The following is a 57671-nucleotide window of genomic DNA, read 5'->3' as shown; positions in this document are numbered from 1 at the left end:
AGTGTTGCCGAATGTTCTGCCGGTGATCGTTATCACCATGTCAACGACTGCTGGCTGGATGATCCTTGAAACAGCGGGTTTGAGTTTTCTGGGTCTTGGCGCACAGCCGCCGCAGGCCGATCTCGGCTCCATGCTTGGCGAGGGCCGCGCGCAGATGTTCACCGCGCCGCACGTCTCTATCGTGCCGGGCCTGATGATTTTCCTGATTGTCATCAGCCTCAATGTGCTGGGCGATGGTATCCGCGATGTGCTTGATCCCCGTTTGCGCTCCGGCGCTCTGGCCCGTCCCGGTTCTGTAACGGCGATTGCCAAAAACAGAACCGCACCCAAAACAAAAATGCCGGATGCGGCATTGGCTGTTGAGAAACTCGAAACAGGCTTCATCAACAATGGCGGCTACACGCCTGCAGTCAGTAACGTCTCACTGCATCTCAATCGTGGCGAATGCCTTGGCCTGATCGGTGAAAGCGGCTCGGGCAAAAGCGTCACTGCACTGTCCATTATGGGTCTGGTCGCCTCCCCTCCCGGATTGATCCGTAACGGTGCCATCTATCTTGACGGTAAAGATGTGCTCGACATGACTGAAACCGAACTGACTGCCACGCGCGGCAGCAAAGTCGCTTATGTGTTTCAGGACCCGCTGACGACGCTGCACCCGATGTACTCGATCGGCAAACAGGTCGAGGAAGCCATTGCAGCGCATAAAACTGTCAGTGCATCGGAGCGCCGGGCAGAAGCCGTTGCATTGCTGGAAAAGGTCGGGATACCGGACGCAAAAGAGCGTGCGGATCACTATCCGCATCAGCTTTCCGGTGGTCAGCGCCAGCGTGTCGGCATTGCCATGGCACTTGCAAACGATCCCGATATCATCATTGCGGATGAGCCGACCACTGCACTCGATGTCACCGTGCAGGCGCGCATTCTCGAATTGCTGCGCGATCTGCAGCGCGAACGCGGCATGGCGTTGCTGTTCATCACCCATGACTTTGGCGTGGTCTCCGAAATCTGTGATCGCGTTGCCGTCATGAAAGACGGGATGATCGTTGAGACAGGAACGGCAACAGCCGTGCTCGCCAACCCACAGCACAGCTATACCAGGCGGCTGATTGCCTGCGTGCCGGAACTCGGTCAGGGCAAGACCTTCTATGAACGCGTGTCAAAGCTGTTCAGTCACAATGAGACGGAGGCGGCAACATGAGCGAAGCGGCAATCAGCGTGCGTAACCTGAGCAAAACCTTCGGCGGCGGGCGCACGCTTTTCGGCAAACAGCGCCACACCGTCGAAGCGGTAAAATCAGTTTCACTCAACCTCGCTCGCGGGGAAACACTGGCCATCGTTGGCGAAAGCGGCTCCGGCAAAAGCACGTTGGCGCGAATGCTGGTCGGTCTGACAGAGCCAAGTGATGGTACGATGGAAATTGCCGGTCAGGATGCGAGCGCACTTCGCCGCTCTGGCCCCCGCGCTTTTGGCAAAATGATCCAATATGTGTTTCAGGACCCTGTGGCCTCGCTCAATCCGCGCAAGACCATTCGCCAAATATTGGAAACGCCGCTGAAGCTGCTCAGCGAACTTGATCGCAACCAGCGTCAGAAGCGCATGGAAGAACTGCTTGATGCGGTTCAGATGCCAAAGGATACCTTGTTGCGCTATCCGCATGAGTTTTCTGGCGGACAGGCCCAGCGCATCGCCATTGCGCGTACGCTTGCAGCAGATGCCGAAATCATCGTGCTGGATGAGCCGGTGAGCGCGCTTGATGTTTCTGTTCAGGCGCAAGTGCTTCTGCTGCTTGATGAGCTAAAACAGCAGTTCGGCCTCTCTTATCTGTTCATCAGCCATGATCTTGCAGTGGTGGAAGCGATCAGTGACCGTGTCGCAGTCATGTATTATGGGGAAATCGTCGAGGAAGCCACAGCAGAAGCCCTTTTTGCCAACCCGCAACATGCCTATACACGTCAGCTGATAGACAGCGCACCGCGTATGAAAAGAGAGTAACCAGGCATGGCCCGGAACAGCCGCAGCAAACCAGAACGTGCATCGCTGACCAGAGCGAAGCGGCGGCCTGAGGTCATTGCTGACCGCATCAAGGATGTTATTCGGACGGATCATTTGAAGCCCGGTGACCGGCTGCCACAGGAAAAAGACCTGATTGACCAGTTCAAGGCGGCCAAGGGCACCGCGCGCGAGGCGATGAAGGCACTGGAAACCCAGGGCTTGCTGTTCACGCGTACAGGACCCGGTGGTGGTGTCTTCGTAGCCGAACCATCCGCGCAACATGCGATGGAGATGCTGGGTAACTATTTCTTCTTCGACCGGCCGGGTCTTCAGGAAATTTATGCCATCCGCAAGCTGCTTGAACCGGAAGTCGCGGCCTCTCTTGCAGGCAAGCTGAGCCAGGACGATCTGGAAAAGTTAGACAGCACGATGCGGTTTTATGATCGCCCACCGACCAATCTGGATGATCAGTTTGAACAGCGCGTGGCAGAGCTGGACTTTCACACACAGCTTGCACAACTATGCCCGAACCGGCTGCTCGGCTTTATGTCTGGCCTCACGCATAATCTGCTGCGCAACATGCCCGTTGCCCGCTCGATCTATGCCGATCCGACCCCTGCGTCCCGCGAAGAAGGTCTGCTCTTTCAGCATCGGCTTTTGACCGCTTTGATGGAGAATAGAGCCGAAGATGCGCGCAAAATCGCGTTGGAACACATGATTTCCGCCGAAAAATATATGCTTTTCAAGGAAAATGAACTGAAAAAGCCTGCAACCGCATAAAAATCAGAAATTTCGGAACCATCCCGGCGCGCACGCATTAGCAATTATACAGGCCGCCGCCAGAACTCACGCGACGGCCTTGCTTGTTGTGAATGACAATGGAGGTTTCGACCCTTTTTATGTGTGGAATTTGCGGAGAAGTCAGGTTCGATGGCGGTACGCCGTCGGTTACGGCAATCTCGAAAATGGCGGATATTCTTGCCCCCAGAGGGCCAGACGCGTCTGGCATCGTTGTGCGTGGCAATGTCGGCTTCGGACACCGGCGACTGAGAATCCTTGATCTGTCTGAAAAATCCCAGCAGCCCATGATTGATGCAGATCTTGGTATCAGCGTTGTTTTCAACGGCTGCATTTATAATTTCCGCGAATTGCGCGCTGAACTCGAAGCCAAAGGCTACCACTTCTTTTCCGACGGCGACACGGAAGTCATCATCAAGGCGTGGCACGCCTGGGGTGAGGAATGCGTGTCCCGCTTTTACGGCATGTTCGCCTTTGCCATCCACGAGCGCGACACAGGCAGACTGATCTTTGCCCGCGACCGTTTTGGTATCAAGCCACTCTATCTGGCGGAAGTCAGCGGCGCGCTGCGCTTTGCTTCTTCTTTGCCTGCGCTTGTGAAGGCTGGCGGCGTCGATACATCAATCGACCGCGCGGCACTGCATAACTATATGAGCTTTCATGCCGTGGTCCCGCCACCGCGCACCATTTACAATGGCGTGCGCAAACTGCCAGCAGCCACCATTCGTGTTTATCAGGCCAATGGCGAGTTTCGCGACCGCATTTACTGGCAGCCGCCGCATAGCCGACTGGCTGGCGACAGCGCAATGAGCCGCGAAGATTGGCAGGAGCAGCTGCTCGATATGCTGCGTGTTGCCGTAAAACGCCGCATGATTTCCGACGTACCTGTTGGCGTTCTGCTGTCGGGCGGCGTGGATTCAAGCCTCATCGTCGGTCTTTTGGCAGAAGCCGGCCAGACCGGCCTTATGAGTTTTTCGGTCGGCTTTGAAGAAGCCAATGGAGAAAAAGGCGATGAATTCGTCTATTCTGATCTGATTGCCAAGCACTTCGGCACCGACCATCACAAGATCTTTGTGCCATCTTCTGATCTGATGGATGCCCTTCCCGGCACCATTGCCGCCATGTCGGAACCAATGGTTTCCTATGACAATGTCGGCTTTTATCTGCTGTCGAAGGAAGTTTCCAAGCACATCAAGGTCGTGCAATCCGGTCAGGGTGCCGACGAGGTCTTCGCAGGTTACCACTGGTATCCGCCTTTGGTGGATTCCAATGATGTGGTCAGCGATTATGCGAAAGCCTTCTGTGACCGTTCGCATGACGTGCTCGGAACGCAGCTTTCACAAGAGTGGATGCCCGATCGCGATTATAGCCGCGAGCTGCTTGAAGAGCATTTGCTGCGCGATGGTGCGGATACGCCAGTTGATCGCGCGCTGCGTCTCGACAGCAATATCATGCTTGTCGATGACCCGGTCAAACGCGTCGATAACATGACCATGGCCTGGGGACTGGAAGCTCGCGTCCCGTTCCTCGATCATGAGCTGGTCGAACTCGCAGCCCGCATGCCCCCCGAAGAAAAGCTGCGCGATGGTGGCAAGGGCATCCTGAAGGACGTGGCCCGCAAGATTGTGCCAAGTGCTGTGATTGACCGCAAGAAGGGTTACTTCCCGGTGCCGCAGCTTAAGTATATCGCCGGTCCCTATCTCGATATGCTGCGTGATGCACTGTCATCGCAAAAGGCGCGCGAACGTGGATTGTTCCAGCGCGATTACCTTGATCGCCTGTTCGCAAACCCTTCCGATCACATCACGCCTCTGCGCGGTTCAGAACTCTGGCAGGCCGGACTTCTGGAAATGTGGCTTCAGACGCAGGAAGCCTGAGGTGACGAGGCCTAAAATGAAAAAGACAGGTGAGGTTGAAATGACCCGGCAGAAAGCAAGAGGGAGAAACGCTTTCTCGCACAGGCTGACAAGGCTGCGCACACCAGAAAGCGCGGGCTTTTATCAGGAGCAATTGCATGGGGGTAATCAGGAAGAAGGACACTCCGCCAACCGCAATGTGGTTCTCGATTGCGGTTGGGGCCGACTGCTTTTCGCGCAAACCTTTGAAAGCAACGAAGCAATCATCGAAGGCCTGCGTGCTGAGGCGCCAGCCAGCCGTGATATCCTTTTCTATGTCAGCGATCCTCATGTCCTGCTTTCACAAGCGCCACAGGAAATTTTCCTCGATCCATCGCATACTTTTCGGCTCGAACTTTCCAACTATCGAGCCGGTGGCCGCCAAACACGCGGTATCAGCATTCGCCGCGCAGTGTCCGAAATAGACGCAGACGGCATCAATGCCGTCTATGCCGCCTGCGGTATGGTGCAGCTGCGTGCTGATTTCTTTTCCTGCGAGCGTGATAATCGTGCCGTCACTTATTTTGTGGCCCAGGATGATGCAACCGGCGAGATTGTCGGTACCGTTACAGGGATCAACCACCAGCGACTGTTCAACGATCCTGATCAGGGTGGTTCGCTCTGGTGCCTTGCGGTGCACCCCCAGGCGCGGCAGCCGGGTATTGGCGAAAAGCTCGTGCGCAAGCTTGCTGAACATTTCCAGGCACGTGGTCTCAATCATGTTGATCTGTCGGTTCTCTATGACAATGACAATGCGATCCGGCTCTATGAGAAGCTGAAATTTCGCCGCGTTCCGCTTTTTGCAATCAAACGCAAGAACGCTATCAATGAGAAGTTTTTTGCACTTCCCATCAGCTCCGTTGATGCGCTCAACCCCTATGCGCGCATCATCGTCGATGAAGCATTGCGACGTGGTGTGCACGTGGACATTACCGATGCCAAGGGTGGTTTCTTCCGTCTGTCCCATGGCGGGCGTTCAATCCATTGCCGCGAGAGCCTGTCCGAAATGACTTCGGGCGTTGCAATGTCAATTTGCGATGACAAGGCAGTTACGCGACGCACGGTAGCCAAAGCGGGGATAGTCGTGCCTGAGCAAATTCCGGCCGATGGTTCGGATGAGACGCTTGCAGCTTTCCTTGAGAAGCACGGGCGACTGGTCGTAAAACCTTCCCGCGGAGAACAAGGACGCGGCATTTCAGTTGGTATTTCATCCATGAAAGACCTGCGTGCAGCGATCAGGCAGGCCCGCGAGGTCTGCGACATTGTTCTGCTCGAAGCTTGTTTCGAGGGTGAAGATTTGCGCCTGGTCATTATCGACTTCAAGCTGGTTGCGGCCGCTGTGCGACGCCCACCGCGCGTGATTGGCGATGGAAAATCGACCATACGCAAGCTCATCGAAGTTCAGTCCCGCCGCCGCCATGCTGCAACGGGTGGCGAAAGCCGTATTCCGATAGATGCTGAAACCAAGCGTTGTCTTGAACAACAAGGTCTGATACTAGATGACGTACTTGCAGACAGCCGTGAAATCACAGTTCGTAAGGCGGCTAATCTTCATACCGGTGGCACGATCCACGATGTGACGACAACCGTGGACAAGACATTGGTTGATGCTGCGTGTAAAGCAGCACGTGCGATTGACATTCCGGTAGTCGGCATCGATTTCATGGTGAAATCACCCGAAACACCGGAATATGTGTTCATCGAAGCCAACGAGCGGCCTGGCCTTGCAAATCATGAACCGCAGCCGACAGCTGCGCGTTTTATTGAATGTTTGTTTCCGCAATTGGGAACAAATATTCCATCATAAAAGTTCGTTTAGAGCGCATTCCTGAAAGTGTGAGACGGTTTTGGGACCAGGATGTGCGTCACAACAAACTGTTAGAGCACTGAAAATATCATTCACGATCCGGTAGCACAAACGTGACATCGGATTGTCGTGGATTCGGTCTATATTGCGACCTTCGCCCAAGATTCATCATTCGTGGAGCAAAATATATGCTGGCAGAAGCCAAAGTAGAACAGCTGGGTATTACGATCGATGTATATCAGCGAGAAGCACGTCACTGGATTGCATCCGGTGTATTCGATGGAAAACATATTGTTGTAGAAAATGTGACGCAGGGAACTGCAGTCAGCGCGTGGAGAGACTGCGCTCTGGCACTTTTGAACCAGGCCGCCTGAGTATTTTTCTTTAAATTACTGGACTTATTTATTGAGCGGCTTCTGCGATGATCGGTATGGCAGGAGTCTTTTTCTCGAGCGTCATAGTCTTGAGATTGCCTGAAAAAAGAATGCCCGTCACGGGAAGAACTGGCTCTAAGGGCAGTTCTTCCTGGTGAATGCTGTCTTTGGGAACATGTAGCTTATGCTCGGTTCCCTCTTCAGCACCAGACATGATAAGCGACACATTCCCGCGCGCTTCCAGAAGCTTCGTGCCATAAAGAAACTCGAAGCTCAGCATCGATACGAGGAATTTATAAGTTCCATCGCGCACACCACCCTTCATCATGGCGGCGCGGTGGACATCCTCACCAATCGCCACATCAAGCGGTGGAATGCGGGGATCGCAGACATAGCCAACTGCAAGCAGTTGCCCGTTATCAACCTCAAAACGCATCCTGTCTGAACCAAGATCAAGCGCCGAGATAGAGAACCGCCTGTTGCTATACTGCACCGGCACGCGCCCAAGCCGCTTGCAAAGTTGCTCGCCACTCAGCGCGCGCGCATTGGCAAAATGATCCGGATCAATTGCAAAGGGTAGCGCCTTTGGCCGATGCGGAACCGACAAAGCCGGTTCGAGAGCATCAGCAATCAAATTCGCAACGATTGTCGTTGAAACAGGGCGCGCATAATGGCCCTGATCAAGGTAGAAGCCGGGATTGCTGACGACATCACGGCCATATTGCTGCATCAGCATTCGTGATACATCCGCACAGATCGTGCCGTACCATTGCGAGATGTAATTGATACCGGCATCAATCGAGGCAACGGAATTCAGGAACGACCCATTGCGTGCACCAAACACGAGCGTTGCAATCCGCAGATTTGGGTTGCGCTCAAGCGCATATCGAATGATGCCCTCATAAAACCGTGCCCAATGCCTGAACGGTCTGCGCTCATCGCCGTAAACAAAAGCATCGTTAATCGCATATTCGATCAGCAGCAGCTCGCAGTCCTCGAGCTGATCAAACTGTTTGAGCTGATAGAGGCCAAGCGCACTTGTCGTACCCCCCACCGCGAGATCAGCAACGATATCAAGTTCAATGCCACGCCGTGCCATCGTCGACAACAGCGTCGGTAGATAGCCGGGCAACATAACGGTGTTTGAACCGCCAATGATTACAGTCTTGAGTTTCATTTCGTCACCGTTGCAGCGCGGGTTGCAGCTCGGGTTGCGGCTTTACCGGCAGGCGTCAGCGATCCGCAACGCCACACCCCGTAAGTACTTGCATCCCAATCAAAATAATATGCAGCCGCGATCTCGCCGCGATCCATCATCTGACGGAAGCGGTCACGCGCCTTCTCGACCAGCTGTTCGCGATTGTTGTCATTGGCCGGGCAGGCCTTGGACATATTGGCAAAGCCCCATTCTGTGATCCAGCATGGTTTGCCATCCTCACCGCCGCAGAAAGACAGCGCATTGCCTATATGGCTGGCGCGAGCAATTCGTGTGCCATTGCTACCGGGATAGATATGAATGCCGTAGCCATCGGCTGCATCATCCAGACCATACTTCTTGAGAAGATCGGTAAAGACAGCGGGATCGACGCTGTCTATTCCGCGCCGGTCGGCATCAATAAAGGGGATATCCGAAAGGCCAGCCGATACGATTTTTGCCTTGGCACTATGTTTGGTATCAGCCAATAACGCCCGCACAATACGCAAAAGCTCGACGTATTTTTCAGCTCCCTTTTCGACCAGCGGAAGCTCTTCCATTGCACTGAGAGAACGCGCGGTCTTCATCTTTTCTCTGGGTAAAATGGCGAGATCGCCATTATAGGCGCCCCAGTTGATCTCGTTGCCGGGTTCAACAGCCACCAGCGGCACACCCAGTGCATCGATCTTCTGCAAAGCGTCAGCTATTGCCTGCTGAAAACGATCCGGCGCAATATCAGAAAGCCGATACATGTCCCAGATGCGCCCACGGCCTGAACGTGGCTTGGTCCCTTCAGGATAGAAATCCGCATTGTTGAGCGAGATTTCGAGCAGAATGGCGAGGCCCTTTTCATGCGCAAGACGCACGGCATCGATACTTTGATCAATAGGTCTTGTCAGTGACAGCCGAACTGCCACCACGCCGTTTTCCACCATCTGATCGAATATCTGTTCGCGCTCTGCCGGCTTGAGCCAGGCCATATTGACCCGGTTGACGCCAAAGCGCGTATCCGCAAGAGCATCTTTGGGTTGGAATGCCAGCAACAAGGCGCTCATGAGCGTTGTCAGTGCCATTATCCCGCCCCCAATGCTCTTGCGGGTTTTCATCATCGGATACCGATATCCTTCAGTGCACCGTTGAAATTGGCTTCACATTCAGAATAGCGATTGATGGCCGCGGGCACATCAATCCTGGAAAGGAAATCACGCAGGAAAGCCTTTTTCTGCGGCTCACGATTCCAGACGCTGGCATCAATATGCGGAAAGCCGACAAAGCTCAGCATTTCGCGCATACGGTCATCGACGGCGATCATCAATCCGGGAATACCGGACTGCATGCCGATAATCGTGCCATGGAAACGGCGGCTCAGACCAAAATCCTGACTGGAAATCCAGCTGCGCCATTTATGGGTATCGAAAAATACCAACAGCTCGCTTTTGCGCTGCCATTTTTCCATATGTTTGTAATCGACGGGTGCCGTGATGCGGCTTGCGGCCTGATCATAGGCTTCAGAATGGTCTTCGCCCGCCATGTTCATATTGTAGACGATGACTTCGTCCTGAATGACATAGCTCGCGACGCTGTCCTTTTCGAGCAGCGCATGTGCATCGACAATCGTATCAGCAACGCTGCCGAGATAACCGCCGAAGGATATTTTCTGCGCATCTGCAAGAGTTGGATCAGCAAGACGGCTCAGTGAGAGCTTCATCTGGTCCGGTGCATAATAGAGCGACGGACAGCCGGTGGGGCGAACATATTTCATGCCCGCATCCTTCAAAAACTCGGCCGTAAAATGACCCCGTGTGAGGAAAAAACTGTCCTTGCGGCGCAGGATCTCGAGAAAGCGGCGTGTGCCCTCCGGCAGTTCAGCCTTCAGGTTTTCTTTCTTTTGAATGCCAATGCCCATGACCACAATCGGCATGTTCAGCTTTTCAAAAACGAAGGATTCAGTTGTTGCCGCATAGCCGGGGCGCAAAAGGTTCGCCGAAGCAAACAGGCAGAGATCGAAGCTTTCATTCAACGCGGCATAGGTGTCAGGCGAATTGAGACTATTGGCCAGATGCCAGAATGGCACATAGGTCACATCGTGGCCACGAACAGCGTTGGCCGCACCTTCACCAATGAGGTAGTTCCCGGTATTGGCGATTTTCTTAACCTGATCGATCACATCTTTCTTGGTGCGAATGGGCTCGAAATATGGGCGGTGTTTGACACTTGCCCCTGAAACGCTTTCGACTGTCCGCATCAAATATGACGGAATGCCGGTGATCATTATGCGCATGGTGATCCATCTTCGCTGGAGTTATAAAATGACCGTCGAATATGGGAGTTACCCGACGCCAATCTCTGAAAGCACGCTTCGGAAATTGCGTTCGCGTGCCGAATATTTCTCAATCACGTCAGGAATATTCATTGCCGCGATATGATCGCTTACAAAGGCCCGGCGATCATTGGCTGCATTGAGATCACGTGCATCGATTTTCGGCAGACCAGAGAAATTCAGCATTTCACGCATACGATCATCGACAGCGACCATCAGGCTCGGAACCCCTGCCTGCATCGAGATGATATTTCCATGGAAGCGGCGGCCAAATGAGAAATCCATCGTTGAACACCATGCACGCCATTGATTGGTATCGAGGAAGGCATGAACGCCGATCTTTTTCTTAAGATCGCCCGACCCCTTGTAAGCAAGGGGTCCAACGAGTTCCCCCGTTGTGGAGTCATAAGCACGGCCATTTGCGTCGTCTTCGACCTGCATGTCGAAGTGCAGAAGCTCGTCTTGAATGACATAGGCTGAACGCCCGTCGTCTGAGCTCAGCGCATTCATATCGCCAATGGTTTCAAGCTCCGCCCCCATATAGCCGGTGAAAACAGTGCGCCCCTCACCAACCTTGACTTCCGGCAGGCGATGAATGGCCTTGCGCATATTATCAGGACGGAAATAGAGCGATGGACAACCAACCGGCCGAACATATGAAAAGCCCTGATCGCGCAGATACCCGGCCGCATCTTCTCCGCGGGTGAGAAAATAGTGCTCACGGTCTTTGAGCACTTCAAGGAGTTTCTTCGTGCCTGCTGGCAGACCGTCATCAGCTTCGATATCAGGGCGGTTCTGAATACCAATACCGAGCATCACAACCGGCATATTCAGCTTGGACAATACGAGCGCTTCCGCATCTGCAGACAGGCCCTTGCGCAAGAGGTTGGCACAAGTGAAAACGCAGATATCAAACTCCTTGTTGATCTCTTCCATACCGGTGCCGTTGTTGACGCAATTATACAAGTGCCAGAACGGAACATGCTTGGCCGAGGGCAGCAGCGCCGACATTGCGCCCTCTCCGATCAGGTAGTTGCCAGTATTACTGATATTCTTAAGCTCCTGGATAAACTTATCCTTTGGCTCCGAGTTCGGCTGCTTTTCGGAATAGTAAATCTGCGACTTGTCCGCACGCTGGATAAAGCGCGTCAGATAGCTTGGAATACCGGTGACAAGAATGCGTGGGCTCTTGCTCATGAGGCGGCCTTTCTGAATTTCAAACATATGCACTTATGCGACTGCGCGACCTGGGAGGATGGCGACAGCGCGTGCATCATTGGGTGTCTCCGGCTGGGAAGGCCGGGATTGCGGGTAAACCGGACTGATTTCATTCGCCCAGTCAGTGAATTCGGAAAATGCGGAGGACCATGTGCGATGTGCCGCCGAAGCGAGCGCTCCTTCCGCAGTTCGCTTCAGTGCCTCACGATCCTGCGCAAGAATGGTCAGGATGCGGGTCATATCGGCAACGATTTGCGCGTCATTGCCATTGCGTATGAGAATGCCGTCGCGGCCATGATTGATGAGTTCATCAACTGCCCCCACCGCCGTCGCAACGGGAACACAACCGAGTTGCTGAGCTTCGGCAATCATCAGCGGCGCACCTTCCCAGCGCGACGGCATCAACAGAACGTCAGCCCATGCGAGATGGTTCGCGATATCCCTGCCGTCAAAAACCGGCGGCGAAACCTTCACGCCTGCATCTTTAAGACGCGTCATCCATGAAGCACTCGGATCGTCGGAGAGAATTTCGCCGCCAATGGCTTGCGCCTCAAACGGAATACCCTGTTCTTTCAGCTTCACGATCGCGTCGTGCAGCCGGTCGATGCCTTTCTGGCGGTCAAGGCGACCCATATAAAGCATCCGTATTGGTTTGCCCTTGCGCAATTCCTTGCGCGCCGATGTGACTTGCGCGCGCATCTTTGCATCGATGGAAAAGCTCGCGCCATTGGGTACCGAGAACACCTTCTCGAACGGAACACCAAAGCTGTGCAGATAGATTTTGAGCTGGTCCGAACAGGTGAGAAACGCATCATAGGCGTGTTCAAATGCGATAGCTGCATAGGGCTGCCCCGCCTGACGGCGGAACACCGTCTCATCCACCACATGAAGATAGCAGGCGGTGCGTGTTCCCTCTGAGCGCAACTTGCCCATAAGCGGGTGCGCTGCCATGACGTGATTGTTCACGACCAGATCAAAGCCGGAAAGCTGGCCACGCAAGATCCCCCAATCAAGCGGGTGATCATCGGTGATAAAATCCTGCCCCAAAAAGCGATTGGTATCGCCCCAGGCCGGAATGCCATCCTTCCAGAAGTGAAGGTAGTCGAAGGACTGATCAAATTCGTCAAGCACATCCATGCGTTCGTTGCCAAGGACGAACAGATGGGTTTCAAAACCCTGGTTCTTCAGTTCGCGTCCTGCCGCGTAAGCGACTTTCTCAGCACCGCCAAAAGAGGCATTAGGAACAAGAACAGCCGCTGTCTTCTTCCTGGCAGCATTATGGGCAAGCGGCAGCACCGGCCCGCCGCCAAGCTCGTCGCGCAACACCTGATACATTTCAGAAAGGGCTGGCAAACGGCGTGGACGCCACGTCCAGCGCATGGCTGCACTTTGCTTGAGCGGGCTTGTGGCAATCGATGTCACCAGATTGAGCATTGACTGCTCCGGCCGTGAAAGGGCCCGACGTTGACGCACGCGTGGAAAGGGGAACCGCACTTTCATACGCGCGGATGTCGGCCACAACTGCTGCGTACCAAGTGAAGCAAACCAGCTCAGTGCATCGTTCTCAATAATCTCGCGCATGAGGCGCGTTGAAACAAAAATCAGATCGGCAGGTCCCTGCCGCGCACCTGACGGCATGATTTCAGTATCAATCCGCCGCTCGTCTTCAACATTGGTCAGCTCCACGAAAACGACATTGGCCTGTTCGGCGAGCTTCTCCAATCGCGACAGAATATTGGGCAGCAACCGCGAACGCTCCAGAAGCTTCAGCGTCTCCGTATTTGAGGAAGCAAGAAACGGCGGGAAGTGAAAATTATCCGGCTCGGACATACTGCCCCAGAAGGTGCGAATTGCGTCATCAAACTTGAGATCTTTCGTGCCAAGGCTCAGATCGCTGAAAAGACTGACAGTCCCTTCACCTGCGCGGATTACGCCATAGCGCGGACATTCCTCGTGTTCAAAGCCGACCAGAGTCGGACGACGGAACAGCGCTTTGTGGCGTTTGCGCAGGAAGTTGATTGAGCCTGAGCGATCGCGATTGGCTTCCTTGAACCGGCTCTCGGCGCGCAAACGATATTCAAATCCGGTATCGTGACATGGGGCGCCGACAAACCCCGCTTCAATAGCCGATAACCAGAACTCCCAATCCTCAAATCCATTTTGCCGGTCGTCATCGAAGCGTACATCGCTTCTGAAAAGCTCCGCCGAAATCATCGAGCCGGTATCGCAAATATTGTCGGTAATGCAGTGGATCAGCCGCGAATAACTGTCGCCATAATGGGCGCGCCAGTTGACGGAGAAAGTATCGATATTGGTGTAAACCCAACCAGCGCCGCTCGATAGAAGCTTACGGTAAAGCGTTTCAATCGTGTGTGGCTGCACCCGATTGTCAGCATCCACAAAATAGACCGCTTTTACATCCGGCATTTCCTCCAGAATGTATTCGATAGCGCGATTGCGTGCGCCACCCGGCCCCGCATTCTCTCCGAAGATCACATGGATGTTCTGGTGGGCTGCTGCATAAAGAGCGAGGCTATCGAAAACCTCGCGGCGTGGATCACCATCAACTGAAACCACAATCTGAGTACGAAATACGGTTTCCGACGCCAGAAGCGTTTCCAGCGCTTCAAGTGCAAGCGCCGCATGACCGTAGAGTGGCATAGCGACAACGATCAAATCCTGGGATCTATCGTACATTCGCGACCTCTTTGAGTATGGTCTGAACGGGGGTTGCTTCAACATGTTTTACAAGGCGGAAATTAAAGACTTTCAGCCAGGAGAAATCGACCGAATCTCCCGCAGCCTTGCTCAGCACGATCAAGTCCATCGTTCGATCAATCGGCTCTTCAAGCATGAAATTGATATCGATCGGACGGTTGGGTGCTACTTCTGACCAGCCACTGAACAGAACCTGCTGGCGGCGGCGATCGAGACTGGAAATCGCATCGATTTCCTCTTTCACATCGGAAGCAAGGTTGACCAGCAGCAATCCGGCAACGCAGGGTTGGCCTTCCGGATGATCAATGACAGCACGCGCTGAAATGCGGACCGTACCGGGGGCTACGACCCGACGGATCGCTGCGGCGGTAATCCCCTCTTCGAGCGGATGGCAACCAATGGCATCTTCATGCTCCAGAAACCGCACAGTCGGAAAATCCGGGGTAAGCGGTGTAACGGAAACGTTGGCCACGTTGCGCAACAGCTCAATTGGCATCCGGTAATCATCGACCTTGCGGCCATTGATGAGCGATGTCGGCACGATTGCGTTGGGCAATGATGCAGGCCGAACGCCCGGAAGCCCCGTAAAAATACGAAGTGCCAGAGGGCGCATATCAAGATCGCCATGCGGGATGCGGGCGCGTGCCGCGTAGCGTTCATTGGCAATCACATTGCCCAACGAGAGTTCTGGAGGCACACCGCCAGTCGCCGAAATGCGCAGGCGCAGCGTTCTATGGCTGCCATCGCACCCTTTCGGCAAAGAGAAAAAGTTCCATTCCGCATGCAGCGTCGAATAGGGCACCAGCCATTCTGCGATGCCTTCGCCATTTTCGAGATAATCGAGCGTTACAATCAGCTGACCATTGCGATTTGCGGGCAAATCACGAAAATGCAGTGCAAAGCCGGAGACAGCATAACTTGAAACCGGGAAGAGCTGTTCAATTTCCGATTCGCGCAGCAGCTTCGCAAATCCCTCATCCTTGGGATCGACCAAAGGTGCATGAGAGAAAATCTCCGTCGAAGAATCCCAGTTTCGCGCATGGAATGCATCTTCAATGGCCCGATAATTCTCGAACATCGTTTCGCGCTCACGGCGCAGCATGGCAAGCTCTGTATGGACTTTGCTGACATGGCCAACGAGGCGATCCAGGCTGCTCTCGAGCAATTGCGAAACCAGCAAAGGAATGTTTTCAGGTGATGTCTCATCAATCCGCACGACAGGCACCTCTGGAAGGGTGCGCATGCGGTAGAGCTGCTGCAAGACGGAATTCAGTTCTTTCGCGCCTTCATCGGAGGCGGCAACAGCAACAAGTGGAAACGTGTTCGCCATCCGCAAAGGCTTACCGTCACTTTCGACAAAAGCAGTCAATGCGCCAAGAGCAGTCGATTCCAGCGCTTCACGATCACGCATCGAAGCAATGGCATAACGGCGGGCTTTCCGCGCCGAGATCGCAGGAAGTGGTGTGCTCAACATAGCCATCCATTGTGTAAGAGCCAACTTGGGAGGTTTGGCATCTGTGCTCAATCAGAAAATATAGACCATGTATTGTCAACAGTAATATAACGAAGACTATATGATAATATTGATAGTATTTGGAACTTATTTAATTCAAAATTTGAAGTAATCTGGATACGTATTGGACATATGGCACAAACACGCAGAAATACGGGCTTTTATATTATATCATCAGGCCTTGAATGCCCAATTGTCGCCATATAATATTTATTTTCCGCTCAATACTGCATCGATCAAGGTTTTTTGCTGTTGTAAACATTCCGACAACCGAAAGCGTTTTTCGACTGTTCGGCGCGCCGCAGCGCGCATCTGAAGGCATGCATCGGGGTCCCTGAGCACATTCAGAATGGTTTGCGCTAGAACATCTGTATCGTAGAACGGAACAAGCAGACCGTTTTGGCCCGACCTGATGACTTCACGCACCGGCGGAGTATCTGAACCGATAATGAGCGCGCCGCAAGCCATGGCTTCAACCACAGACCATGACAGAACGAATGGATATGTCAGATAAATGTGCGCCGTGGATATCTGATAGAGCTTTCGCAATTGCGCATGGGAAACTGTACCGGGAAACACAATGCGACTGGACTGATCAGGCGATAAATCCATCTTGTTGAGCAGATGTTCCCGCCAGGAACCCCCGCCAGGCGGTGGTGTTCCATAGCTTACGCCATCGCCACCAACGAAGACAAAGATCGCATCATTATTTTGCCGGATAACCTTTGCTGCCGCCTCAAAAGCTTGCGGAAACCCTCTGTAGGGCTCCAGATCACGGGCGACGAATGTGATGACACGCGAAGCACCCGCCTTCAGCGTCCGCCCGTCTGGCAACAGGATCGAGGCGTGCCTGTCGGGATAGAACAGTTTTGTATCGACGCCTTCATGCACAACGGCAATCCGGCTTTGAATGGCTTTGGGATAAAGGCTCTTCTGCCAATGTGTCGGGCTAAAACCACCGTCCATGCCATCAAGGGTCACCAGTTGAGCCATATTTCGAAGACGCAACCGCTTTCGCATTTCTGCGTCAGGCCTGTCATCCGGTGCAAAGCCTACATCGGCACCCTGAGCACGATAGAAGAATTCACAATAGCCCAGTGCGGGCGTTGTGGGCAGTACGTCTTTGACGAACATCATACTGCCCCAACCTATGTGACCGATTACAATGTCGGGCGCCTGTCCATGACGTGCCATGGATTCAAATGTTTCAGCCACCCGATGCCCGATCCTTGTGTGTTGATCGGGCACCTCCAGATATCTGGCCATCACACCTCTGGTGCGAGGAGCAGACTCTACTCGGTGGCGGATGACACGGACCGCTGGGAGGCGACGGTCCACTGTCTCGCAAATCAGGCTGACATCATGCCCACTGGTAGCCAGATGCTCGGCTAACGCAGCAAACTGACCAAAACCGCGCCTGTGCACAAAAGCTATACGCATGTCACAAAAAGTGTCCGGTTATCGGTCGAAAACCTGCCGTTATGCATCAGATGCCATAGCGAGCAGCATTGCCCCACACAAGCTCAAGCCTGTGCAAGGTTTGGTATGCGATCTCAAGATTTCGAAGATCGTCGTCATCACGGGCCAGTACACGACTGTAGGTTCTGCTCGCATTTCGCAAGCTTGTACACAGCCGTTCGCCCTTGTCCGTCAGGCGAATACGGGCCGATCGTTTGTCCCTCTGAGAGGCAACACGATCCACATATCCGCCGTCCGTAAGTTGTTTAAGGTAATAGGAAATGTTGGATCCGACATAGTGTCCGCGATCCAGTAGTTCACCCACAGTGAGCTCGACATCACCGATGGCCATCAGAACCAATGTCTGAGCAGGCCCGACGTCTTCCACGCCCAACTTGGTAAGCTCTGTCTTTAGAAGACTTACAAAGCGGCGGTTCACTCGCTCTATCATCCGTGCCAGTTCGAAATGCGTAATTACGACAGTATGGACCGGATGCCTGCGCTCCTGTTTCTCGGCGGTGACTTCAGGAAAGTCAACGGAAGTAAATCCATCGACTGATGTTTCGACTTCCACTCCCTCGTGCAGAAGTTTTTGCATCTCTTTCTCTCCATTTTTCAATTTTACTTCAAATTTTGAAGAAATTTATAGTTATATTTATTTGGCTCCTTTCACATTTCCCCGCCGAAAAAACTTTTTTCTGTCACATTCTCTGCAGTATTACTTTACTGATCTTGAGAACTAGAACACACTTTTTAGGGATATCCGCCACCTGTGACCATTACAAGGCAGATCGCGCATGAATGATACTCGCGAAAACAATCCGGTTGGCAAGAGCCCAGCGGATAAAAAAAGGCCCGACGATTCTGTCACCACGTCCAAAAGCCTTATTTTCAAGGCTCGACGCGTTTTCTTGTCAGGTCTTCTTTATGCAGTGCTTTTGAGTGCCTGTATCAATTTGCTACAACTCACTGTGCCCCTCTATATGTTGCAGGTTCATGATAGGGTGTTGAACAGTCGAAGCATGGACACGCTGACCATGCTGACGATTCTTGCGGTTGGCGCCATGCTGGTGTTTGGCGTGCTGGAGTACATCCGGTCCCTCTCATTTCAGGCTATGGGCAGCGCTCTTGTTCGCCGGCTAAATCTCGCAGTTCTCACCGCAGCAGTTCAGGCTTCGGTCAATCAAGGACTGCCGAAGGCGACCCAGACACTGCGCGACCTGACAGAACTTCGTAGTTTTCTGACCTCCCCTGCAATCAACGCGCCATTCGATGCGGCATGGTCGCCAATCTTCCTTGGTGTTCTGTTCATGCTGCATCCGATGCTCGGTCTGATTGGCCTCGTTGCAGTGATCATTCTGGTTGCTTGTGGTGTGCTGACCGATCTTTTGACACGCAATCTCATTCAGGAAGCCAATCAGGCCAATGTTGAAGCTATTGCGAAAATTGGCAGCAGCCTGCGTCATGCGGAGGCGATCGAAGCCATGGGGATGCTTCCCGCACTGGCCCGGCGCTGGCGAACGATGCAGGTACAGGCACTTGAGGTCCTTGATCTCGGCGGGACGCGCGCGCGCGCCATGTCCTCCATTGCACGCACCGCACGCTTCATCGTCCAGATCGGCTCACTTGGTGCCGGTACGCTTCTGGCCATGCAGCAGGAAATCACGCCCGGCGCAATGATCGCGACCAGCATCATCATCGGCCGCTTGCTGATGCCCTTCGACCGCATTGTCGAAAACTGGCGCCAGTGGGTCAGTGCGATTGCGAGCTGGAAGCGCGTTCAGTCGCTGCTTTCCGAAAACCTTGCGGTGCGCCAGACCATGCCCACTCCGCGTCCTAATGGTGATCTGGTTGTCGATAAACTGATTTATGCAGCACCCGGCGTCGATGTCCCGATCATCAAGGGAATTTCCTTCGCCATCTCCCCCGGCGAGGTACTGGGGATCGTAGGGCCATCTGCTGCAGGCAAATCCACCCTCGCGCGACTGCTTATCGGCATCGTCAAACCAACCTCGGGCGGCGTCTTCCTGGACGGCAACAATGTCTATCTCTGGGAACGTGGCTCGTTTGGCGAAATTGCAGGTTACCTCCCGCAATCTGTTTCCCTTCTGGATGGGACGATCAAAGACAATATTGCGCGCATGGGCGATAGCGATCCACAACGGGTCCTTGAAGCCGCGCGCCTTGCCGATGTGCATGAAATGATCGGACGAATGCCGCTTGGTTACGATACACCGGTTGGCGATGGGCGGCTGACGCTTTCAGGTGGTCAACGTCAGCGCATCGGATTGGCCCGCTGCCTCTATAACCGGCCGCGCATCATCGTGCTCGACGAGCCAAACTCGAACCTCGATGCAGTCGGTGAACGCGCGCTGATGCGCGCCATCGAACATGCACGGGATGATGGTGCCATTGTCATCATGATCGCACACCGTCCGTCTATCATGCAGGTAGCGGACAAGCTTCTGGTGCTCGACAATGGGCGCATCACGCAGTTCGGCCCGCGAACGGATGTCGTCTCCTCACTCACTCCGGCCAGTAGTGGCCCGCAAATGGGAGCGGCAAGCGCATGATAGGCAAGTCCGTTATTCCGCGTCGTGTATCAAGTCTGCTCGCACCGCGTGCAGAATCGTCCGATCACAAGTCGCTCACACGGTTTGGTTCAGTAAAGCCTGAATGGGCGCTGGACATTGAGCAGGAAGATTCCAAATCACCCTTGCGAGGCCTCATCATTGCAGGGCTTGCCACAATAGGCGTTGCTTTTGGCGGCTTCTTCGCCTGGGCCTACTCGGCAAATCTGGGCAGTGCCGCTGTAGCGATTGGTACTGTCATTGTTGATTCCAAGCGAAAGACCATAAGCCATCTCGAAGGCGGCATTCTTGATCGCTTGCTGGTTCAGGAAGGCGATATTGTCACCGTTGATCAACCGCTTCTCCGGCTTGATGCGACCAAAGCACGTTCAGAACTACAATCGCTGGAAAGCCGTCGCATCGGATTGATTGCCAAGCTTGCGCGTCTTCGTGCTGAACAGTCCGGCACCAAGGAAATCGCCTTTCCGGACAAGTTTTCCGAGGGTGGAGAAAATGCGGAAAACGCAATTCGTGCCGAGAACATCTTCTTTCAAAAGCGCCTTGCTCAGAAGCTGAGTAAAATCGACATTCAGCAGAAAACCATTGAGCAGTACACCGAACAGGAAAAGGCTTCGACCTCGCAGATTACAGCCACAGATCGTCAGATTGAGCTTATCAGCGAACAGCGTCGGGCGATTGCAAGCCTCGTTGAAAAAGGCTTCGCTCAAAAGTCGAAGCTTACCGAAATCGACACACGCCTGAGCCAGCTTGCAGGTGATCGCGGCGAATATGCTGGCGACAAAGCGAAGGCCGGGCAGGCAAAGGCCGGGGCACAATTTGCACTGACTGGCATTGAGAGCGATCTGCAGTCAGAAATCGCGGGCGAGATAACATCAAGTCAGGTCGAGCTTTCCGACGTGCAAGAAAGAATCGTTGCAGCCAGGGATGTCATGCGCCGTGTCGAAGTTCGCTCCCCACAGCAAGGCTTTGTCGCCAACATCCGGCTTCGCACACCGGGTGGCGTTGTGGCACCGGGCGAACCAATCATGGATATCGTGCCTGAAAACGAACCGATGGTCGTCGAGATGAAGATAAGCCCACGGGATATCGACAGTATCTCAGTGGGCGCAAGCGCGCAGATCCGTCTGACCGCCTATAACCAGCGTTCAATGCCACCACTCGATGGCAGACTGACCTATATTGCCGCCGATCAATCGCTCGATGAAAAGACAGATACCGCTTATTTCGTAGCTCGGGCAGAGATCACACCGGAAGCGATGACCGCCAATCCGACGGCAAGGCTTTATCCGGGGATGCCGGCTGAAATCATTATCGTTCACAAAGAACGCCGGGCAATCGACTACCTCGTTTCGCCGATTACCGACAGCCTCAACAGGGCCTTCCGTGAAGACTAGAGCACATACCGAAAAATGGGGACCGATTTTCGGACCAGGATAGGCGTAAAAATGAACAGACAGAGCGGTTCGTTCGGGATTGAATCCCTGGAACCGCACTCACTATTTGTTTGACGCATGATCCAACGCAAAACCGCTACGCACCTTTGCTGGAAATGCTTCACCTCAATCAGGCTGCTGTTCTGAGCTTCAGATCAGTAGCCTGTCGAGAAGAGTATTTCACAATATAGATCATCCATAGGTTGAGATTCTCCGACGCGTTCAGTTAGCGCGAGACGCGATGCGCCTTCTGCCATGCTATTGAAACATATTAACTATTATTCCTATAGGGCTATATTTCAAATTTGAAATTAATTTACCACCAAATACAATGTAAATATAAATTATATTGATTATAAATATACATCATATTTCTTTTTATAAAACTGAAATATAAACTATTCGTAATAATTTGTTACTTATGACCGTCAAATTTATACCAACTAATAATGTTGCAATTGTAATTGATGCGGCGCAGACTACTACAAGCATAATGGTCGGACCATTTTCCGGCCTTTTTGTAAACCCATACAGGAACACAAGGAGAAGCAGATGGCCACTTTAGAAGGCGGCGCCTACGACGACGTGTTGTTCGGTTCCCGCTTTGACGATTTCATCCGCGCTCATGGCGGTGATGATCTCGTTTTCGGAGGTGATGGCAATGACACCATCTTCGGCGATAACGGGAATGACACCCTCTTCGGCGGAAACGGTGATGACCTCCTTTTCGGCGGAAACGGTAATGATGTTCTGTTCGGTGATGCAGGAAACGACGTCCTAAGCGGCGGCAATGGGAACGATGTGCTGTTTGGCGGCGCTGGAGACGATGTTCTCCAGGGCGGCAATGGCTCAGACCTTCTCTTTGGCGGCGACGGGAACGATATCCTGCAAGGTGGAAACGGCAACGACATCCTTGATGGCGGCGCCGGCAATGACATCCTTATCGGCGGTGCCGGTAGCGATGTCTTCTTGTTCAACGGCGGCGGCGGAAACGACGTCATCCTGGACTTCAACCCCGGTGAAGACATCCTCCAGATTCAGCAGGGCATTAACGGCCTTGATGTCAATTCGGCGGATGACCTCGCAGATCGCGTCACTCAGGTTGGTGGCAATGTTGTTGTCGATCTCGGCAATGGCGACACCGTTACCCTCGTGAACACCAGTGCAGACGACGTACAGTCCCATCCCGACCAGTACTTCACTGTTCACTGATTGAACGATTGAGTGCGTGCCCGACATCCTCCCGTCGGGCACGTTCCTTCTTCAACTGCCTTCCGATCTCGATTTCTGGCCTGTCACATCTGGCTTAGTGATGTGTTCGGGTTTGCATCCCCAACAAGAATGAAAGGGCGCTCGCATTGAACCTCGACCATTCGGCGGACACTGAAAGCAAAACTGAGAACCTCTCCATTTGCCGTCTTTGCGCCGATGTGGCTGTCGTCATCTGGGATATTCCCGGCCCGGCTCGCTCAACGACCAAATGTACGCTGGAAATGTCTGTCCAGCCTGTTCCCCTGCTCAGTATCGGCATCCCCCTTGAAAATGGTGGCATGCGTATGTTTTGGGCGATGAGAACTGGAACAGAACCAGTCGAATTATCGCTGTCCGCAGGCTCCATGGGCCCAACGGCACAGACGATCCTTTACCCGGCCAGTGAACTCGCGGCTTTCGATGTGGAATATGTGGTGCATGATCTCACCTTGCCGGGGCATATCAAGCTTCTGACAAATATCCTCACAACCTGGCGCAGCACATTTCGGCTCTCCCGTAATCAGACATTTGCGTCCCTTGTCCGCGATCTGACATTCGCGTTAACGCCAGAACCCCGGGAAGCGCAATATTGCGGCGAACCCGTTCGAGGTCACCATCTTCTGGAGACCGCTGTTGATCCGATGCTCGGCGAAGTGTCAGCTATTTACGGCGTTACACCGGGCAGTGTGATGGTGATCCCTCCGCGGTTTGTCGCAAGCAAGCAAGCGCGCAATGCCTGGCAGCCGTGCCATTTGCTGGTTGAGGCGCCCCAGGATCTGCCATCTTCCCTGTTGCTGATCCTGGCCGGACAAAAAGGCGTCGCCGTCCGCAAACTGGCAGCGCGCTCAGCTGAACAGGCAGACTTCACCATGTGGTGGAGCAAGTGGCAGGGCAATGGTGCTTTGCGCGAATTTCTTGTTCGCCAATTGGGAAAACTGAGTGTAGCCGGTACGGCTGTCGCAATTGATTTACAGACACGCTCCCCGTTACCCGTTCGTCAGATTTCACAATCAGCCACCCATCCGGCAGCCACCCATCCTGCAGCCGAAATCGACCTCGCTTTGGCGCTTGATAGTGGACTGATCGTTGGTGGATGGATGCACGATCCTTCCAGTTTGCTTACTGATATCGAATATCTGCCTGAAAGTGGCAGTGCGGTTTCACTGAAGCCGCATTTCCATAAATTCGCAGGCAAGATCGCGAAACGTGAAGATACGCCACAGCAAGACGTGACAGGTTTCGTTGCCTGGTTGCCTTCGGCCAAAAATCTTGGCCCCTTGTTACAGCCGCGTTTTCAAATGCGTCTTTCTTCCGGCGCAACCGCACCTCTGATACCAGCGCCGCAACCTTTTGAACCGTCAGCACAACGCATGCGGATCTTACGATCTGTTCCACCACAGCAAGCGCGGCCGCATGTGTTTGAACAGATACTGGCTCCTGCCCTGACAGAAGTTGAAAAGAAACTTGGCGCGACGGTACGAATTTCTGAAATCAAAGAATTTGGAGAGACGCCCGCATCTCCGCTCGCTTCCATCGTCATCCCACTTTACCGCAATCTCGATTTTCTGCGGTTTCAGTTCTCATCGATGGCGACTGATCCATGGCTGATGGAGAATGCTGAGTTCATCTTCGTGCTCGATTCTCCTGAAATTCAGGACGATACCGAGCATATGCTGGGTGGCCTGCACATCCTTCATGATATGCCATTCAAACTTGCGATCATGAACCGCAATGGCGGCTATGCCCGTGCCTGCAATGCTGGCGCAAGTCTCGCAACCGGCACGACTATTGTCATGCTGAACTCAGATGTGGTGCCGTCCGAACATGGCTGGTTGCAGCAGCTCATTCAGCCTTTGTTCGATGAACCGAAGCTTGGCGCAATCGGTCCGCGTCTGCTGTTCGAAGATGGCTCTTTGCAACATGCCGGGCTTTATTTCGCCCGCGATCGTCAGGGCATCTGGCTCAATCATCACTATCACAAGGGCATGCCCGGTAATTACGCACCGGCGCGACGTGCGCGCAATGTCCCTGGCGTCACCGGCGCCTGCCTGATCACCCGCAAGGATATATTCGATCTCGTGGGCGGCTTTAGCGAAGATTACGTCATTGGTGACTACGAAGACAGCGATCTGTGCCTGAAGATACGCCAGCTTGGTTTCCAGATTTTCTACGAACCGGGAGTTGCCCTCTACCATTTCGAGCGCCGCTCCATCCGCCGCAGTGCCGATTATATGCGCGGCCTCGCCAGCCAATATAATTCCTGGCTGCATACCCAGCGCTGGGATGAAGAAATCACAGAACTGATGACGCCACCACAAGAGGAGAACCAAATGATGGCTCCCTCGAATGTGATTGTGGCCAAATCTGAAAGGAGCGCCGCTTGACCGAAGTGGTAATGCTGAAACAGCCAGAACCTGAAGCCAAACCAGCAATACCCGAAGAACAGATTGACTGGCTGATACATTCTGTTTTGAAGAACCGCTTTCTGCCTTCGCCCGACCCGAACAGCGTTTTTGTCGGCGATGGAGATTATCGTGCGGTTGGCGCTGAATTTCTCGGCCATTTCATCCGCAAAGGCGGCTTGAAGCCCGATGCACGCGTGCTTGATATTGGTTCGGGAATTGGCCGCATGGCCGTGCCGCTGACGCAATATCTCGATATGGCGAAAGCGCGCTATGCCGGTATCGATCCGGTATCAGGCGGCGTCAACTGGTGCCGACAGAATATCACCGCGCATTACCCGAATTTTGAGTTCCGTCATATCGATATTGCGCATGACCTCTACAATCCGAAAGGTACTGTGAACGGTCTCAGTCTGACGCTTCCCTTTGCTGACGGAAGCTTTGACTTTGTCATCATGACGTCTGTAGTCACGCATCTGCCGTCTGATGAAGTGAAGACCTATCTCGAACAGGTATCACGCGTACTTGCACCAGGCGGAAAGCTCTTCATGACTGCATTCGTCGTTGATGATATCGCCGCTCGCGACCGCTTCGGTAAGCGCGACAAGCGCCTCGCCTTTGAACGTCATGGAGCCGGGCCATGCTGGTTTGTGCCAGAGCTTCCCCCCCTTGCAGCTGTCGGCTTTGAGAACGGATTTCTCGACCGCGCTCTTGCAGGCAGTAAGCTGGAGCTTGCAACGAAATCCTTCGGCCACTGGCGTGGTATTGATGCCGATCATTATCAGGATATCTTTATCGCTTCACGCGGAGGTGCCGCCTGATGGCCCCTCGTGTGCTCATCGCAGCTCATAATCATCCATCGCTTCATCCCGGCGGAACGGAAATTTTCGCCCATGATCTGTTCCGCGCCTATCAGCGTGCAGGATGCGAAGCGATGTTTATGGGGGCCACCAACAAGGTGCATCGTGAAGCACGTCCCGGCACAAGCTTTCAGAGCATCGGCAATGGCGGCGATGAAATTCTACTCTGGTCAGGGCACTTTGATCGCTTCTATATGAGCCAGATCGATCTTTATGGCATTGTACCGGATATCGTCGAACTGCTGCGCGATTTCAGACCTGACGTCGTGCATCTGCATCATCTGTTGCTGCTCGGCGCAGAGTTCCCGCATATCGTGCGCCGCACCCTGCCCGATTGCCGCATCGTTCTGACTTTGCATGACTATTACCCCATCTGCCACCATGATGGGCTGATGGTGCGCACCACAGGCAAAGAGCTGTGTCATGGTGCAAGCCCTGACCGTTGTCATGCCTGCTTCAAAGACATTGCGCTCGATAAGTTCGTATTGCGCGAAAGGCACATCAAATCGCTGCTTAGTGCCGTCGATGTCTTCGTCTCACCGAGCGAATTTCTCAAACAGCGCTATGTGGAATGGGGCCTTGCAGAAGATCGTATCGAGGTCATTCACAATGGTCAGCCGGAGCGGCCAGCAGTGGAATTTCGACAGCAGGAGCGGACAAAGCCAACCTTCGGCTATTTCGGCAATCTCAATCCATGGAAGGGCGCGACAGTCCTGCTTGAGGCCGCCCAACAGCTGATTTCCGAAGGCTTTGATTTCGAGCTGCGCGTTCATGGTGCAGCTCCTTTTCAGAGCGAAAGCTTTGTCGGCGAAATCGACCGGCTTTTTGCGCAAACATGGCCGATCGTGCAACGTCGTGGCGCATATCGCCGCGAAGACATCGCTCAACTTATCCAGTCTGTCGATTGCGCAATCATGCCTTCGATCTGGTGGGAGAATGCGCCGCTCGTCATTCAGGAAGCACAGGGACAAAACCGCCCTGTCATTTGCAGCAATATTGGTGGAATGGCCGAGATGATCACTGATGGCATCAATGGTCTCACCGTTCCGCCCAATGATCCGCTGGCGCTCGCCCAAGCAATGCGCCGCATGGCGGAAAACCCGGACTTGCGCCAATCGCTTGGCGAAAATGCGCGGCACCCGGACACCATCGACACCACCGCAGCCCGCTATCTCGCCATGATCGGGTCATTGCGCGCAGCGCGTGTCGAGGCAGCATGAGAGGTAGATCATGAACATCGCGACCAAAATTCCATCCGATGAGGCACAAAAGCCGGCTGAAGCGCAGAGTGCTTCGCCGACACCTCAAAGGACTGAAGCCATGAAAGGACGCGTTGACGCCATCGAAGAAGGCCGCCTTTACGGCTGGGCGTTCGATCCTTCATACCCGAGCGAACGGCTCATTATTCGCGTTCTGCTGGATGACAAGCCAATTGCTGAAGCGCCTGCCGACAAGGACAGACCCGACCTGAAGCGCAATGGCATCGGCGACGGAATGCATGCGTTCGAAGTGATGTTGCCTCAGTTTGCTGCGGCACGCTCAGGCGAACTGGTTGTGGTTGCCGCCAATGCCGCAGGCGTAGAGCAGAAACTGCGTGTGCCAAAACCCGATGAGCAAGCGGCAGAAGCACTGATCGCAGCGCCAATGACCCGCATTCTCGACAAGCTCGACATGCTGATGGCAGCCCAACGCCAGTTGCAGGTGAACCAGCGCTCGCTGCAACGCGCAGCGCCCACCATCGACAGCACTGGTAATGCTTCACCCACGGATCTGCTCGACATTGCCGGTTCGGTTGACACGCTGCGTACTGATCTCCACCAGCGCATGACCGAGCTTGATGTGCATATCATGCGCATGGACGGCGTCGTTGCTGGTCTTGAACAGCGTATGGAAGACGTGCGCAAAAGGAGTAGCGGAGACATCAAAGTTCTTTTCGTGCTTGCCGCCGTCTTGACCGGCTTTGTCGCTGGCGCGCTCCTCACACTCGCAATCATGCCCTGAGGGTCGCCGCATGACACAGGATGAAAGGCCAAACATTCAATCCGGCGCCAGAAATAGCCGCACGACCGAACGTCCTCCTATGATTATGGAGGGCGAAATGGTGGTGGGGTGCGTGATTGAAGACACGCTCGTCTTAGTGCTCGGCATTGGAAGTGCCACCACCGATCAGGTTACAGCGTTTCTCAATGGCGACCCGGCGATGAGCGTGAAAACAAGTCTCATAACCTGGCCCTTGAAAGAACCATCGCCCGCCGGAACACATGGTTTTGTCGCAATTGTGCCTACGAACGTGTTGCGCCGCGGTATCCTCAAGACCATCATGTTTCAGCATCGGGCGAAGGTCGCGCGCTATAACTTTGCATCGCGATCGGCATCTGTTCCGGATTTCGTTGCAATGATCGGAGATTTATCCGGTCAGAGCCTCTCAGGCGTCATCGATGAACTCGTCGAAGGATTGATATCGGGGCCCATCAGCCGGAAAAAATTGTCTGCAATCACGGTTTTATTGCAGGCAGGTGCGCGCTCGGACGGATGTATTGAACTCATTGGCGGAAGCGACGAAGGCGATATTTTCGTCCAGGGCTGGGCGCAGGATTTGACACCTGCAGTCACGCGGCTTCTGATCAGCGGTAAAAACTCATCACTCGCCGAATGCTCGATCAGTGTTTTTGCGCGCCCCGATCTTGAAGAACAAGCCTCTGGCTTTGCCGGGCTTCTTCTCGCCAATGAGCCGGTGGAAGCCAATGATATCGAGCGCATTTTGTTTCGCGGCCGCCGAGGCTGGCGGTTTACCGAAGTCTATGACCGCAGACTTCTCTCAGGCTCACGCGAAACACCCGCCCATATTCGCGCAATCCTGCCACGCGTGCGCAGTTCAACCGATATTCTTTTGCGTCTGCGTTCCGCCGCCAATCGTTTCGATGGTACAGATACGGTTTCCGCTCTGCCTTTTCCCGTTCGCATGGGCATCGACAATGTCTTTCGGGTTGAAGGCAGTGGCATATTGATTTCAGGCTGGCTGCTTGATCCCGACAGTCACGTTGAAAGCGTGCGGCTTCGGCGACATCGCGGCGACATCCAGATCGACACGACGTGGACACGCATCGACCGCTCCGATGTAACGCGTGAGTTTGATAATCATTCCCCCTTTAACGCAGGTCTTGATCCAAATCGCCACGCCCATGGCTTTGTGGCTTTTGCCCCTGAACTTGCAGGCGACAGCACTTCGCCGTTCTATCTGGAACTGGCAATCAGTGATGGGCGCCGCGCGTTCTTTCCGCTCACCCCCACCCGCGTGACGTCGCGCGATGCCATTGTTCGGCAGCTGCGTGCCACCGATCCCAATGCATGGGCGTTGCGCCACATCGTCGATCAACAGCTTGTACCACTGTTGCGTGGCGTCAATCGTCCAGCACCGGAAGTCTTTGGCGTGGTCGACCTTGGTCCCTTTGAGGACGCAGTCGGCCCGGCTATCATCATTGGTATTGACGAACGCGTCGAAGAAATAGAGCCGCTGCTTGCTCTGCTCGCACTCGATCCTGAAACGCGCATAGCGCCCATTGTGATTGCGGCGGCTACGGAAATCATCGACCGTATCGGGGTGCAGATCAGAAGACTTGCCGACTTTTATCGGCTGCGCATCCGGCTGGTTTCAGCCAATGGTTCGGAAGATCTTTATGATGCGCTTGAAGTGGGTGCACGTACGGTTTCCACCGATCAGGTCATTTTTCTCGCTGGCTCTCTGTTGCCACGACGTTCTGGCTGGCTCAACAAACTCATCAGCGCCTACGAGATGCACAAGGATTGCGTGCTTTCTCCGACACTTGCCTATGAAGATGACTCAATCCGCTGGGCGGGAACATGGGTGGCAGGGCCGCAGTCAGACCGCGCCCTTATCAGCCGCTATGCCGGCTACCCCATTGATGCAATATCCGGCATGCAATTGACGGAGGTAGCGACTGCAACCTTCGAATGCTGCATCATGCCTCGCGAAGCTCTATTTACCGCTGGTGGTTTTACCCGCGGTTATCTCGGCACCCATGAAAAGGGTCTCGACCTCGGCTTGAAACTCAAGCAATCCGGACTGCGTTCCTATTGGCTGCCTTCAGCACAAATGCTCGGGGCAGATGATGTTTCGGTAACAGATAAAGCATCGACCATCGCGCTTATCGAACGTATCGATCGTCAGGTTTTTGATGCACGCTGGTCCGCAATTCTTGCGGGCAAGCGCAAGGTCACGATGGAGGAACCCGCATGAGCGAAAAACTCCGTGTTCTCGTCATTTCCCATGCCCACCCGTCAATCTCACTCGGCGGCGGTGAAATCGCGTCCTACAATCTGCACAAGGGATTGAACGCGACACCGGGCGTGCAATCGGTTTATCTGGCGCGAGCCAGCCATCCTATCCCCCGGCACGGCACCACTGCTCTCATGAGCATGCGGCGCGCCAGTGACGAGATTCTGTTTCACGCCGACGAATATGATCATTTCTATCTGTCGAACAAAAACACCGACGAAATCCGTCGCGATCTCCTGCGGTTCGTACGTGACTTCGATCCGGATATTGTCCACTTTCATCATGTTCTTGGTCTTGGTCTCGAAACGCTTTATGCCATCCGAGAAGCACTGCCGGACCGCGTCATTCTAGTGACGTTCCACGAGTTTCTTTCCATCTGCAACAATGATGGCCAGATGGTGAAAGCGGGTACGTCGAAGCTCTGCAATGAAGCTTCCCCGATTGATTGCCACGCCTGCTTTCCGCACATACCGCCTGCCCGCTTTCTCAAACGCGAACGCTTTGTACGCGGCATGCTGGAACTCGCTGATGCTTTTGTGTCGCCGAGCGAATTTCTGGCAAATCGTTATCGCGAATGGGGGATCAATCCCGACAAGATGGCCGTCATCGAGAATGGTATCGCGATCACACAAACAACGCCACCACGCGAGCTGACCGGACCCGATCCGCGACGCAGTCGTTTCGCATTCTTCGGACAGATCAATCCGTTCAAGGGTATTGATGTGCTTGTTGATGCAGTTTCGCGTGTTCCTGAGCAGGTGTGGGGCGAGGATTCGCGCCTGATGATCTTTGGCGGAAACCTTGAAAAACAACCGTCAGCCTTTCAGGAACGAATGCAAAAACTGATCGAAGAGGCAGGCCCGCGTGTTCGCTTTTACGGCGCTTATCAGAATTCAGAGATGCCGCGCCTCATGCAGTCGGTAGATTGGGTTGTGATGCCGTCGATCTGGTGGGAAAACTCGCCCATCGTCATTCAGGAAGCACTGCATCATCGTCGTCCGGTCATCTGCTCCAACATTGGCGGTATGGCAGAAAAAATCCGCGATGGTGAGGATGGGCTGCATTTCCGTGTCCGCAGCGCGGAAGATCTGGCTGATCGTTTTACCGAAGTGCTGAGCGATCCGCACATCTGGAACCGCCTGCATCAATCCATCCGCAAACCGGTTCACTACGTCGATTGTGCGAGAGCACATCTCGATCTTTACAACCAGCTGCGCGAGGCCAAACCTCGCAGACTGAAACCTGCGGTCACAGAAACCGCACTTTCTCAGGCAAGCTGAGCCTGGCTCGCCTGCATCTGTTTATAAAAGAAGGAATAGCCTATGGCACGCGCCCTCGTCATGATCCCGGCAGGAGAAGTGTACGATCACGACAATGTCCGATGGTATCGTCATACTGACGTGCAGGGCAGCATTAATCACTACCATAACATTGGCGACGCGTTCGTTTTCGAGTCGTCGCTGAAGCTGATGAATTATGAGAAGGCGGCCGAGCTGCCGATCACCAACTTTTCACCCGAAAAGATCGATCAGCTGCGGGAAGAATATGATTATGTCATCCTGCGCGGCTCGAACTACATCAACAAGGACATGAACTGGCGCGATACGATCCCGGTGCTCCAACGATTGAAACTGCCTGTTATTGCGTTTGGCATCGGTGCACAGGCGCCGGTGCGCGGCGAAATCCAGCTTTCTGAAGAAACGAAAGCCGTGTTGCGCATGATCTCCGATTCAACTGTTTCTGTCGGTGTACGGGGCGCTTATACGGCACAGGTCCTCAACGATATTGGCATTCAAAATGTCCGTATCATTGGCTGCCCGACGGCGTTTCGTCGCAACAATCAACATCTTCGCATCAAACTGCCACCGCTCGAAGAGGTCAGGCAGGTGGGTGTCACCGTACGCCGCGAGGTATCGCCAGCTTATGCGCAGGATATTGAACAATATCTGACCCGCCACCGCGATCTCATCCGGTCCATGGCCCAACGTTTCGATATCACGCTGATGGCACAGGGCGAGATTGAAGAGAAGAAGATGGTGTTCGGTACGCCCGAACAAAAAGAAGAGGCGATTGCAGCGCTTAAAGCGCATCGCTGGACAGCTGACTGGTATCTCGATGACGATATCGAAAACCTCTATCGCCATCGTATGTTCTATTCGGACGTTGTAGCAGATTACGAAAATCTCGTACATGAGCAGCAACTTGTCCTTGGCTACCGTCTGCACGGCAACCTGATGGCGCTCGCCAACGGCATTCCGTCTATCTACTTCACTTATGACAGCCGCACGGCAGAGTTTGCCGAAACCTATAAAATTCCGAGCTATGATGTTTTCAGCGAGAAGCAATTTCGCTTGGAAGACTATTGGGACCAGTCGTTGTTCGACAAATATAACCGCGCATGGTTTGAAACCTATGCCGAGATGAAACAGTTTCTCGATGAGAATGGCGTCGATAACAAAATGACCGACACCGGCCTGTCTATCGCGGAGCTGAAGGTCGCCTGATCCCTATTGTGCTGCGGCGGGAGGGGTCGGGGTTGTTTCCGGTTCAGGCTTATGGAGACGAACCTCGAACGGTGCAATAAGCTGTTTGGGTTTGTCACTCGCCATATCCGGTGTGAATGGTGGAAACGCCGCGCCAGCCGTCGGCACTTTCAAAGCCGCTGCGTCAACCAGATCGTCACCCGAGCTTTCGACAAGTTTCACGTCCGACACGGTTCCGTCTGAAGAAAGATAGAAGCTGATTTTCGGCTTAAAGACACCATCGAGTTCCAGAGGCGCAAGCTCACGCGCAAGAAGCTGGCCATAGCGTTGAAGAATACGCACGACTGCATTCTGCCATTCTGCCTGATTGTTGATTGACGGCACTTCAGCAGGTGCGGCGGGTGTAGTCGTGACGCGTGGTCCAGTCTGCGCGACGGACGGCATGGTATATGCCGTCGCAGCCAGTAGAGAACCGAGCATCATGATCAGACGGAAACTGGTAAAATTTTGCACTCTCGTGATCCTCGGGTTCTCTGTCGTTCAATGTTTATGGTCAGTGGCAACCGTGCTGTCCAGCGATGATGCCCTCAATATGCAACTACGAAGCAGCCAACCCGAAAACGGCATCGGCGATGGCCGGCATATCTGCAATCTTTGGGGCTGATGGCGCTTCACTTATATCCTCTGTCAGAAGAACACCCACCTGATCAATGCCAAGATCATCAAGTTGGTCCGGCGTACCAAAGCCATATTCCATATGCCCGCGTCCGATGATACCGAGAACCAGCGCGTCGGGCTTTTCATTGAGATAAGTCGCAATATTACAGGCGAAGGCACGATCCCATGTCTGTTGTGCACGGACGAACCGATCAAACTCCGGTGCATCGGCAGATTTTCCCTGCATCGCGGGTGGCCCGCCATTGGTCAGGCGCAACAGATGTTCGCGATGTGCAAGGCTCGCAGGACGTGCGGGCGTCAGACCGTCACGCTCTTCTTCTAAAATTGCATCCCAGCCTTCCTTGCCAACGCGCGTGACAAGATCGCGGCGGCAGTTCAGCGCCAGCATTTTGACACGAAACTCACGGCAAAAATGAAACAATGGCCAATAGAGGTCGGCCGCAAAGCCCCAGACTTTTCCCCAATCTACACGTTCGAGAAACGTCTCGGCGTCGAGCTTTCCCTCGACCCATTCGTCAAGCACCGGCTGAAGCCGTCGCGGAAACATTTCAAAGCCGACGGCAAGATCGTCACGAAGAGCGAGCAGAGAGGCGCAGATGTGCATCTGCCAGCGGTGAATATCATACCGATCATGCGTCTCGCCCAGCAGAACAACCCGCTTTTGCGCCATATCCTGCATCACCGATTGATGCGTGCGGTGTGCGCCAGATTGCGGATCAATCCACTGCCCGACCCGGTCGTTCAATAACGTGGCATTCATTGGAACGCTTCCTTGTTGCCCGATACGATGAGACCTGTTTCGTCGCCTGCTTCGTTGAGCGCATAGAAGGTTAGATCATCGCCCTTCCTGATCTCACGCCATGAAGCAACGTGCCCTGCCTTAAGATGCAGATGGAAATCAGGCTTCATCACATTGATAAAACCGCGCGATGGCCGCACTTCCGGCATCTCACCGCTCCACTCCTGTTTGAAAGCAGGCAATTCGAGTGCGATGCGTATCTCTGCCTTATTCCGCTGAGCAGCAGCAAACGGCGTAAGACCCGGATCGTCTTCGCCAACTTCCTGCTTTTCCATTGTGCTCTGATCTTTGGCTTTAGGCTCAAGGGTTGCGAACCCGAAGCTATCCAGCGCCTTGTCGAAAGGCTCGGCACCGTCAAAGCCAATGACACTGCCGATAACACTTTCGTCCGAGGCAAGCAGATCTATGCGCGGATAGACTTTTTCCTGCATGATGCTGCTGCGATCAACAATCATCGACGCAATGGCATTGAGATCAATCCGCGAATGGTGCTCGGGACCTGAAAAATGCACCCAACCATCCCGGACCTCAACGCGTTCGACCACGCCGATGCGCTCATGTGTGGCGCCACAGCTTTTGGAATTGATCATCAGCTTGCCCATCGCGGGCAGTGTTTTGAGAACATCAGCCGGAGCGGCCAATAGTTTCGCGCGGATCGGTTGTTCGCTCATAATTTCCTCATGCTGTTTGGAGATCAGACATCTCGGACTGCTTTTGCGTAACGCTAAAAGTTTCAAGGTCGATGACGCTGTCGATGACAAGATTTGCAGGCTCGCGGTGAGCCAGAATGACGATGGTTGAGTTGGGAAGTTCTTTTCGCAAACGCTCCAGCAGCTCGGCCTCGGCGATCTTGTCCAGTGCACTGGTGGCTTCATCGAGAAACAGCCAGTCGGCCTTGATCAGGATCGCGCGTGCAAGAGCCAGCCTTTGCATCTCACCGCCAGAGAGTGTTCCCGGCGCGATATGTTCTCCAGAAAACACATAAGACGACAGCTTCGACAGCCCGACCTTTGCAAGTGCCTCAGCGATCTGGGTCTGGTCAAAGTTCTCTGCCGGAAGCGGATAGGAGACCGCATCGTATAACCCGGCATTTGGCATGTAGGGCTTTTGCGAAAGTACCAGCATTGAAGCATCTGGACGGTGAACCGTTCCGCTTGCTAAATTCCATGCACCTGCAATCAGACGAAGCAATGTCGTCTTTCCAAGCCCGGATCGACCACGCAGCCAGACAGTTTTGCCGGGCTCGATTTCAAGTTCGGGAATGTTCAGAAGGGTCTGCCCATCAGGCGTTTTCAATGAAACGTCGCGCAATTGCAGCGATGGTTGTGTCGCGTCAACAACAGCTTTTTTGTGCGTTGCCCCAACCGAATTGGCTGCGTTCAAGAAATTGGACAAACGCGATATCGCCGATACCAGTTCAGCAAGAACGTGATAGCGGAAAATAAACCAGGACAATGTCGTGGCTACCTGCTGTGAGGCTAAGCCTAATTGCATCAAGCCACCGAAGTTCACCGCGCCTGCAAAATATCCTGGCAGCGCCAGAAATAGGGGAATACGCAAGATGGTAGAGTTATAGGGTCGGGTGAAAACGCCAAGTAATGTCTGCCTGCCGACAAGACGAAACCAATTGGATCGAACACCTGAAAATCGTTCATTCAGAAATTTTCGCTCGGCCTTCTCGCCATTCATAACAGCAATTTCACCCGCATTTTGCCGTACATGCGCCATGCCGTAACGAAAATCGGCCTCCTTTTTCTGTTGTTCGATAAAAGTTGCTTTCAGACGGCGGCCGAACATATGTGTCAGGACTGATGAGAGCGCGACATAAGCAAAGGGCGCCCAAAGCATATATTTCGGTATTTCGACGTTAAATCCTGCAATCGAAAAACTGAGGGAGAATGTGGCAAGGCCTGCAAGCACCACAATGTACGAAAATAAGCCTACAACGCGCGTTATAAGACCTACTCCCTCCTCAAGCGTGTACTTTACAAACAAGGCGCAATCTTCAGAAATCCGCTGATCTGGATTGTCGGGATTTCTTTTGTCTTGCCCGTCTTTCAATCCCAAAAGCCAGTAAGCTTTGTTATCGAACCATGTTGATAACGCCACATTTGTCAGACGCTCTCGCCAACGTATTTCGAGCCATCCATTGGCATAAAAACCAAACAAAAAGATAAGCGTGTTTCCCGTCACGATTAAGCCGAAAATTCCCAATTGAGACAACGTTTCCGTGACATTCTTTTGCTCAACGGCGCCATAGAATGCTGCAGTCCACCCGATTAATTTAACGCCAAGATAAATGCCGATAAAATCGAGAGCGAATATCAAACCTAAAAGCGACCAGCTGAGAGCTTTTCCCTCGCCTGAATTGCAATATTTGAGTAGCTGCCAAAACTGTCTGAGAACAATAAGCATAATCAACCGATACTGACATGAGAAAGCCGAAGCCGCTTTCAAACCGCTCCGGCATGTTGATCATCAATGACGATCAGAAGCGCATCGTTGCACCAATCTTGAAGGTACGGCCCGGTGCCACCTGCATTTCCAGTGGATTGACATTCGCCACAGACGAGGTGTCAGGCATGTTGGCATAGCCCGTCAGCGTGTTGGGGAAATAGCGCTTGTCGAAGATGTTCTCGACGCCGAAATTCACGTCAATATGCTTGGTCGGGGACCACTTGGCATAGGCATCAAACACCGAATAGCTTGAGGGTTTGAAAGCATTTTCATCAGCGCGGCGCTTCACGCCCGATGCGAAAGTGCCGACAAACTCTGTTTCCAGATTCCAATCGGGGATGATGTAACGCAGCCCCAGAACCGTGGTTAGCGGAACTGCACCATCAAACGGCGTCGTTTCAGAACCCGCATCGACACGCTGATCACCGCGCATGTAAGAAAGAGCCGCATTGGCGAAAACGTTGTTATAGACCTCATATTCGCCACCAAACTCAATGCCCCAGACCTTTACGCTCTCGACGTTGTCAGAGGTGTATTTGTCGGCGGTTCCCGGAACCTGTTGCAGCCCACGGATAAAATCTTTGTAATCAGAATAGAAAGCGGAAGCGCTGAAATAGCCGCGATTAAATTCGCCGCGCAAACCGGCTTCATAGCTGCGGACAAATTCAGGCTTCAGGTTCGGATTGGGAATGACTTCAACCATGCTCGTCGCACCGATAGAGGTGGACGAAACAAAGAGCTGTTGCGCGGTCGGCATCTTGAAACCTTCGCCATAGGAGGCGAATACAGAATAAGTATCGTCGAGCTTGTAGATCGCGCCGAGACGCTTGATCAGACGGGCCTTATCCATCTTTTCAGGCTCGAACCCTTCAAGCGGAACGTAGCCATCATCCTGAGTTGGATCGAGAGAGTAAGTAGCAAGGCGCAGACCCGGTGTAAGCGTCAGACGCTCATCCAACAGTTTGATTTCATCCTGAACATAGAAATCAGCACGTATGGTATCAACTTTGGGGAAGTTGAACCCCTGTCGCGGCGTAACCGTCGTAACGCCTGTATTCAGATTGGTGGTGATATTCTCACCGTCATAATTGCTCTTGGTGATATCACCCGCAAAGCCATAAATGAGTTTATGGCTGCTTTGGCCAAGCTCGAATGACGAGGTCAGCTGAACATCAGCCTGCAGAAAGTCTTCGCTATAATTGCGGATCTGGATACGCTTTTCGCGACGCGGTGTGGCAAGAAGCGAATAGTTGCGGATCTGATTGCTCGTCGTATCGCGTCTCTGAGGCGAATAGGAAATGTTCCATTTCACCTCATCCAGCCAAGATGCGCCGACAGTCCAGCGGTGATCAAGGGCAAACCGCGCCCGTTGCATTTTCAGCGAACGATCCCAGCTCTCGTTTTCATAATAAAAGCTGTAATAGGCAGGCATGCTCGCATAGAGCGGATTGGCTGCGCCGGAATCATACTTTTGATCAACATCAGTGTTGCGCTCAAACCATTCACCGGTCAGCTTGAATTCATGATCGGTTGACGGATTCCACTGAAGTTTCAACAGGCTGTTATAGGAATCCGTGTCCATCGGGGACGCTTTATTGCACGGCCAGATCGCTTCACGCGGGCATCCCCAGATGCCTCCATCAGCACGCGCTTTACGCATGTCCGGCTCAGATGCACTCATATGCCCAAAACTGCCCAGGACCTTGAAATCGCCAGCCTCAGCCGCGCCGGTAATCTGTTTACGGAACGATTTGTCAAAACTGTCATAGCTGAATTTGGTTTCAACCGCCCACGGCTTGGTACCGTCCAGCAAATCTTCTGGGTCCAGCGTTCTGAAGAACACGACGCCACCCAGAGCATCCGCGCCCCACAGAACCGAATTCGGACCACGTGTGATTTCTACCGACTTCATATTGAATGGATCAACGAAATCGCGGCTACCATCAGTGATGCGTTCCTGAACACGTGCACCGTCGACAAGGATTTGCACACGGTTACCGCCGACACCACGAATATTGAAGCTATTGAGCTGCCCGAAAGGATTGGTCAACGACGTTTGCCGATCAACGCTTACGCCCGGCTCATATCGCACCATATCCTGAATATCGCGCACCTGATGTCGGTCCAGCGTGTCACGATCAATAACGCTGATCGACATTGGAACATCAAGCAGGTTCTTGGCAGCGCGCTCCGCAGACAGGGTAATTGTCTTAAGCCTGATAGGCTCAATAGTGTCGTCTTCTGTATTCTGGCTTTGCTGAATGGCTTCCGTTTTTGGGGCCGTTTGAGCATGCGCCTGTGAAGCGGCGCAGAGCACCACAGAGGCAGAAAGCATATTCAACCAATGACGATTGACGGATTTTTGGAAGGCAGAAGTCCCCAGCATGATGTCCCCGAAATAAGCATTGCATGATCGCTGGCTTGCCTATCGGGACTTGCTGGCTAAAAGTTGAGTGATTTGCTCAATATATGATTTGGGGCTGTATTCAACGGTTACTAGATGTTGCTAACAGAATTTGGGTATTTTGGAGTGACGGCAGACGCTAAATTGCAACACACTTAAAACAGGCAACGCCAATATATGGCGCAAGCAACGCTGTGTGGAAAAGTGGTTGGTGCGCGCGGCTTTAAGGGGCAGGCAGAGGCGGAAATTATTTCCGCTCAATACGAAAACGCGACACCGCCCGTTGAGTGATGCCGCGTTAGAGATCATGCCAATTAGATGCTAAACCAGTCTGGCTACAACATCGCGTAGTGACGCTTGCCAATGCGGTGCAGACCATTTGAACACCTTCTGGAATTTGGCAGTCAACAGGCGTGAGTTGGCGGGACGTACAGCTTTGGTTGGATAATCAGCTGTTGCAATATCCGTAACTGTCGCCGTCGGTCCGCCAAGCTCGGCACTTTCACTGAATATAGCACGTGCAAAGCCGCTCCAGTTCGTATCGCCCGTACCCGCCAGGTGATAAACACCATAGGCGGAGAAGTCTGGCGTTGCCGCCAGTTGATCCGCTATCTGGATAATCGCATCTGCGATATCGAGCGCACTGGTTGGATTGCCCCATTGGTCAGAAACAACCGAGAGAGTGTCCCGCGTATCAGCCAGCTTCAGCATCGTCTTGACGAAATTCTTGCCGAAGGGACTATAGACCCAAGCCGTCCGCAAGATGATATGCTTTGGATTGGCTTGTGCAACCAGACGCTCGCCTTCAAGCTTCGAGCTCCCATAAATACTACGGGGACCAGTGATATCAGTTTCGACGTATGGGGCATTGGCGTCGCCCGCAAAAACATAGTCCGTCGATATGTGGATAACTGGAACACCGCAAGCCTTTGCCGATTCTGCAACTGCTTGAGCACCAATTGCATTCACCGCAAGAGCTAATTCAGGCTCATCCTCAGCCAGATCGACCGCCGTATAGGCAGCAGCGGAAACGACGAGGTCGGGCTTGATCGCCTCAATGGCACTGCGCGCAGTTTCCGGCTTTGCCAAATCCAGCTCCGGGCGGCCCAGCGTAATCACTTCGATATCCGGTCGTTGCAATGCTTTCTCGAGAAGGCTCTGGACGACCTGTCCTTCCCGCCCGGTCACAACGATCCTCATGCATTGACCTCTTTTACCGCCGCACTGCCCAGCCGTTCACCCGCATAATTGCCACTGCGGATTGGCTCCCACCACCAGCCATTGTCGAGATACCATTGAATGGTCTTTTCAAGTCCTGTCTCGAAAGTTTCCTGCGGCTTCCAGCCTAAATCACGTTCAATCTTCGAGGCATCAATCGCATAACGACGATCATGGCCAGGACGATCCGTTACGAATGTGATCAGATCGGCATAGCTCTTGCCGTTTGCGCGCGGACGCTTCTTATCGAGAATGGCACAAATCGTTTCCACTACATTCAGGTTCGTGCGTTCTGCACTTCCACCGATATTATAGCTTTCACCCAATTTACCCGTCGTCGCGACAAGCGCCAGAGCCCGCGCATGATCCTCGACAAAGAGCCAGTCACGCACGTTCGCACCTGCGCCATAAACGGGCAGCGGCTTCTCATCGAGTGCATTAAGAATGACAAGTGGGATCAGCTTTTCAGGGAAATGGAATGGCCCATAATTGTTCGAGCAATTGGACAACACGACCGGCAGCCCATAGGTCTCGTGCCAGGCACGCACCAGATGATCGGACGAAGCTTTCGAAGCGGAATAAGGCGACGATGGTTGATATGGCGTTTCCTCGGTGAAAATGCCGCTATCGAAAGGCAGATCGCCAAATACCTCATCGGTCGAAATATGATGAAAACGAAAAGCCGATTTGCGTGGCTCCGGTAGCTCGCGCCAGTAAGCCAGAGCAGCATTCAACAGTCGAAATGTACCAATGATATTTGTTTCGATGAATGCTGCGGGTCCATCAATAGAACGGTCGACATGGCTTTCGGCTGCCAAATGCATGACAATGTCGATCTCATTGGCACGCAAGGCTTCCAGAACACCAGTATCGTCGCAGATGTCAGCCTGAAGAAAGCTATAATTTGGATGATTTTCAATCTGTCGCAGTGAGGCCAGGTTACCGGCATAAGTCAATTTATCGAAATTGATAACATTAACCTTCGGATCAACTGCCAAATGGCGGCACACCGCAGAACCAATAAAACCAGCGCCACCCGTAACAAGAATATTCATATTATACCTCAATCAAAAACTTCAGCGTCGGCGAGCAGTGGAGCCTGCTGATCTTTGTCTGAAAGCTGCACACCCGATGAAGGGATTGGCCATTCGATACCAATCGCCGGATCATCAAAACGTATTGAGCGATCGTGCTCGGGAGAGTAATAATTCGTCACCTTATAGACAACTTCGGTGTTCTCAACGAGAGTGATAAAGCCGTGCGCAAAACCTTTCGGAACGAAAATCTGGTTCCACCTTTCGGTTGAGACTTCTTGTGCCAGCCACTTACCAAAAGTTGATGAGCTTTTCCGGATATCAACTACAACATCCAAAATTGCACCACGAATTACGCGCACTAGTTTATCTTGAGCAAACGGTGGCAATTGGTAATGAAGACCACGTAAAACACCCTTAATTGCTGAATGAGAATGGTTGTCTTGAACAAACTGCAGATGAATACCTGCTTTACTCAGTTCTTCAGCTTTGTAGGTTTCAGAAAAGAACCCACGTTCATCACCGAGTTTTCGCGGAGTAAATTCAACAACACCATCTAAACCTAAAGGGCGAACTTGCATCAATCTCTACCCAGTTCATCAACACGTCGGCGCAAATAGGCTGCATATTCTGTCTTGCCAAGTTTAGCTGCTCGTTCCAATACGGCTTCACTGCTTAGCCAATTCTTATCTAAACCGATTTCCTCTGGACAAGCGATTTTGATACCTTGTCGTTTTTCAATAGTCTGAACAAAAGACGATGCTTCGTGAAGGCTATCGTGTGTTCCGGTATCAAGCCAAGCATATCCGCGGCCAAATCGCTGAACGTTTAACTCACCTCGTTCAAGATAGACATTGTTGACGGTGGTAATTTCAAGCTCGCCGCGCGCAGACGGGCTAATCGAACGTGCGATATCGACAACTTGATTATCGTAAAAATAAAGACCAGTGACAGCCCAGTGCGACTTCGGTTTTTCCGGCTTCTCTTCAATCGATATTGCCTGCCCCGTCTTGGTATCAAACTCCACGACGCCGTAACGCTGCGGGTCATCTACGCGATAGGCAAACACAGTTCCGCCCTTCATTGGCTCAGAAGAGAGTTGCGATAGCTTCGAAAGACCGTCGCCGAAGTAAATATTGTCACCAAGGATCATTGCAACGCTGTCATCGCCAATGAACTCCCGACCAATGATAAAAGCTTCGGCCAGACCGTTAGGGTGTTCCTGTTCTGCGTAAGAAAAACTGATACCGAAATCTGAGCCATCGCCAAGCAGTTTTTTGAAAAGAGGGAGATCGTGCGGTGTGGAGATGACAAGGATGTCCCGAATACCTGCCAGCATAAGAACGCTAAGCGGATAATAGATCATCGGCTTATCGTAAATGGGCAGAATCTGCTTCGATACCGCTATTGTTAAAGGGTACAATCTCGTACCACTGCCGCCAGCGAGAATAATCCCCTTCATGCGATTTCACTTCCTATCATTTTACTACTTTCGTTTCGTTCCCATAAACACGTATTATGACTACGATGATAGCTTCGTTTTGACGACAGCCGAAACTTTATAGCGAGCCGAGAATTCGACGAATGACATGTACTACCTCAGTTGCTGATACTCAAAACAATAAGCAGCCATTGCTAACGATTTCAATCGTTACCTTTAACCCTGACTTTGATGAACTCAAAAAAACACTGGATAGTTTGAAAATTGCAGCGCGTCAGTTCGCGCCCTGTTCCTTCTCCATCACAATTGTGGACAACTCCTCCAGCAAAGAAGTCGCGTCTTTTTTGCCGCTTTCATATCCAGACTTGCCAGTTAAACTAATTCAGGGTCAAGGAAACATAGGCTTTGGCCGCGCTCACAACCTCGCTATGCAGCAAATGGGTGAATTTCATCTCATCCTCAATCCTGATATCCAGATCGACCCTGATGTGCTGATAAATGCACTCGCGTTTATGAGAGCTCATGAAAATTGTGGACTAGTAAGTCCTCACGCCGTTTGGCCAAATGGGCAACGACAATATCTATGTAAACGCTATCCGGCTATCTTTGACCTAATAATAAGAGGTTTTGCGCCTAAGATAATTAGCTCACTTTTCTCTAGGCGATTGGAGCGATATGAATTGCAAGCTGAAACGGATGATGTTGTCTTTTGGAACCCACCCATTGTGAGTGGATGTTTCATGTTTTTCAGAAGCTCCGGCTTGAAAGAAACCGGTGGGTTCAGTGATAAGTTCTTCTTGTATTTTGAAGACTTTGATCTTTCACTAAGAGCAGTTAAAAAAATGGATACAGCTTACGTGCCAACCGTACGAGTGGTGCATGCAGGTGGACACGCTTCGAAGAAAGGATTTTGGCATATAAAGGTATTCATAAGGTCAGCTGTAACCTTTTACTTAACTCATGGTCTTAAATTATTCTAACTTTTAATGAATGCGATTAATTCATCTTGATATTATTGAAAATATTTATGATATCCTTCAGTATTGACGCGCCTTCGTGGATACTGTCGAGCGATCTATTTCTTGCCAACTTTCTTCGATTACTCTAATTTCGTCTGTTAAGGTGGCAGAAGGTCACGCTTTAGATTAACGTGATATAACAGAAATTCGGCATTCACACTTTAGATGCCTTTATTTTCTGGTTCATATTGTCATTAGCAACAGCATTACTTGTTGCCGGAACGAACATTGCTCGCATAGTCTCGGTTTGAGAGCGTGGAGTTGCTCTGAAAATAATCAGCGAGCATCTTGTCGGAACTTCGATCGACAAAATTGTAATGCGGTTTACCGTGGGTATCCATAATAAGGATTGAGACATACTCAATGACCAACCCAGTTAAGAAGATGGAAACTCCGCCAAAAAACATGATCGTAATCATCAGTGATGGCCAACCAGTTACAGGTATCAGCGAGGGATCAATCAGTTTGGTGACGATCACAACCGCAGAGAAAAGAAATGCTAAAAAAATAGCCAAACCGCCAATAGCACTCCCGACACGGAGAGCTTTAACCTGTGTCGAAAACAAGAGACGGCGGGCGTGACTGAATAGACTTTTAAGATTGTAGCCGCTCTTTCCCGTAGCAATGTATCTTTCATCCTTCAGGCACATTGTGACATTAGAGATGCGCTGCGTGAACCACGAAAGCGCCATATCAAAGTATGTGCTGTGACCACAAGCATGAGAGGCCTCGCGCGCTATGCTACCACGAATGAGGCGGAAGCTGTTGAACACTGTGATGTCTTGATTTCCGCTTAACCGCACCATCAGGGACTTGAAAGTTTTGGAAGTCCAATCTCGCATGAAACTTTGATGCACGGGCTCTTCAGGGTTCGCATAAACGACATCCGACCCTAGACTAACGGCTTTCAACAGAAGCCCTTCAATTTCTTCGGGTGGGTGTTGCAAGTCTTCATCCATTGTTACAACCCAGTCGCCAGAGCTTCGAACGATACCTGCAACAGTGGCAGCATGCTGCCCATAATTCCGTGACAAATGGAACGGTTTTACCCAATCGAATTCCGACCCCAGATCGTCAATGATCGTGCCAGATGCATCTCTCGCGCCATCTTCCACAAATATTAACTCGGACACCCCAAATGGAGCACCTGCGTTAATAACATTGGAACGCACGCTGTCCACGCGTTCGCAAAGTTCCCGAAGATACGCTTCACCAGAATAAACTGGCACGACAATGGAAATAGAAATCATACTAAGCCCCGAAATTCTCTTGCTCGGTGGCTTAACAACTGCCAGAAGCGGTATCAAATGAAATCTGACGAGCGCACAATGAATGTGATAATGCAGTTTGGGCGATTTGGGGTGGTTGGCGTAATCAACACGTTCATCACACTTCTGGTTATTGCTGTTCTGACTTGGCTAGGCGCAACTCCGTTTGTCGCTAATGCAGTTGGTTATGCTGCGGGGCTTTTGAATAGTTACTTCGGGAATATGAAATGGACGTTCAAATCCGATAGTAGCTGGGGAAGGTCTGCTCGATTCTTTGCGGCATTCTGTATTTGCTACACCGTAAACGTCTTTGTATTGCAGATATCATTGCCTCTGGCTCAGTATCAAATATTAATACCTCAACTGATTGCGATGGGGGCGTATACGGTTTTGTTTTTTTTCTTTTCAAGGGCTTGGGTGTTTAAGATTTGAACAATTTAAAATGGTCGGAATACCTAGCCTTATTTCAACAGTATTCTCATTCATTCACAATACGATTATGATGGATAAGGGGATTAGAAAGTCGATGTTTCTGGGGCATATACAATGACGAATGATGGTAAGAACTTTTACACGCATTTATTTCTTTCGGCTCTTTTTCTAGTATCTGTGATTTGGCTTTTTCTGGGGGTCGCTAGCCCTGATGACATTTCCCAGAATACTCGACCTGCTACAGATTTTTCATCAATTCAAACTCATTGGAATAACTTTCGCTATTTCATTGTATTAATATCTCAACCCTTTCTGAATGCAGCCGTGCACTATAATGAGATGATGCCGTTATGGGTAACTTCGTTAGTTATTGGCATTGTTCTTACATGTTACGCAATCCTGCGTTACTCTGATTTGCCTATTTCGGTTCTACCATATTTTATAGTCTTGGTTACTGTACATGGATATTTCACCAATATATTCTACTATCCGATGTCATACTCAGTTTTCGGGTTTGGTTTTATTTTTATTGCGCTAGCCATTCTGTCGTTAATGAATTCTGGAGTAATTTGGGCATTTATTGCCGCGGTTTTCGTTGCACTGTCTCTAATGTCTTATCAGCCTGCTGCTCTGGTGATTCTGTTCGCAGCATCGCTTTCAGTAATTAATAAGTGGATGAAGGGTACAGCCGACACGCCGAAGTTACTCCAAGATGTCGCTCGAGCCCCAATCGCTTTTGCGATAGGCACACTCCTCTTTCTGCTCTCAATAAAACTGCTTTCTGATGGAAGCGGGCGAGCAATAGCTTCGGGAAACTTGATAACTAATCTTCCTGTTTATTTTTCCGCATTAATTGAAATACTTTTCGGCATCACGGCAATTAACAATATTTACCCTATAACGCAGCGGCTGGTCTTTCTATTATTGAATTTAACAGCTGTTGTGGCTCTTATTCTCAATTTCAGAAAGGCTTCTACAAGCGGAGGAATACTTGCTCTAACGGCGCTAGGATGCGCTTTTCTAATTTTTCCAAGCCCTTTAAACCTCTTTTCAGACCTATTCTGGCCGTCACCGCGAAGTATCTCTGCCTCGGTATTTTTTGAACTAGGCCTATTGTTCATACTTATTAATCGCTTTAAAAGCCAGATTAACAGCAAGTTCGTCATTGTCGCTTTTGGTGTTTTCGTCGCTATATCAGCAGTACATCAGATGAATGTCTTCGCGGGAGCGAAGTCCCAGAACGTTGTTGATCAGTTCGCTGCAAAGCAGATATTATTGGCGATCAACGAAATATCACCAATCACTACCGAAACAAAAATTGCAGTGGTCAGCACGTGGAAAAATGGTGTCATGACAAACTCATTTGTTTCAAGAGATAATGGGTTGTCGGCTTTTGATACGACATGGAGCAACAACGCCATCTTATGGCTAACCAGTGGTATAAAATATAAACAGGTGTCGCCGCCAGCGGGCGCTTGCGCAGCCCATCCAGAACCGCGCTTCTGGGAAATTGAATATAGAGAAGATGTTATCGTAGTTTGCATGAGATAAGGTTTTAGCTGGCTATTAGAGCTTATTCCGAAACGGATGAAATGGCTTTCGACATGCGCTTCAAAACAAATAGCTCGAGCGCTGATCCGATACAATCAGATCGAAGCACGCTCTAAACCAGCCATTATGACAAAAAACGATACTGCTCTGCTCCATCAAAACAGGAGGGAGCTAAGGACTCAGGTCAGGTTTAGAGATGATAAAATATCCACTTTCACTGTGACAGGCCTCATTACTGTACAATAGATGATGCTGAAATGACTGTCCCAAACAATTTAGCGAGCAGATACGTTGTCTCCATTACGAATTGGGGGTGAAACGCACGAAGTCAAGCCGAATCAGCATTCGACTGCGAAAATGGTAGGATAAATTTAGCTGAGAAACCTCTCAAGCGCCAAATCTAGTGCAAGAATATCTTTGTGAGGATTTCCATTTAAATTTACATGCTGCATCGCTTCAGAAAGAGCCTTAGATGTGGAAGCGCTAATCGAGCTAGAATCCATACCTTTTCGTGTAGCGCTCAAAGCAACTATGCCTGAGAAAAAACTCGAGTGATTATCGAAGGCTTTCGGTAGAGAAACTGGCGGCTTTGACAGCGCGGATGGAATAGCACCTTGGCTCCATTCATCATGCGATATTATCGGTATAATCGAAATACTGTCAAACGGGAAGGAAGCATTCTTTAGATCTGGGCCAAAGGCTTTCGACTCTTCGACGGGAAGCCGAACAACTGGTGTTCGTGCTATCAGTGAATCAAGTATTATGGTTGATTGAGTAGTAAGTACTCCATCAACTGCTTTTAAAAGTCGCATCAAAGGCCAGTCCATCGAGGTGAGTAGAATGTCATCGATTAAAATAATATTGTTATATTGTCTCTCAGAGACAAAATCATAAATTGAACTGTCGTCGGGGTGAGGTTTTATGAAAAACAAATGTTCGGGATTATGAGTGATTAAACGTTCGATCCATGAATAAGTTTCATTTGTTCCGTGCTTATGAACCGACCAATGAAGGTTCAACGCAACCAAAAGCTTGCTCCTGAAATCATTAGTCCATTTACCGAACCTGTTAGCGATAGCATCAGAGTGTTGTTCAACAGACGCATCAAAAGCCTTAGGTGAACCAATAACCTCTATATCGTGGGCTGAAGGGTCTGCAACAGCAGCAGCAAATGCGCCTTTTGCGTTGCTGTCCCAAACACCAATTACTTCTGAGGCCGGGGATATTGAGGACGCTATAGTCATCCCATGCTGAAGTGAAAAGGTATGATATCCAGTCTCTCGTGCCATTGCTATGACGGCGGAGTTTAACTGATGAGTAACACTGTGATTTCCTTCAGTCGCCGTCATCCATATCTCGCTCGCGTTAAGAGGTGGAGACATAAGTGAACGAGCATCATTTGACGTATTTAAAGTTTTAAATTCGATGCCCTTCTGGATCAGAAATCCTTTAATAACCCTCTGATAAGACTCGCTGATACAATCTTCTCGCAACGTGACCCGCAATAGATCGGCCGGCCAAGCATCCATTATACTGCGAGCGAAGGCCCAATCTTGGATAAAATGAACACAGTATGTTAGCTTCGGATAAGTACGGTCAAGGGATCGTTTTCTCCATCTGTAAGTAATATCAAGAATATCAGATATTTTCTTTCGAAGATTAGGCAAGGATAAAGGTCTTTTTCTTCCATTATTACGTACTATCAAATAATGCTGATGATTCTTGGCATCTCGGAAAGGATTGATCTTATGCCAATGAGAAACAGATATAATATCAGATCCAGTTCCTACGAAATGCACGTCCCGAACCAGCTCATCAAAATAGTTGTCCGAGTAAATCTCGAAGCCAGCTGTTTGAAAAATTTTCTTCCAAGTTTCTATCGGAATTACTGTCGAATGAAAACTATTTGCTTGTGAACTTGGCCGCGTACTAATAGAGATTACAAGAGCCTTGCCTGTTATGCTTTTAAGATTTAGCATGAAGTCAGCTAGATGCTCGTTGTCTATGTGTTCGGCCACATCTAGGCAGGTGGAAATCCAAGATTTTCCGAGTGCCCCCGAAAGAAAAGTAAAAATTTCCGACGTTTTATCACCGTCATTTCGAGATAAATCGAACTTTTTACAAAAAGCCTCTGGGTTATCGTAATAGTCTAGAGATGCGGCTTTCCCACCGCCCTCGCGCCAGATTTGGGAAAGTTTTCCGTTGCCACCACCGATATCCAGAAGACTAGCGACGCTTAGTTCAGCTGCCAGCTGCCGAAGTAGTCGCGGAAATCGTTCAACGTCATAAGATGTTGAGTCAGATTGATGAGCGTAATAGTTCTGCGCGTAAAGCTTTTCGTAATTAGTGACGCTGGCGGCTTCATGGCGGAAGGAAAATATTGCTTCTGCGCCCGGATCTGAAGGATATTTGCTCACGCCGGAAGCAAGCGAACAGATTCTGTTCAGTATCGTTTTCATTCCCGCGTCCTTCTGGTTCTGAATAAGACTGCATTATCCAATTGTAGACCGAATTACAAATGCTTAACTGCATAATAGGGCGGTTTTCCATGCCGAACGAAATTGGCAGAACTTCATGCTCAATGTATGCAGCATTCTCAAAACCGCAAATAAGAGCCTGTCATGCAAGGAAAACGAAGGTGCGGCCCATACATTTAAACGTCTCATTGATGCTTGAGTAGCGTCTCATACAGTAAAGAAAACACAATAGATGATAATGTCCGAGACGTTAAGGCGCTGTTGATTGAGTACACTGAAGCGCTGAAGTGCAGAGCAGATACGACACTATTGTCGGCAACAACTATAAAAATATGCCAAGTGCAATTACCGTTTGGCGAACTTATTTACTCGCGATCCTCGTTTGAATTCGCTTTAAACGTTCGGCCTCCGGGACTAGACTCTCAGAGATTACTAAAGCTGCTTCCGTCCAAAGATCGTCGCTTGTTTCACCACACTCTAACGCGCCCTTTTTCCTCGATTGGGTTGACTATTTCTCGTTGTCATTGGATCGAATTTTATGCAATTAAGTTGCCACGAGGATATCTCGGCAGTTTGACGCTGCGCTCTGCTGCACGCAAGCTTTTGCCATTTTGGCTAGGCTTACTCAACAATAATGCCTTAAATTCGCTCCGCCGGAGGGTTCATGTCTGAAGAACGCATGCATTTGGAAAGTGATCATTATGATCCATTTTATGCCAGCCAGCATGTTGGACGATATGAGATATTGCGCTCGATTTGCACAGATAAAGTTGTTTTAGACATCGCCTGTGGCGAGGGGTACGGCTCTGCACTCCTTTCCAAGTGGGGTGCCAAAGAGGTGGTTGGCGTCGATGTCTCGGAAGAAGCTATTAACAACGCCATTAAGCTATTCGCTAGCGATACGGTCAACTTTCATCAATATGATGCGCACCAAGCCGACAAGCTTCTTAAGCGAAAGAAGTTTGACTTGGTCGCATGCTTCGAAACAATAGAACACCTTCAAGAGCCAGTGACGTTTCTAAAAGCAATCAAGAAACTCCTTAACAAAGGGGCAATCATTGCAATAAGCTGCCCCAATGAAAAGAACGATTTCTCTATTCAAAACGACAACCCTTTCCACCTTGGCGTGTACACGCTTGACGAATTTAAATCGCTGACAGAAGGCGTCCTTGGAAAGGCTAGCGGGTGGCTTTTCGGAACCCCCACACAGGGAATGATCAACGTTCCCGTGAATGATAAGTTATCGCTGAAAGAGAATGCGCGGCTGTTAGATATTCTCGACGCATCTGAAGTATCCTCTGCTTCAGTTATTCCTCCTGCCTCTCACGTCGCTCCTTCTGAAACGAATTGTTTTTACTTTGTAGGATTATGGGGTGTCGACGCTAAAACAACATCAGTAATTTCCACGCTTTCATATCCGTCGTTCATATCCCCTTGGAAGAAGATTGAATTTCTTGAACAGTCACTAGCTTCTAAATTTGAAGTCGTTGAAACCTTGAATAAACGTCTGAACGAATTGCGATCTGAAACCAGCCTCTATAAGACTAAGGTGTCAAAATTGGCACGAGAATTGAACGCCGAAAGGCTTTTTTCCGGCAACCGTGATTCTGGGCAGTCTGCCGTCGATGCAATTCAACAGTTAAAGGCCGAGGTCGAAATGTACCGGCAATCCAAGTTTGTTCGGGTTGGTCGCAAAATCAATCGGCTTTACGAATTGCCAGGAATTGGCCATGCGTTGAGGGCTGCTCGCAAAGTCGCTAACGTTTTGATTAGGTAAACTCATGCCATCCCCAATAAAGTATGACGTTTCGATAATATTAAGCGTTCACAATGACGCGAAATACTTGGCTCGTACGATATGGTCGTTCTCCGATGCCGCCAATTTTGCAACGCAAAGCGGCATTTCAACAGAACTTGTTATCGTTCAGGATAACGCGCATCCTTCAATCCCTCATGCTCTCGCACAGTGTGATTTTGCCGCCTTCGCGAATGTGCAGCGAGTTGTGGTGTCCGTTGGCTCTCTAGGGCCATGTCGCCAAGCGGGTATCGATGTAGCTGAAGGCAAGTATGTTGCACTTAGTGATGCAGACGACCTAATTTCCTACAACATGATTGGCGACATGTATCAGCATGCGGAAAAGCATCAAGGCAAAGTCGTCCTGTTCCCTGATTGGCTTGTCGCTTTTGGTGGTCAGCATCATCTTTATAAAATATTCTCACTTGCGGAGGTTAACGAACTAGCCTTATTTGACCACCATCCTTTTATTTCACGGTCATTTATGTCCCGCGATTATGCTCAAGAAATAAGGCTGGCCAACGTACCGGTTGATGGTCCTTACGCTTACGAGGATTGGCATCACAACACTAATCTCGCTGCGAACGGCTTTGAATTGATTGTCTGTCCTAACACCGTATTTTTTTACAGAAAAAAAGGTGTCAGCATGCTGAACACTGTCAATTCATCATCTAGCAAAATTATACCGTTCTCCGACTACTTTATCCCCGAGAAGTACATCGATTTGTGTGCAACTGGACGACAGAATTATAAGAGCTTAGGAAAACTTCCAGAGGCTTCGGCAGAGGTTCTATATAGTGCTTTTACATCCTCAACACTTTTGTTGGAATTATGCTCAGCAGCTAACTTTATAGATCCGGCCATTGACCTTCGACAAATAAAACAATCGAATACGTTCTCAAATCGAAAAGATGACCTTACAGCTGGCAGCGCATACTTTCAGATTTGCGAACTGCTCAGTGGAAAGCGCTTTACAGATGTTTTCATTTTGCCATTCTTCACGATCGGCGGAGCTGAAAGAGTAATTCTTAATATAATTGACAACTTGTTGATGCTTGATCCATCTAGGGAAATCCTTTTTGTTTTTGGTATGAAAATCAGCGAGCATCATTGGCTCAATAGATTGCCTGAGCAAGTTACGACGTGTGACATTAGCTATTTCTGTGGCTCTGCGTCGGAAGAAACAATTGATTTACTAACGTTTCGGACAATACAGGCATTTGCCCCAAGCGCTTGTATATATATCAAAAGCTCGCCCTATGGCTATCGTTTCTGGGGTAGGTATTGCAAACTTCTTAGGAATTACAAAAGCGTATTGCTACGATTCTGTGATGGTTCGTTTGAGATGGAGTCACTACCTTTCACTGTCGGCTTCGACTTCAATTTTATTTCAGAGTACGGCGAAACCGTAACGCTTTTTCTTTCTGACAATAAATACATAAATGACGCAGACCGTGCCCGACTGCCATTTTTGGCGGGAAAGCAAGATGTTCTGTACTCGGTAACAACTGTAAATACTGATGCAGAAGAGTTGGATAATCGCTACAAAGATCTACATGATCGTATCATTTGGGCGTCACGCTTTGACCACCAGAAGAGACCTGAATTGCTTCCTCTCCTTGCCTCTTCCCTAGAGCGAGAATTTCCATCAGTTACGCTGGAGGTCTGGGGTACGGCTGTTTTGGGGACGGGAGATATTTCGCAACTACACGTCCACAATAATGTTGAGGTTAAGGGTGCATTTTCATCTTTTGAAGATATCCCTTATCGACAGTCTGATATGTTCCTTTATACATCGCGCTTCGATGGGATACCGACAGTCCTTCTCGCAGCACTTGGGGGCGGGATGCCTGTCGTTGCTCCTAGGTTGGGTGGAATTCCTGAGATCGTAATAGACGGAGAAACCGGCTTATTAGTTGATCCGTACCTATCGGACGAAGAGCTTATTCAGGCTTATATAGACGCGATACGGAAAATTCGCAGTAGCTCCGCGATTAGGCGTTCTATGGGCAACGCCGCTTTGAAGCTCATAAAGGAGCAGCACTCACCACAGAACCACCTTGATACAATTAAAAGGAACTTTTTTGATCTTGCGAACTAAAGCATGTTATCAAAATTTAGGTTCATGGTTCTATTTTGGTAATCCCCCATTTTATGGGGGATTACCATCCATAGTTTACTACGAATTAGGTATTTGGTAGGCTCAAGGGAGTAATATCGGAACTTGAATTTATGACCGTGGCTTTCGCCTTATCCGACTGGAAATGTCCCTCAAGATACGCGCCGCTTTTCGTAAAACAAAATAAAGGAGGGGTATTCGCTTAAGTCGCGCAGTTATGGAATTCGTTATACTGAAACCTTTTCGATTCTCTATATCCCTCAATCGCCACTGCAATTCAACTAGACCACTCGCACTGTACGCCGTACGGCATAAGCGTTGTAACTGAAGAGATTCGAATCTGGATAGACCACCCGTGGTTTGATAGAGACGAATTTGACCTGGCCATTCCGAATACGTCCTCGCCATTGAATTCTTCCTGACGCGATAAAGGCATGTTGTCTTCGGTATTATCGCGATACGAAGTCCATTGGCGATGACATTGAGATAGAATGCCCAATCTTCATATTTCGCTTTAGACTCGGCATTCCATTCGCCGATAAGTTTAGCATGAGAAACCCTGTAGCCAGAGTTCGCATGACCCAAATCGTTTTGCACTTGTGAGGTAACGAGCCCGTCTCCGAGCGGGCGGTAGATATACTGTCCCTGGGTGAAGTACTGATTGAAGTCAGCGCCAGCATCAAACGCCGCCAGATATGGAACCGCTGCAGCTGCTAAGGGATCGCGAGTCAACGCAATAACTATTGTCTTAACCCAGTCATTCAATGGAATATCGTCAGAGTCAGCATTGAGTATCAAGTCCGTTCTACACGCAACCAAGGCGGTATTACGCGCGCTAGCCAGCCCACGATTGAAGGTGTGATCAATGATCCTAAACGGTATGTCGAGGTACTCTTCGACAGCTTCTTCCATCTCTTTTCGACTTTTAGCGTGAGATGCATCATTAACGATGATAATCTCTTTTGGGTGAAGAGACTGCTGATTAAGTGATTTAAGCAAATCAGTAAATTCGACGATATTAGTGTTATAAAACGGTATCATCACGGTTGCGCTAAGAAAATCGACTTCTTTTTTATTGGCCTTCGCGTACTTAATAGCGTCGACTTTTTCATTATTTTGCCGGAGGTCTTCAATAAGCTTTGCCGTTATGAGACTTTTTTTACCGCTATCCCAATCGACTATTTCGCGAATTTTGCTTTGAAGCGTCTCTATTGAGAGATCAGCTAGGCACTCCTGCCACACTTCAGCTTGGAACATTTCAGGAATTCCCCCTGCGTTCCCGGCCAGAAGCAAGCCGCCATTCCCAACAACGTCATAGACCGCGAGTGGAAAATTATCACCGCGATAAGGCTCTATGAATAAACTATCTGATCTGTGCTTTCTTATGTAAGAAATAAGTTTTTCTAGATCAAAATCAGTATGTAATATTAATTTGAAATTACGCTTAAGGAGATTCTGGTTAACGAAATTTCCACTAGCCCCCCGTCCGATAAATGTGACTTCTTCAATCCCCCTGGCTATAAGGTCCGCGCAAAAACTTTTATCAAAAGATTCACGAAAGAGGTCAAACCCTTTCATTGGCATGAATTTTCCAATAAAAACTATGCGCTTTATAGTCGAAAAATTCAAATTATCTGTATTCATATTGGTATAACGATAAGGGCAGATCAGTGCCTTATCGTCTTCGATCATAATTCCCGATTGACTATAAAGATTGCGCAAAAAAATTGAAGGAAAGACGACTTGATCGCTCAGTTCAATACAGATTTTTTCCTTTACGGCATATGTTTGAGCATCGACCCCCAACCAAGCTTGGTTGGCATTTTCCAGATAATGCTGATTGCCATGACAATGCGTGACGATTGTGAGTGTGTCGGGGAGGATGCCAGCCTTCTTGGCTTGCGCGATGCGCATTCCTATACCTAAGTACTCTTGGAAGTGTATTTCCTTTACATCGGGGCACATAAATAATAACTGCGTGATTGCCTGCAGCAATACATCAGCGATTCCAATGTCACCTATTCTCGATACGTCAATTATATCTAAGGGGCTGAATATTTGATCGTTCGTTGAATTTTTCTTTCTGTCAAATTCAAAAGTAGTAAGAACAACCGAGCCATGATTAGAACGATGCCAGTCAGCAACGAAAGTACCGATGCCACCGCTCGCTACTAGCCCGGGGTATTCCGACGTAATCATAACAGACGATATATTTGAGGATGCAATACCAATTCTCGCTAATGCTTCTATATATGAAGAAGCATTAAACGAAAATTCCGCGAGCATTGAGCTGCCTTGATCGTCATCAACGTTTGCGCGGATATTAACCACCTGAGCAACATAGAATCCTGAAGACGTCAATAGATTTCTAAGTTCTCCGCTAGTCCATTCTCTGGCGTGAGATGGATTAGCTGGTTTACTTGTTTGGCTGCCATTCCCCAAATTTGAACGATCTGGTGTATATAAGAAGCAGCGATTATTTGCCGATCCTACCAACAATAATCGGATGAATGCTAATAATGGGCGTGGGTCTGTTAGATGCTCGATTACATCAGCACACAAAATTACAGTTGGTATGCCGTCTCGATAATTTTCGGCTGCTGCCAGTACTTCGTTCCATGATGTGAGATCGCACTGAACGTGAGTTTCATTATCATGTTTTTTCTTAGCAGCAGACTGCAGACCGGAAGCATTAATAGTAATAAATTCGATATTTTTGTGCGAAAAAGTATTCTTTATCGTGTTGTCGTCACCAAAACTAAAGTATACTATCCTCCTCGCATCATATTCATCGATAAACTTCCTAGCAGAAAAATATATATCATTTTGCGAGATATTATCTGAAGTCAAATCGTGATTGAATATATCGATCAAAATTCTAGCTTGCGAATTGACCCCAAAATTCCACTGTGGAGTTGATAAATACTGATGCAGATTTTTTTTTGCGCAATATTTATTGCTAAACTCTTTTTGTTCTGACATCAAGAATCATCCGAACTTACGGTGAATACTAAAGGCTATTTACAGTAAGATTTATACCGTCTTCGAGCTCAACAATTGGATGCCAATCAAACTCATTTCTTACTAATGATATATCTAGAATACTTTTTCTGACATCGAAAGTTCTGCCGGGGAGATGGTTTCTTTTCGCTTTTACACCCATAGAGTGTTCGACAAGAGTAATAATTTCATTAACGCTTTTTCCTTCCCCACTACCTATGTTGAAAATCTTATGATTGCCTTTATAGGCTATCGCGGCCTCCATCGCGCAGGCCACATCACCAATATAAATGTAATCTCTTTGAGTTTCACCGTCTCCGTATACGTCTACGGCTCGACCGCTTTTTATGGCATCAATCACTGCGGCTATCAGGCCAACCCCTTTGGTCACTGATTGTAATGGACCATAAGGGTTTGACAATCTAAGAATCAAATAATCCTGCTGCTTAGTATACGCGAACACTCTAAGATAATTTTCAATTAGTAGCTTATGCGCTCCATAAGCATTCATCGGTATTGTAGGGTCACTCTCGCGGGAAGCTACCATACCATTGTCACCGTATACCGTGCCACCAGAACTAACGAAGATAACTTTCTTTACATTAGATTCTGCGCACTGATCCAATAGCGAAATAGTAGGTTGAATAGTGCGAATAAGATCACCCGCAATATCGGAATTTACTTTAGGTGGATTGGTGCCATGAATTAGATTATAAACATAATCTTGCCCAACTAGCGCTCGCTTAATTTGCTCCACATCAGAAAAATCTCCGCGATGGAACTCAATATCAGAATGCAAAAAATTTGAAGCTGTTCTTCCAAACGAACGCACCTTGAAACCAGCCATTAATAGTTGATTGCATAGGTGCGTGCCTACAAAGCCACCACCACCCAGCACCAATACTGTTTGCTTAGACAAAGCGCGTTCTCCTTGAATCTATGATTGCACTAATTGAAAGACCTTTACCTGTCAAATATGCCAAGTCCTCAAGGCCAGTCTGATTCATTACGCTTTGAAGGTGTATGAGATACAATGCCAAGTATACTTAAAGGGACTGACAATCAACGTGATAAGAGAAATCTTAATTATATAATTAATCCAGTGCGTTGACTATCTTATTTCAGGGAATTGGTATTTTGCCATTCTTGAACCATAGATTGAATTCTCCTTTGCGCTTCTGCTATCATTGGAGTGTAACGCTCGTTCTCAAAGCCCCAAAGAGTGGATGTCGCATTTTCCTTATGGCCAGCAATAAACGGTAGGGCCACTACCACCCGAAGACCTTCATGACGTTCCAAGTATCTGTCAATAGTATTAGTGACGGAATCGTTATTAAGAGGATTCCATTGCGACAATATTTTTAGCGCACTTTT

Annotated in this window: 43 protein-coding genes (2 of these 43 cut by a window edge); 21 read left to right on the top strand and 22 right to left on the bottom strand. The window is 50.5% G+C overall.

All coding sequences use genetic code 11. The annotated features are described in order from the left end of the window. From CEV32_RS22455 to CEV32_RS22430, 6 genes are all read left to right on the top strand, one after another. A protein-coding gene (locus CEV32_RS22455) for a dipeptide/oligopeptide/nickel ABC transporter permease/ATP-binding protein (protein ID WP_094579347.1) crosses the window boundary here: on the top strand, window positions 1-1198 show its 3' portion. 602 nt of this gene lie to the left of the window's left edge; 1198 of the gene's 1800 nt are visible here — the last part of the coding sequence; its start codon lies off the left edge, out of view; the stop codon is at window positions 1196-1198. After that, complete coding sequence (locus tag CEV32_RS22450) at window positions 1195-1992, top strand: ATP-binding cassette domain-containing protein (RefSeq protein WP_094579346.1); 798 nt, start codon at window positions 1195-1197, stop codon at window positions 1990-1992. The genes CEV32_RS22455 and CEV32_RS22450 overlap by 4 nt, the downstream gene beginning before the upstream one ends. Before the next feature lie 6 nt (window positions 1993-1998). After that, window positions 1999-2772 carry a FadR/GntR family transcriptional regulator gene (locus tag CEV32_RS22445; protein ID WP_094579345.1) on the top strand — a complete coding sequence of 258 codons (774 nt, stop codon included), beginning with the start codon at window positions 1999-2001 and terminating at the stop codon, window positions 2770-2772. Window positions 2773-2891: 119 nt separating this feature from the next. Continuing rightward, the gene (locus CEV32_RS22440; protein WP_094579502.1) at window positions 2892-4667 is read left to right on the top strand and encodes an N-acetylglutaminylglutamine amidotransferase; all 1776 of its coding nucleotides are present in this window, start codon (window positions 2892-2894) and stop codon (window positions 4665-4667) included. 16 nt (window positions 4668-4683) lie between these two features. Beyond that, window positions 4684-6492 (top strand): N-acetylglutaminylglutamine synthetase, encoded by a 1809-nt coding sequence (ngg, locus tag CEV32_RS22435; RefSeq protein ID WP_094579344.1) that lies wholly within the window; start codon window positions 4684-4686, stop codon window positions 6490-6492. Window positions 6493-6680: 188 nt separating this feature from the next. After that, window positions 6681-6866 (top strand): hypothetical protein, encoded by a 186-nt coding sequence (locus CEV32_RS22430; RefSeq protein ID WP_094579343.1) that lies wholly within the window; start codon window positions 6681-6683, stop codon window positions 6864-6866. Window positions 6867-6894: 28 nt separating this feature from the next. Here the strand turns inward: CEV32_RS22430 and CEV32_RS22425 are convergent, their stop codons facing one another. From CEV32_RS22425 to CEV32_RS22390, 8 genes are all read right to left on the bottom strand, one after another. Next, window positions 6895-8043 (bottom strand): SGNH/GDSL hydrolase family protein, encoded by a 1149-nt coding sequence (locus tag CEV32_RS22425; protein WP_094579342.1) that lies wholly within the window; start codon window positions 8041-8043, stop codon window positions 6895-6897. Continuing rightward, entirely contained in the window at window positions 8040-9170 is a 1131-nt protein-coding gene (locus CEV32_RS22420; protein ID WP_094579341.1) for a glycoside hydrolase, read from the bottom strand. Before CEV32_RS22420 ends, CEV32_RS22425 begins: the two co-directional genes overlap by 4 nt. Then, window positions 9167-10342 carry a polysaccharide pyruvyl transferase family protein gene (locus CEV32_RS22415; RefSeq protein ID WP_094579340.1) on the bottom strand — a complete coding sequence of 392 codons (1176 nt, stop codon included), beginning with the start codon at window positions 10340-10342 and terminating at the stop codon, window positions 9167-9169. Before CEV32_RS22415 ends, CEV32_RS22420 begins: the two co-directional genes overlap by 4 nt. 48 nt (window positions 10343-10390) lie before the next feature. After that, window positions 10391-11578: a polysaccharide pyruvyl transferase family protein gene (locus tag CEV32_RS22410; protein ID WP_094579501.1), complete on the bottom strand. Its 1188-nt coding sequence runs from the start codon at window positions 11576-11578 to the stop codon at window positions 10391-10393. Between the two features lie 33 nt (window positions 11579-11611). Beyond that, complete coding sequence (locus CEV32_RS22405) at window positions 11612-14296, bottom strand: glycosyltransferase (RefSeq protein WP_094579339.1); 2685 nt, start codon at window positions 14294-14296, stop codon at window positions 11612-11614. Beyond that, window positions 14286-15791 carry a DUF6212 domain-containing protein gene (locus tag CEV32_RS22400; protein ID WP_094579338.1) on the bottom strand — a complete coding sequence of 502 codons (1506 nt, stop codon included), beginning with the start codon at window positions 15789-15791 and terminating at the stop codon, window positions 14286-14288. The genes CEV32_RS22405 and CEV32_RS22400 overlap by 11 nt, the downstream gene beginning before the upstream one ends. Before the next feature lie 249 nt (window positions 15792-16040). Continuing rightward, a complete protein-coding gene (locus CEV32_RS22395) occupies window positions 16041-17270 on the bottom strand; it encodes a glycosyltransferase family 4 protein (protein ID WP_094579337.1) in 1230 nt (409 codons plus the stop codon). A gap of 46 nt (window positions 17271-17316) precedes the next feature. After that, the gene (locus CEV32_RS22390; RefSeq protein WP_094579336.1) at window positions 17317-17886 is read right to left on the bottom strand and encodes a MarR family transcriptional regulator; all 570 of its coding nucleotides are present in this window, start codon (window positions 17884-17886) and stop codon (window positions 17317-17319) included. A 199-nt stretch (window positions 17887-18085) separates the two neighbouring features. Between CEV32_RS22390 and CEV32_RS22385 the strand changes: the two genes are divergently transcribed. From CEV32_RS22385 to CEV32_RS22340, 10 genes are all read left to right on the top strand, one after another. After that, window positions 18086-19861: a type I secretion system permease/ATPase gene (locus tag CEV32_RS22385; RefSeq protein WP_094579335.1), complete on the top strand. Its 1776-nt coding sequence runs from the start codon at window positions 18086-18088 to the stop codon at window positions 19859-19861. Beyond that, on the top strand, window positions 19858-21273 hold the full coding sequence (locus tag CEV32_RS22380; RefSeq protein WP_094579334.1) for an HlyD family type I secretion periplasmic adaptor subunit: 1416 nt from the start codon (window positions 19858-19860) through the stop codon (window positions 21271-21273). Before CEV32_RS22385 ends, CEV32_RS22380 begins: the two co-directional genes overlap by 4 nt. Window positions 21274-21864: 591 nt before the next feature. After that, entirely contained in the window at window positions 21865-22524 is a 660-nt protein-coding gene (locus tag CEV32_RS22375) for a calcium-binding protein (protein ID WP_094579333.1), read from the top strand. Window positions 22525-22670: 146 nt separating this feature from the next. Continuing rightward, window positions 22671-24947 (top strand): glycosyltransferase family 2 protein, encoded by a 2277-nt coding sequence (locus tag CEV32_RS22370; RefSeq protein ID WP_094579332.1) that lies wholly within the window; start codon window positions 22671-22673, stop codon window positions 24945-24947. Continuing rightward, window positions 24944-25786, top strand: coding sequence for a class I SAM-dependent methyltransferase (locus tag CEV32_RS22365; RefSeq protein ID WP_094579331.1), 843 nt, complete (start codon window positions 24944-24946; stop codon window positions 25784-25786). The genes CEV32_RS22370 and CEV32_RS22365 overlap by 4 nt, the downstream gene beginning before the upstream one ends. Beyond that, window positions 25786-27045 carry a glycosyltransferase family 4 protein gene (locus CEV32_RS22360; RefSeq protein WP_094579330.1) on the top strand — a complete coding sequence of 420 codons (1260 nt, stop codon included), beginning with the start codon at window positions 25786-25788 and terminating at the stop codon, window positions 27043-27045. The genes CEV32_RS22365 and CEV32_RS22360 overlap by 1 nt, the downstream gene beginning before the upstream one ends. A gap of 10 nt (window positions 27046-27055) precedes the next feature. Continuing rightward, window positions 27056-27826 (top strand): hypothetical protein, encoded by a 771-nt coding sequence (locus tag CEV32_RS22355; RefSeq protein ID WP_094579329.1) that lies wholly within the window; start codon window positions 27056-27058, stop codon window positions 27824-27826. 10 nt (window positions 27827-27836) lie between these two features. Further along, on the top strand, window positions 27837-30083 hold the full coding sequence (locus CEV32_RS22350; RefSeq protein ID WP_094579328.1) for a glycosyltransferase family 2 protein: 2247 nt from the start codon (window positions 27837-27839) through the stop codon (window positions 30081-30083). Next, on the top strand, window positions 30080-31402 hold the full coding sequence (locus CEV32_RS22345) for a glycosyltransferase family 4 protein (RefSeq protein WP_094579327.1): 1323 nt from the start codon (window positions 30080-30082) through the stop codon (window positions 31400-31402). Before CEV32_RS22350 ends, CEV32_RS22345 begins: the two co-directional genes overlap by 4 nt. Before the next feature lie 42 nt (window positions 31403-31444). Beyond that, window positions 31445-32626, top strand: a complete 1182-nt coding sequence (locus tag CEV32_RS22340) for a polysaccharide pyruvyl transferase family protein (protein ID WP_094579326.1) — start codon at window positions 31445-31447, stop codon at window positions 32624-32626. A 3-nt stretch (window positions 32627-32629) separates the two neighbouring features. Here the strand turns inward: CEV32_RS22340 and CEV32_RS22335 are convergent, their stop codons facing one another. The 9 genes from CEV32_RS22335 to rfbA all read right to left on the bottom strand — a co-directional run bounded on the left by CEV32_RS22335 (window position 32630) and on the right by rfbA (window position 42657). Next, on the bottom strand, window positions 32630-33118 hold the full coding sequence (locus CEV32_RS22335) for a TonB family protein (RefSeq protein ID WP_143128862.1): 489 nt from the start codon (window positions 33116-33118) through the stop codon (window positions 32630-32632). Between the two features lie 85 nt (window positions 33119-33203). Continuing rightward, window positions 33204-34043 (bottom strand): ChaN family lipoprotein, encoded by an 840-nt coding sequence (locus tag CEV32_RS22330; protein ID WP_094579324.1) that lies wholly within the window; start codon window positions 34041-34043, stop codon window positions 33204-33206. Then, window positions 34040-34753: a ChuX/HutX family heme-like substrate-binding protein gene (locus CEV32_RS22325; RefSeq protein ID WP_094579323.1), complete on the bottom strand. Its 714-nt coding sequence runs from the start codon at window positions 34751-34753 to the stop codon at window positions 34040-34042. The genes CEV32_RS22330 and CEV32_RS22325 overlap by 4 nt, the downstream gene beginning before the upstream one ends. A 7-nt stretch (window positions 34754-34760) precedes the next feature. After that, window positions 34761-36497, bottom strand: coding sequence for an ABC transporter ATP-binding protein/permease (locus tag CEV32_RS22320; protein WP_094579322.1), 1737 nt, complete (start codon window positions 36495-36497; stop codon window positions 34761-34763). 73 nt (window positions 36498-36570) lie between these two features. Next, complete coding sequence (locus CEV32_RS22315) at window positions 36571-38925, bottom strand: TonB-dependent hemoglobin/transferrin/lactoferrin family receptor (protein ID WP_094579321.1); 2355 nt, start codon at window positions 38923-38925, stop codon at window positions 36571-36573. A 339-nt stretch (window positions 38926-39264) separates the two neighbouring features. Continuing rightward, on the bottom strand, window positions 39265-40143 hold the full coding sequence (gene rfbD, locus CEV32_RS22310; RefSeq protein WP_094579320.1) for a dTDP-4-dehydrorhamnose reductase: 879 nt from the start codon (window positions 40141-40143) through the stop codon (window positions 39265-39267). After that, on the bottom strand, window positions 40140-41216 hold the full coding sequence (gene rfbB, locus CEV32_RS22305) for a dTDP-glucose 4,6-dehydratase (RefSeq protein WP_094579319.1): 1077 nt from the start codon (window positions 41214-41216) through the stop codon (window positions 40140-40142). Before rfbB ends, rfbD begins: the two co-directional genes overlap by 4 nt. A gap of 8 nt (window positions 41217-41224) precedes the next feature. After that, on the bottom strand, window positions 41225-41776 hold the full coding sequence (rfbC, locus tag CEV32_RS22300; RefSeq protein WP_094579318.1) for a dTDP-4-dehydrorhamnose 3,5-epimerase: 552 nt from the start codon (window positions 41774-41776) through the stop codon (window positions 41225-41227). After that, on the bottom strand, window positions 41776-42657 hold the full coding sequence (rfbA, locus tag CEV32_RS22295; RefSeq protein WP_094579317.1) for a glucose-1-phosphate thymidylyltransferase RfbA: 882 nt from the start codon (window positions 42655-42657) through the stop codon (window positions 41776-41778). The genes rfbC and rfbA overlap by 1 nt, the downstream gene beginning before the upstream one ends. A 122-nt stretch (window positions 42658-42779) precedes the next feature. Between rfbA and CEV32_RS22290 the strand changes: the two genes are divergently transcribed. Next, complete coding sequence (locus CEV32_RS22290) at window positions 42780-43616, top strand: glycosyltransferase family 2 protein (RefSeq protein WP_094579316.1); 837 nt, start codon at window positions 42780-42782, stop codon at window positions 43614-43616. A 245-nt stretch (window positions 43617-43861) separates the two neighbouring features. On the opposite strand, the gene CEV32_RS22285 is transcribed toward CEV32_RS22290, so the two are convergent. Further along, complete coding sequence (locus CEV32_RS22285) at window positions 43862-44905, bottom strand: glycosyltransferase (RefSeq protein WP_094579315.1); 1044 nt, start codon at window positions 44903-44905, stop codon at window positions 43862-43864. Between the two features lie 57 nt (window positions 44906-44962). On the opposite strand from CEV32_RS22285, the gene CEV32_RS22280 reads away from it, so the two are divergent. Both CEV32_RS22280 and CEV32_RS22275 read left to right on the top strand, forming a co-directional pair. After that, window positions 44963-45355 carry a GtrA family protein gene (locus CEV32_RS22280; RefSeq protein ID WP_094579314.1) on the top strand — a complete coding sequence of 131 codons (393 nt, stop codon included), beginning with the start codon at window positions 44963-44965 and terminating at the stop codon, window positions 45353-45355. 114 nt (window positions 45356-45469) lie between these two features. Continuing rightward, the gene (locus CEV32_RS22275; RefSeq protein WP_094579313.1) at window positions 45470-46906 is read left to right on the top strand and encodes a glucosyltransferase domain-containing protein; all 1437 of its coding nucleotides are present in this window, start codon (window positions 45470-45472) and stop codon (window positions 46904-46906) included. Between the two features lie 371 nt (window positions 46907-47277). Here CEV32_RS22275 and CEV32_RS22270 read toward each other — a convergent pair whose 3' ends face one another. Next, complete coding sequence (locus CEV32_RS22270) at window positions 47278-49365, bottom strand: capsular polysaccharide export protein, LipB/KpsS family (RefSeq protein ID WP_094579312.1); 2088 nt, start codon at window positions 49363-49365, stop codon at window positions 47278-47280. A gap of 682 nt (window positions 49366-50047) precedes the next feature. Here CEV32_RS22270 and CEV32_RS22265 point away from each other — a divergent pair. Beyond that, a complete protein-coding gene (locus CEV32_RS22265) occupies window positions 50048-51160 on the top strand; it encodes a class I SAM-dependent methyltransferase (RefSeq protein WP_094579311.1) in 1113 nt (370 codons plus the stop codon). Window positions 51161-51164: 4 nt separating this feature from the next. Beyond that, on the top strand, window positions 51165-53279 hold the full coding sequence (locus CEV32_RS22260; RefSeq protein ID WP_094579310.1) for a glycosyltransferase: 2115 nt from the start codon (window positions 51165-51167) through the stop codon (window positions 53277-53279). A 129-nt stretch (window positions 53280-53408) separates the two neighbouring features. Here the strand turns inward: CEV32_RS22260 and CEV32_RS22255 are convergent, their stop codons facing one another. The 3 genes from CEV32_RS22255 to CEV32_RS22245 form a co-directional block, all read right to left on the bottom strand. Then, entirely contained in the window at window positions 53409-56279 is a 2871-nt protein-coding gene (locus CEV32_RS22255) for a glycosyltransferase (protein WP_094579309.1), read from the bottom strand. A gap of 28 nt (window positions 56280-56307) precedes the next feature. After that, a complete protein-coding gene (locus CEV32_RS22250) occupies window positions 56308-57216 on the bottom strand; it encodes an NAD-dependent epimerase/dehydratase family protein (RefSeq protein WP_167382841.1) in 909 nt (302 codons plus the stop codon). A gap of 197 nt (window positions 57217-57413) precedes the next feature. Beyond that, on the bottom strand, window positions 57414-57671 hold the 3' portion of the coding sequence (locus CEV32_RS22245) for a methyltransferase type 11 (RefSeq protein ID WP_094579307.1). 1431 nt of this gene lie beyond the right edge of the window; only the last 258 of its 1689 coding nucleotides appear in the window; its start codon lies beyond the right edge, outside the window — the gene reads right to left on this strand; it ends in the stop codon at window positions 57414-57416.

Origin of the sequence: Brucella rhizosphaerae (assembly GCF_002252475.1) — a bacterium.
GTDB classification, from domain to species: Bacteria; Pseudomonadota; Alphaproteobacteria; order Rhizobiales; family Rhizobiaceae; genus Brucella; species Brucella rhizosphaerae.
This window is presented reverse-complemented; position numbering and strand designations above follow the sequence as displayed.

What these genes read in the sequence shown, in the direction of transcription:
- CEV32_RS22290 (WP_094579316.1), top strand. Translation starts at nt 42,780, where the DNA reads ATGACATGTACTACCTCAGTTGCTGATACTCAAAACAATAAGCAGCCA.
- CEV32_RS22350 (WP_094579328.1), top strand. Translation starts at nt 27,837, where the DNA reads ATGACACAGGATGAAAGGCCAAACATTCAATCCGGCGCCAGAAATAGC.
- rfbB (WP_094579319.1), bottom strand. Translation starts at nt 41,216, where the DNA reads ATGAATATTCTTGTTACGGGTGGCGCTGGTTTTATTGGTTCTGCGGTG.
- rfbD (WP_094579320.1), bottom strand. Translation starts at nt 40,143, where the DNA reads ATGAGGATCGTTGTGACCGGGCGGGAAGGACAGGTCGTCCAGAGCCTT.
- CEV32_RS22450 (WP_094579346.1), top strand. Translation starts at nt 1,195, where the DNA reads ATGAGCGAAGCGGCAATCAGCGTGCGTAACCTGAGCAAAACCTTCGGC.
- CEV32_RS22255 (WP_094579309.1), bottom strand. Translation starts at nt 56,279, where the DNA reads ATGTCAGAACAAAAAGAGTTTAGCAATAAATATTGCGCAAAAAAAAAT.
- CEV32_RS22360 (WP_094579330.1), top strand. Translation starts at nt 25,786, where the DNA reads ATGGCCCCTCGTGTGCTCATCGCAGCTCATAATCATCCATCGCTTCAT.
- CEV32_RS22345 (WP_094579327.1), top strand. Translation starts at nt 30,080, where the DNA reads ATGAGCGAAAAACTCCGTGTTCTCGTCATTTCCCATGCCCACCCGTCA.
- CEV32_RS22355 (WP_094579329.1), top strand. Translation starts at nt 27,056, where the DNA reads ATGAACATCGCGACCAAAATTCCATCCGATGAGGCACAAAAGCCGGCT.
- CEV32_RS22325 (WP_094579323.1), bottom strand. Translation starts at nt 34,753, where the DNA reads ATGAGCGAACAACCGATCCGCGCGAAACTATTGGCCGCTCCGGCTGAT.
- CEV32_RS22440 (WP_094579502.1), top strand. Translation starts at nt 2,892, where the DNA reads ATGTGTGGAATTTGCGGAGAAGTCAGGTTCGATGGCGGTACGCCGTCG.
- rfbA (WP_094579317.1), bottom strand. Translation starts at nt 42,657, where the DNA reads ATGAAGGGGATTATTCTCGCTGGCGGCAGTGGTACGAGATTGTACCCT.
- CEV32_RS22420 (WP_094579341.1), bottom strand. Translation starts at nt 9,170, where the DNA reads ATGATGAAAACCCGCAAGAGCATTGGGGGCGGGATAATGGCACTGACA.
- CEV32_RS22265 (WP_094579311.1), top strand. Translation starts at nt 50,048, where the DNA reads ATGTCTGAAGAACGCATGCATTTGGAAAGTGATCATTATGATCCATTT.
- CEV32_RS22315 (WP_094579321.1), bottom strand. Translation starts at nt 38,925, where the DNA reads ATGCTGGGGACTTCTGCCTTCCAAAAATCCGTCAATCGTCATTGGTTG.
- ngg (WP_094579344.1), top strand. Translation starts at nt 4,684, where the DNA reads ATGAAAAAGACAGGTGAGGTTGAAATGACCCGGCAGAAAGCAAGAGGG.
- CEV32_RS22405 (WP_094579339.1), bottom strand. Translation starts at nt 14,296, where the DNA reads ATGTACGATAGATCCCAGGATTTGATCGTTGTCGCTATGCCACTCTAC.
- CEV32_RS22425 (WP_094579342.1), bottom strand. Translation starts at nt 8,043, where the DNA reads ATGAAACTCAAGACTGTAATCATTGGCGGTTCAAACACCGTTATGTTG.
- CEV32_RS22280 (WP_094579314.1), top strand. Translation starts at nt 44,963, where the DNA reads ATGAAATCTGACGAGCGCACAATGAATGTGATAATGCAGTTTGGGCGA.
- CEV32_RS22445 (WP_094579345.1), top strand. Translation starts at nt 1,999, where the DNA reads ATGGCCCGGAACAGCCGCAGCAAACCAGAACGTGCATCGCTGACCAGA.
- CEV32_RS22400 (WP_094579338.1), bottom strand. Translation starts at nt 15,791, where the DNA reads ATGTTGAGCACACCACTTCCTGCGATCTCGGCGCGGAAAGCCCGCCGT.
- CEV32_RS22330 (WP_094579324.1), bottom strand. Translation starts at nt 34,043, where the DNA reads ATGAATGCCACGTTATTGAACGACCGGGTCGGGCAGTGGATTGATCCG.
- CEV32_RS22410 (WP_094579501.1), bottom strand. Translation starts at nt 11,578, where the DNA reads ATGAGCAAGAGCCCACGCATTCTTGTCACCGGTATTCCAAGCTATCTG.
- CEV32_RS22270 (WP_094579312.1), bottom strand. Translation starts at nt 49,365, where the DNA reads ATGAAAACGATACTGAACAGAATCTGTTCGCTTGCTTCCGGCGTGAGC.
- CEV32_RS22260 (WP_094579310.1), top strand. Translation starts at nt 51,165, where the DNA reads ATGCCATCCCCAATAAAGTATGACGTTTCGATAATATTAAGCGTTCAC.
- rfbC (WP_094579318.1), bottom strand. Translation starts at nt 41,776, where the DNA reads ATGCAAGTTCGCCCTTTAGGTTTAGATGGTGTTGTTGAATTTACTCCG.
- CEV32_RS22415 (WP_094579340.1), bottom strand. Translation starts at nt 10,342, where the DNA reads ATGCGCATAATGATCACCGGCATTCCGTCATATTTGATGCGGACAGTC.
- CEV32_RS22285 (WP_094579315.1), bottom strand. Translation starts at nt 44,905, where the DNA reads ATGATTTCTATTTCCATTGTCGTGCCAGTTTATTCTGGTGAAGCGTAT.
- CEV32_RS22430 (WP_094579343.1), top strand. Translation starts at nt 6,681, where the DNA reads ATGCTGGCAGAAGCCAAAGTAGAACAGCTGGGTATTACGATCGATGTA.
- CEV32_RS22390 (WP_094579336.1), bottom strand. Translation starts at nt 17,886, where the DNA reads ATGCAAAAACTTCTGCACGAGGGAGTGGAAGTCGAAACATCAGTCGAT.
- CEV32_RS22380 (WP_094579334.1), top strand. Translation starts at nt 19,858, where the DNA reads ATGATAGGCAAGTCCGTTATTCCGCGTCGTGTATCAAGTCTGCTCGCA.
- CEV32_RS22340 (WP_094579326.1), top strand. Translation starts at nt 31,445, where the DNA reads ATGGCACGCGCCCTCGTCATGATCCCGGCAGGAGAAGTGTACGATCAC.
- CEV32_RS22275 (WP_094579313.1), top strand. Translation starts at nt 45,470, where the DNA reads ATGACGAATGATGGTAAGAACTTTTACACGCATTTATTTCTTTCGGCT.
- CEV32_RS22320 (WP_094579322.1), bottom strand. Translation starts at nt 36,497, where the DNA reads ATGCTTATTGTTCTCAGACAGTTTTGGCAGCTACTCAAATATTGCAAT.
- CEV32_RS22385 (WP_094579335.1), top strand. Translation starts at nt 18,086, where the DNA reads ATGAATGATACTCGCGAAAACAATCCGGTTGGCAAGAGCCCAGCGGAT.
- CEV32_RS22375 (WP_094579333.1), top strand. Translation starts at nt 21,865, where the DNA reads ATGGCCACTTTAGAAGGCGGCGCCTACGACGACGTGTTGTTCGGTTCC.
- CEV32_RS22395 (WP_094579337.1), bottom strand. Translation starts at nt 17,270, where the DNA reads ATGCGTATAGCTTTTGTGCACAGGCGCGGTTTTGGTCAGTTTGCTGCG.